This is a genomic window from Vibrio sp. Vb1980 (assembly GCF_033338615.1).
In the GTDB taxonomy this organism is placed as follows: Bacteria; Pseudomonadota; Gammaproteobacteria; order Enterobacterales; family Vibrionaceae; genus Vibrio; species Vibrio alginolyticus.
On the sequence record NZ_JAWOSZ010000006.1, the window covers coordinates 37684 to 95354 of the forward strand.

Consider the following 57671-nt stretch of genomic DNA (forward strand, 5'->3'; position numbering starts at 1 on the left):
GACCCTACCTTAGAGCTGATCTAATACCTGAGGGATGGCGAGCAATGTATCTTCCAACATCCATCATCCTGAACAGCGAGGGACGAGGTGATTCAGGAGCTACCCACCGAGTGCTTTGAGGTTCGTAGACTATCGCTATTTCCCAGCGAGTTGTAATCAGATTCCTAGTCTCACTTAAACTCGCTGGAATGACCCAAAATTGAATACAAGCCAAATAATTGGGTATGTGAGTAACGTATCTTCCAACATCCGTCATCCTGAACAGCGAGGGACGAGCGTGATTCAGGATCTACCCACCGAGTGCTTTGAAGTGCGAAAGTTATCGTCATTTACCAGCGAGCTGTTATCAGATTCCTAGTCTCGTCTAGACTCGCTGGAATGACCCTATCTTGGAACTGCTCCAATACCTGGGGTTGTGGCGAGCAATGTTTCTTCCAACATCCGTCATCCTGAACAGCGAGGGACGAGGTGATTCAGGATCTACCCACCGAGTGCTTTCAAGTGCGGAAGTTATCGCTATTTCCTAGCGAGCAGTAAACCGATTCCTATTCTCATTTAAACTCGCTAGATTGACCCTAATTTTAGTTCATGGCGCGGAGCCTAAGTATTGATATCAACCCACCAACTCTTTACGAATGATCTCCGCACCCGCACTTAACGCATTGAGCTTAGCGGTCGATACTTCACGAGACAAAGGTGCCATACCGCAGTTGGTACATGGGTAAAGCTTGTCGGCATCAACGTACTTCAACGCCTCTCGCAGTGTGTTCGCCACTTCTTCTGGTGTTTCAATTTCGTTGGTAGCAACGTCAATCGCACCAACCATCACTTTCTTACCACGAATCAACTCAAGTAACTCAATAGGCACTCGTGAGTTATGACACTCAAGCGAGATAATATCGATATTTGACTGCTGCAATTTAGGGAATACTTCTTCGTATTGTCGCCATTCAGTGCCTAGCGTTTGCTTCCAATCTGTGTTCGCTTTGATGCCGTAGCCATAGCAGATGTGCACTGCAGTTTCACATTTCAGCCCTTCAATCGCACGCTCTAAACATGCAATGCCCCACTCGTTCACATCATCGAAGAACACATTGAACGCAGGCTCATCAAACTGAATGATATCGACACCTGCCGCTTCAAGCTCTTTCGCTTCTTGGTTGAGGATCTTTGCAAATTCCCAAGCCAGCTTTTCACGGCTACCGTAATGATCATCATAAAGTGTGTCGATCATCGTCATAGGGCCTGGCAGCGCCCACTTTATAGGTTGCTTAGTTTGCTGACGTAAGAACTTGGCATCTTCAACAAACACGGGCTTTGTGCGGCTTACTGGGCCAACCACCGTCGGAACACTTGCTTCATAACGGTTGCGAATGGTCACCGTTTTACGGTTTTCAAAATCTACGCCGCTTAAATGCTCAATAAAGGTCGTCACAAAATGTTGCCGAGTTTGCTCGCCATCACTGACGATATCAACGCCTGCCAGTTCTTGTTCTTGCAAAGCGACACGTAGCGCATCGCGTTTGCCATCAATCAGTTCTTCACCTTGCAGTTTCCACGGTGACCAAAGTTTTTCTGGTTCGGCCAGCCAAGAAGGTTTCGGTAAGCTGCCAGCCGTTGAAGTCGGTAATAGTGTTTTCATCGTCATTCCTTTCTAGATTCTCGTTGTCGATTACGCGTAGTTTGCAGACCATTGTTCAAGCACAGATTGATAAGGTTTGATGAAATGCTCCTCGGCAAATTTCCCTTGTTCAATCGCCAGTTGGCTGCGCTCTTCTCGGTCGTAAACGATTTGAGTTAGCGAGTGGTCTAGGTTTTTTAAGTTTGGCTGGTAGCAATTACCGGCAACCGCGTTGGCATTGTAAATCTCAGGTCGGTAAATCTTCTGGAATGTCTCCATCGTGCTTATCGTGCTGATAAGCTCTAGGTTTGAATAATCGTTCAACAAGTCACCGAAGAAGTAGAATGCCAATGGTGCAACACTGTTTGGCGGCATAAAGTAGCGCACCTGTAAGCCCATCTTTTTGAAGTACTGCTCCGTCAACGAAGATTCGTTCGGCTGATATTCAAAGCCCAAAACAGGATGTTGGTTTTCGGTGCGTCGATATACCTTGTTGTCCGATACACTCAGACAAATCACTGGCAGCTTTTTGAAATGCTGTTTATAAGACTCAGAATTAACGAAAGCTTTGAACAGTTTGCCATGCAAATCACCGAAATTAGCTGGGATGCTGAAATGGGGCTGGTTTTTGTTGTGGTCCAACAGCAAAACGCTAAAGTCGTAATCACGAACGTATGAAGAGAAGTTATTGCCCACAATGCCTTCGATGCGCTCGTTAGTGTTGTGATCAACAATGTTAGTTTTGAGCACTTCAATCGATGGGAAGGCTTCGCCACTACCCTGGATATCCATATCAACAGAGATGATTTCAAGTTCAACTGAGTAACGGTCACCTTGCGCGTTATCCCAATATGCCAACGCATTAAAACGATTGTCGATCATTCGGAGCGCATTGCGCAGATTCTCTCGGCGGTAGTTTCCGCGAGCCAGATTAGCAAAGTTGGTAGTGATTCGCGTATTGTCTGATGGTTGGTAATTCTCATCAAAGCGAATGCTTTTGATAGCAAATGTGAAATCGTTATTCATCGTGAGTTGGTATCCTATTTCCTTAGATAAAGCAGACTTTTCCTAACTCTGTGCATGGGGACATTTTTTGTTTTTTGGTTTTCCCAATCGTTAGGTTGCACAGCACTTACGACGAACGGTTCGTACAAAAATGACCGTCGCAGTGCCTAACACCAGAGCAGTCCTTTTTTTATACTTGCTTCACGAGTTGAGTAATATTGGTATTGTTTCACATTGAACATGAAGGAAATTCATAGTGGGAGTTCCAACCCTAAGAGAGCTATCGTAGATACTGTTTTTCATTGACACCAATACACGTAACTTGGCGAGCATATTGCCAATATATGTAATTAAGAAACTGATAAGGGATTAGCAGTACGTAAACCAGTTTTAAGCCGAGAAAACGCATTGTATAAACAAGGCACCAACTGGAATATAGGACAGCGTAACTTAAATAGTACTTTTCACACTCCATCGTTTATTCAAGCATTCGTTTAATTAGAAGTACGTTACATTTATATTCTCGGAAACATGATTATTTAATTATCTTATTTATTTCTTTTTCTATCTTTACCATCTTAAACGTAAAGTTTAATTTCCTGCTGTAAAGCACATATAACTTCATACACGAACATGACAACTTCATTGACGGACTTTAGAACTCAACTATTACATTAAGTTCTAAAAAACCAATAACAAAAAAACATAAACCACTGTTTTAATTTGAATTAAACCCATAAACCCGAGATAACCACATAACGATACTTTACTTAGTTTGGTATAACAAAAACCCTAAAAACAACATGGCTAACATTTATAAAATTTACTTTTATCAATAAAAAATCTCAATATAACATTAGAAAATTAAAATTAAGCAATAACTTAAAAAGGCAAGACTTAATAACCAAATTCTTATTTATTATAGTTGAGAGGTGAATTTAAAAACTATGAGACATTAATCCCACGAATCTATCCTTTTTCTTTTTTTAATAAAAAACAAGATGCACTATTTCACCGCTCATTTATTGAGCTTGAATTTATAACCTGTCCATAATTATAAAGTGCCCATCAAGATAGTTTAAAACAAAAGTCTTTATGGGCTGACTAATAGGAAACAATAATGGAAAAACAGCATCTTTCCGCGAGTATTATCGCACTCGCTTTACTTGGTTCTTTAGCACCAGCACATGCTGAAGATACATTAAAATCTTACACTTCGACGTTGCTTCAGCTTGATGATGGTGATGCACGCTCGAAAAAAATCCGCTTAATTTATTCTTTAGAAAATGTCTGGAACCAATCTTTACTACCAAATGGCGCTAAAGAAGCTAAGTTGATCCTAAATGGCGGCTCTGGCTTCGACATGACTAATGTTCCAAACAAAGAACAAATCTATGGTTTTGCCACTGGGGGAGATTACCGTTACACCGTTCCAACGGCTTTTAAGCTGGCACTGAGCTATTTAAATGGCGCCCCTTTACGCCACATGAGCCATGCTCCAGAAAACACCATTGCAACGGCATCTGTCAGTGAGTCGCTAGATTTTAACCTTGGATTCAGTGCTTCTACTTCTCCAAATATTAGTGGGGGAATCTCCTGGAGCAACCGTGTAACGTACGACCAGCCAGAGTTTCAAACGGTTGCCGATTTTAACCAAGCTAACGAAAGCATTAATTGGTTAATTGAAAACAAGACTATCCGCCATAATACGCCAGCTAAAGACTGGTTATTGTATCGTTGGACCAGTTGTGACATGGGTAATTTGATTGATTACAATGAGTTACCTGTCGTTATGCGTTCAGATTTTAAACCACAAGTCGGCGTCGTATATAGAAAAAATGACATTCAAGATGGCCTAGATACATCAGAGGTCAAGCTGGTTGCTGGTTGGCGAAAAACCAATTACTACTTTGGTCGCGACTGGTGTAGCTGGTATACCACACCAGAAAATACCTGGAAGAAAAATCGTGATAGCAGTCAATGGACAGAGACTAGCCGAGCCGTAACTATCTCTTGGAATGACGATCTCTACCACTAACTTATTAGCCTGCGGCCACGGAATAAATAAGTGGCCGCCGTATTTACTAATGAAATAAACGGTAAGACATGACACATGACAAGTAACAAAAAACTCTTGACTGGATCGGCGCTAGCACTTGGTGCAGTACTCGCCATATTTCTGATTAATTCAAATAACAAGAATGCCCAGACCGAACCTGTTGCAAGCCTTGACGAGCAAATCAAGACAGAAGACGCTGCGACAATAAGTGTAACGCCTCCTGAGAGCAATGCTGCTCAAAAGGTGGTTACCACTCCAACACCACAAAGTGGCAATGATGATACTTCCGACGTCATTCCAGCTACACCTTGGATATCTGCCCCATTAAATGAACTGAGCAATGAACTGTACGATTTTATTGAAGCTGAACAGGTAAGTTACATCAGTACGACCGACTATCCATTCGACGAGCAAAAGCAAAAACAATTGCGAACATTAGCTAAGCAAGGGGTTCCTATCTTGTTTGACAATACGGAGTCATCCTATTTGGATAGCTACGGTGTCAGCGAAACCAAAGTCGTATCAGAGTATTTTGGTACGGCGTCTGAAGGTGATGTCATCATCGCTACCGGAGTACAGAATGCAGATGGCAGCATTCATTATCTAGTTTTGCCTTTGAAGAGCAAAGATCTCAACGATAACAGTAAATTGATTGAGGACACTAAGCTCGCAATCACTCTACTTAAAGAACAAAAGCATGACTTGATAAAAGAGAGACAAAACGAACATCGCGAATAAAAGTAAAGGGAGATAGCCTCTGTATCGCTATTTCCCTTAAAACTCAGTTCTCAATTAAGAAAAGCTCATTTCTCCCTACTTACCGGCACCCTATCCGAAATTACCTTGCCGTCTTTGATGGTGATGATGCGTTTAGTGCGCTCTGCCAGAGCGTTATCGTGCGTCACGATGATCAATGTTCTGCCTTCAGCGTGAAGTTGATTGAACAAGGCTTCAATCTCTGCGCCGGATTTTGAATCCAATGCACCCGTTGGTTCATCCGCTAAGATGATTTGCGGATCGTTGACCAAGGCTCTGGCGATAGCAACTCTCTGCTTTTGACCACCAGAAAGCTGGTTTGGTTTATGGTCTAAACGATCCCCTAGCCCGACTTGCTCTAGCAATTTAGCTGCGCGCTGGCGACGTTCTTTGGCTTTGATGCCAGAGTAAACCAACGGCAGTGCCACGTTATCAAGCGCCGTCGCGTATTCCAATAAGTTAAAGCTTTGGAAGACAAACCCGATCTTTTGGTTACGAATGCCAGCCAACTCATTCGCACTTAAACTTGCTACGTTTTGGCCGCCAAGTTGGTACTCGCCATCGGTGGGCTTATCTAAACAGCCGAGCATGTTCATTAGCGTTGATTTACCCGAGCCAGACGGGCCAAGAATCGAAAGAAACTCACCTTGATTAATGGTTAAGTCTACGCCGTCTAGCGCGCGAACTTCCGCCTCCCCGCTTGAGTAGTATTTACAGATGTTGGTCAGCTCAACAAGCGGCTTGTTCGACATGTTCTTTCCAGAGTTATTGTTGTTATTCACTTTGTAGCGCCTCCAACGGGCTGACTTTTGCGGCTCGGTTTGCAGGTAACCATGCAGATGCCACACCAATGATCACTAAGGTGAGGATGACAATCGCGACAACGACCCACGACAACTCAGGGACAGGTTTACCCAGTTGTTCATAAAAAGCATTGCCCTCTAAAGGAATGGAACTGATGGCAGACACCAGCGCGTACGTCACGGCTAACCCAAACGCCCCCCCCATCATCATTGTCAATAAAGACTGTACTAAATAGTGCATGCGAATAGCCGTTGGGGTTGCACCGACTGCCATGCGCACACCGATATCACGCGTAGATCGCTTTACGGTGGCATACATCACATTGGCGATGCCAACACCAGCAACAGCTAACGTCACGAAGCCGATAATGCCAAGGAAACTCTGCAAACCTATCAGAAACTGCTGCATACTCTTTTGCTTAAGGAACATATCATCGACTTGGACGACCTGTTCATCACTGACACTTGCCCCGTGTTTACGGGCAATCACTTGCCTGATCGTCTTTGCTAAGGCTTCTCGGTCTACATCCGCTTGTGGCTGCACATTGATGCCACCAATTTCACCGTTGACATGAAATCGCTTCCACGTCGCTAACGGCACAAAGCTGGAATAGTTGATAAGATCCCCCAGTTCTATTTGGGCGCTGTTTTTCTCCAATACGCCCACAACAGTGAACTCCTCATTGCCGATTTTTACCTTTTTCCCCACAGGGTTGACTTGCAATGTGACTGTCGCAAACCAACTAAAGTCCTCATTCGGGTTGAATAAGTCGGCTGCCAGTTCATAACCCAGTACAACGACTTTGCGCGTCTCTTTTTGATCGAGTGGGTTTAACCATCGTCCCCCCGCCATCGGCACCAAATTGGTCATGGATTGAAACTCGCTCGTGACCGCTAACGGCTCTTGCCATGAGCTTCTGTCACCAACGGTGATGCGCTCTTTCCACTTCGCAGTTGGCGCAACGCTTTTTACATCGGGTAATGCTCGAACGATCTCTGAATCGTCCATTTTTAACGTCAGAAACTTACCTTGGTGAAAAGCACCGTGGTCGACGGTGGCCATCCCTCCGGTCAAATAGATCAAGTTGCCGTTACCATTTTGTGCGGTTTTCAATACGCCCTGACGAATGCCCTCACCTACCGCCAACATAGCAGCGATACAGAGGGTCGCCCACGCTACAGCCAGAATAGTCAAACCCAATCTCAGCTTTTCTGCGGCCATTTCTTGGAAAATTTGTCTCATCGGTAACAACATGACTAGGCCCTCGCACTCAAAGCAATGACTGGCGTGAGACGCGATGCTCGCCTTGCTGGGAAATACGATGCCATCAAGGCCAAGACAAGCGTCACAAATAAAGACCAAGCAATGGAATCTGGCGTGATCACAGGCAAACCAATCCATTCCGGTAATGCCATGCTGCTTAGGACAGATACCACGGCATACGAAAACATCAGACCTAATGCCGTGCCCACAGCTACCAAAATAAGCCCCTCAAGAATAAACTGACTGAGTATGGATTTTTGAGTCGCCCCGATGGCCAAACGCACACCGATTTCACGCGTGCGCTCAGTGACGGATAAAAACATGATGTTGGCAACGCCAAGCGCACCGACCGCCATGGTCATCGCGCCGCTCGCTCCAAGAAAAATCTGAATGCCACGCAAAATTCCACTGATGACCGCCGCTCCTTCACTAAAATCGGGTAATTCGACCGCATCTTTATCACTTGGGTCAAAATGAAGCTGCTTGGCGAAAAAGTTCACGATATTTTGTCGAAATGACGATGCATCCATCCCTTCTCTCGGCTTCATCAATACCATCCAAGGTTTCGCATCCCACAAATCGCGGTACGTTGTTTGAGGAATGAAAACCGTGCGGCTATCGCCGAATGAAATGCCAGTGTCCTCACCAACGGTTATCCCAATCACCAAAAACGGAATGCCGTTGACTTTGAGCCTATCCCCGATTTGGATTCCACCCATTTGCGCAATTTGATCGCCTAACACCGCCACGCGAGTGTGGTTGTCCATATCACTTGGTGACAGGTTTCTCGAACCGGATTGCAGCTTGCGTTGCATTAAAGGAAAGTAAGACGTATCAATACCGCTGACCGTACTCGATAAATTCTGTCCTTTGAGATTGGTGATATTCGCATCCCATTTGGCGTAAACGCTCGACGCCAGTTGCACGAAGCCCGACTGTTTGATCATGTCGACTTTTTCTTGTGGAATATCAATTTGTCGCCTTGAAGGTAATCCTTGCCACGGTTTACTGGTGCTCGATGGAAACACCACTTGCACATTGTTGATCATAAATGAAAACGACTGGGTCTGATGGCGATAAAAGCCTTCGCCAAGTGCGATTAACACCACCACAGAGATCACGCCCCAAGCAATCGCGATAATGGCTAGCACGCTCTTCATGCGGTGCGCCATCAACGTTTGCCAAGTTTGCTGCAACAGGCTGCTCATGAATGAAAAGCCCGAGAGATCAACGCCATGGTATCGTCATCGAGTTTCCCTGCGGTTTGCAGTAAGCCGATTATCTTACGCCAATAGCTGTACAAGTTGGTTTGCAGACTGTTTTTCGCCTCAAACAAGCTGTTGTGTGCACTGATAACTTCCGACACTTCAAGCAGGCCAGCGTCGTAAAGTTTCTCTTTGCTTTGCAACACTCTGGCGCGCGACTCAACTAGCTCGTTCGCTATCAAAACTTGATTCCAGTTGATATCGACCTGCGTAAACTGCTGAATAACTCGTTTCTGAATATCAATTTCCACTCTACGCATATCTTGCTTGGCGCTTAAAATGTTCAACGATGCTTCGTCCACTTTCGCTCGCACTGCACCATTGAGGTCAATCGGCAAACTCAAACTAATCCCAGCGTTAAACTCGCCGTTTGAACGATTGTCACCATCGCTGTAGCCCACACTGCCTTTGACGGTTGGGTAGTATCCACCTTTAGCTGAATCTTTCGCGAACTCGCTCGCTTTCACCATCTGCGCCGCCACCAACAGCTCTGGACTGCTGTCTTTAGCCAGCTTTAGCCATTGCTCCTGAGAGTCCACCAGCATCGGCGGCTGAATCAAAGAATCCGTTCGAATTTGGTCGACACTCTCCGGCATTTGATTGATTAACGCCGCAAGCTCTGCTTTTTTCACTTCGAGATCGGCTTTTGCATTGAGGATACTTGCTTGCTCAGAAACTTGATTCGCTCGCATCTCTTCAACATCAACCGACTTCACTTTGCCTGCTCGATAGCGTTTCTCGATGATGTTGAGAAGTTCTTTCCCCTCCTCCAGCTTGGACTGCGCCAATTTGAGGTCGCCCTGTGCGCTTGCCACATCTAGGTAAGCGGTGAGCAACTTCTGCGCAAGCTCGTTATGTGATTGAGATAGCTCTAACTGTGCTTTGAGATAATTGGCATTCGCTTGATCCAGTTCCGACCACAAACTGCTATCCCAAATAGTTTGAGATAAGGTAGCACCGTAACTGTTGGAATGGCTTGAGGACTCATTCCAATCCGCTGACGCACTGGCGCTTAAACCCGGCAATAACGCACTGCGGCTACTCTGTACGCCAACCTCGCCAAGCTGGACGCCGATTTTCGCTTTTTCGTAATTAGGATCGTTCTGCTTTGCTTGTTGCCAAGCCTGTTCAATAGAAATTGCGTAGGTCGGCAAACTGAGCGTGGAAGCCAACAATGCAAAGGCGATTTTTGATCGTTGCAGTTTAACCATGCGCCGCTCCCATCATGCTGTTGTCGATAACCTCTTCATCAAGCTCCACGCCGTCAAGCACTTCGACATTGATGCCATCTGACAGACCGAGTTTCACCGGTTGTTTATGAAACCCTTGTTCTGAGCTGTCGGGGATCAGAACATTCGGTGCGTCACCATCAAATAGCAGAGCGCGCTCCGGTAGAGTGAGCACGTTTTCAGACTTCTTCAGAATGATTTGAGCCGTCGATGAAAAACCAGAACGAAGAAACACATCTTGTGGGATCTTGAGTTCTCCCACTTCAACCTCAAAACCGTTATCAAAACTTTTTGCCGAAGCGTTGCCTTCTGGTGAGTTAAGGTTCTCAGATTGAATCGCCACTTTGGTTAGCACACCAGAAATCGCCACATCAGGATAAGGCGCCACCGTCAACATAACGGGCATTCCCGGAGACAACTGCGCAGCATCATGCTCACTGACGCTACCTTTAAAAATCAGACTGTTCATGTCGGCCAATGACATCATTTCAGTCGCGGCTTGGCTTGATTGAGTCGAGATGATCGGCTCTCCGACCTCAACTTTCTGGTTGAGTACCGTGCCATCAATTGGCGCGTAGATCGTCGACGTTAAACGTGCATCACCGATAGACGCCTCACCACTGCGGATGAGTTCGAGATTCTGGCGCTTTTGCAATACGTCCGCTTGCGCAGATTTGACTGCCGAGCGCGCACTTACGTATTCGTCGTAGTTACTTGGAATAATGTCCTGCTTGACCAAGCTTTCTAGGTTAGACAGTTTTTGTTTGGCGGATTCCAGATCGGCTTCGCTACGCATGAGCTCTGCCGATGCATCCGTTAATGCTTGGGGGGTTGGGTTTGGACGTACTTTGATCAGCGACTGGCCTTGCTTCACCTTTTCACCAACTTTCGCGTAAATTTCACCGACGATACCGTCGATTTGTGACTTGATAGACACGGAGTGTGCAGGGACAATTTTACCAACAGCCACCGCTTGTTTTTCAATCGTGCCTTTTTCCACAATCAATGTAGGCAGTAATTCTGGTTGAGCGGCAGATTGGAGATAGAAATACGTACCACCGCCGAGCAGCGCAATGCTCACAGCGGAGACAAGCCAACGTTTCGTCATTATTTATTCCAACAATTATTGGGTAGTCTAATGACTACTCCTAAAACACAAAGTTGAAGGAATAATATCCTGCTTTAATAGCGGTTTGGTTGTCACAGTTGGTATGGTTTTGTCAGTCGGCTCTGACAATCAAAGAGCAAAAAACCTCGACGAATCATTCAGCAAAGACGCTGTCTACGATGGCGACTAACAAGCTCTGTAACCGCTCGTTTCAACCGCCACCCTTTTCATTCTGAACAATGTGCAAAATGGCGCAGTTCTGTATCCTCCAATCGCATATCCATACAGTCTTGCGCCTCACGTCCTAGAGCAGGAAAAACTGCATGCGCTTTTAAAATGCCTTGGCTGATAAAGCCGCATTTCTCCAACACACGGATACTCGCGTGGTTGCCAATATGCGGGGCGGTGCGAATGCGCGTTATACCCAAGCTTTGCAGGTAGACAACGCCAAGTTTGCAGGCTTGGGTTGCATAGCCTTTTCCCCGATAGCGAGCAGAAATACCAAAATGGATTTCACTGCTGTCTTGCTCAGGTATCAGCACCAGACAACCAATAGGAGTTTGAGAAGTGAGTTCTTCAATAGCGAAGACTAAGAGATTGGGAGACTTTTGATCATATTGAGCACACCATCTTTCGATAGCTTCAAGGGTTTGATTAACATTTTGGTGGGCTTGGCGATTGAGGAAGCGGCATGCTTTCTCATCGCCTAAATAGTTTTCAAACAGGGGAGCAGCGTCTGTTGTTTTGAGGTATCTGATTGCCACTTGTTGAGATTCAACTCTCATCATGATTTAGCTCTGATAAACATTCGGTTTCCAGATTTGCATAAAGTTTTCTACTGGAGCAATAGGAGTGAACCCAAACTGTTCGTACAACCCATGAGCATCGCGGGTTGCAAGCATCATACGGCGTAAGCCTTGTAGTTCTGGATGAGCAACAATTTCTGAGATCAACCACTTACTGATGCCTTTACCACGGTGTACCTCCATAACAAACACATCGGCAAGGTACGCAAACGTGGTACGATCGGTAATTAACCGAGCAAAAGCAACGAGTTGATTTTCATCATCCAAAACCGCGAAACAGAACGAATGGCGCAATGACTTCTCAAGGCGTTCTCTTGGAATGCCCTTTCCCCAGTAACTGTTTGAAATGAACTCGTAGATAACGTCTAAATCCATGTCATCTAACGACGTAGTAATTCGAAATCCTTGCATTGTATCCCTCAACATTGATTTATATTTTCTTAGCCACACAGACAAGCGAGTTGGCATTCGCCTCAAATGCTTGCGCTGACCAAGACTGGTACTTCTCTATGATTCTGAATCCCGCTTGTTCAAGGAAAACCTCTATGTCTTCCAGCGGACGATATTTTAAATCAATGCTGGAATACTCAATCGTTCCACCTTCAAAATGGCGCTCTTTCTTCAAATACATGATGGATGTTTGCAAGTCATACTCGGCCTTCATACCGAAATAATTCACTTCACCATAGGTTGGAGAAACATAGGTTTGCCACAGTGCCATCTCATTATCCAGTTCTAGATTCTCTGGCGTTGGTAACCGCGTATCGAAGACAAATCGCCCACCTTTTTCGAGGTGTCTTGATATTGAGCTCAGTGCACCTGCTAGCATCTCATCACTTAAAAAGGCTTGGAATGCATTCCCTGTCATTATGGCTAGGTCAAACTTCTTACCTAACGAAAACTGGGTTGCGTCGAGATGAAGAAAACGCAAGTTACTCCTGCTTTTGGCTTTGTCCTTTGCGTGTTTGAGCATCCCTTCAGAAATATCAATGCCAATGGCTTCGTTGAGTTGCTCAGAGACTGGAATCGTGACAATGCCGGAACCACAACAGACATCCAGTACACTTCGAGCATTGGTTTCTTCGATTAACCTTGTGATAAAAGCAATGTCGTGATGGTAATGCTGGTCGTATTGAGCATCGTATTCAATGCCAGACCCGAACTCGGTTAAATCTTGTGTTTTCAAAAACAATCCTTGTTTGTTACTTATTTCATCGGTGTGACTTTTTCAGCTCTAGCATCAAGTATCGACACACATAACCAACACCAGATACGTAACCAATCACATTTTCTAGGGAAACCACTTCCAACCCCGCTTGCTGACAGAGTTGCTCAACTTCACTTTCGGTATATGCCGTATGCACGACCGATCCACTATAAGTATTTCGAGGCAAATCTTGTCCATCCGGATCGTGGTATTGAAAGCTGATAAAACATCGTCCATTCGCAGTTAGCTTATGCGAAATGCACTCCAGAAGTTTTTGAGGCTCTGCTAGAAACTCAGTAAAACCAAGTGCGGTGATAAGGTCGAAGGTTTGTTCAAACAAAAGGGAAAATGGCTCATCGAGATTATGAACCGCGACGCTTTGATAGAGGTTAGTTTGGCGCGCTTGATCAACCATTTTGGACGAGATGTCTAAGCCATGGATGGCGAGTTCTGGATAGTGACTTTTTACGACATGGCCGATACTGCCAGTCGCACAGGCTAGGTCGAGAACCGAGCCTTGCTCGATGGGAAAGGTTTTTAACTTCTCAGAAATCCAACGTGGACCGACGTAGTGACTGTCATCCACCAACTTTTGATAACGATCCGACACATCATCATACATTTTTGCTACGTTCATCGTTTCCTCCTTGATAACCAGAACGATGCTCGAATGTAGCACGCAATAAGCATCTAGACACTTATTGGTTAACTAGTTCTTTATGGTATGTGACCGACTGGTTGTTTAGGACAACAAAAAAATCCGATACTCAATATTTTGAATATCGGATTTTTATAGCGTTATCGAGCTAACCAAATTCTCGCTAGTATTCCTATCGGAGTGGTAACGCCAGTTGTGACAGAGGAAATTTCACCATTTCTTAAAACATAAATGGTTGGGGTCACGCTAATTTTCCATTCGCGCATAATATCGCTTGAAGGATCGTTTATGTTTTCGAAACGATATTCTTTTGCCTGCATAAACTGCGCCACACGCTCATTTGGCCCTGATGAGCCAGAAACACCAACTAAGGCATAGTCATCACTCAGCCAGCTCACGCTTGGGCTTACAAATTTACAAGCGGGACACCAAGTCGCCCAAAAATAAACAACGACAGGTTGTTCATAACTTTGCGCGATTGCATCGAAGTGTTCACCATCGCTCAATACGGAGCTCAATGGTGGTGACTCCTGTTTAGGAATATCTTTGGTGCGATACCAATCCATCACGATGGAAATGACGGTGACAATGAGCACCATCTGTACGATTTGAACGAGCCAATATCGGAATGTTCTACGCTGCTTTGTCGAACTCATTGAATGGATCCTCCACTCGCTTGTTTCACCGCGCTTAAAACAACATCATCAGTCAGAATCACAGGTAACGGGATACCTTGTCGCGCTGCCGGGCCATAGACGATGTTAAACGGCACACCGTAACGCCCATGAGCTCGTAAAAAGTCAGTTACCGAGCCGTCCGGATGTGTCCAATCCCCTTTTAACATCGCTACATTAGGGCTTTGCAGCAATGAGTAGACAGGATCTTGCCAGATCACACCGATCTTGTTCGCTTTACACGTGACACACCAATCCGCAGTGACATCCACAAACACCACTCGCCCATTATTGACGTGATCTTCAATCGCCGAGTTAGAAAGCTTCTGCCACGCTAAGTCCTCAGGAAGCGGTGTCGCCCATTGGTCGGCAGTGACACTACCAAGTAACAGGCCACCAGCTATCAACACTAATGACGCAGTTCCGGATACAGCAAGCGCTTTCTCACCATACACTTTCTTAACTCTTGCCATCATTACAACAAAAGCAGCCACAGCGATAAGTGCAATCCATAACATCGGAACATGATTTGCCATTAATGAAAGTAGCCAAACGCTGGTTGCCAACATCATTATGCCAAACACTATTTTAACGACATTCATCCACGAGCCAGGCTTTGGTAGTTTCAGCGCGATACTTGGAAACACAGCGACTAAGATCCAAGGCAGTGCCATACCCAATGCTAATGCTGTAAAAGTTGCAAATAACGTTAATACGTCGGCACCCAAGGCAAACGCCACGGCTGTTCCCAGGAAAGGCGCGGAGCAAGGCGTCGCAAGCAATGTGGCAAACATACCTTGAACATAGTGACCAACTAGGGAGTTATCACCTTTCGAGGCCAGCCATGTATTGGTACCCGATGATAGACGGATTTCAAACAGCCCCAGCATATTGGCCCCAAACAAAGTGGTGACCAACACCATAAAACCTAAGAACCAAGGGCTTTGAAATTGCACGCCCCAGCCAATGGCATTACCTGTTAGCTTGAGCACCAAAATAAAACCAGCGAGAATCCAGAACGACGTTAATATACCAAGTGACGAGGCAACAAACTGAGCGCGAATTTGACGACGCTCGATACCTTGAGCGGCAACAATACTACTTAGCTTCATCCCCAAAACCGGAAGAACGCAAGGCATAATGTTAAGAATTAAACCGCCGAGCAACGCGAATAGAAAAACACTCGTTAGAGACGTGCTCGGCAACGGTTCAACTATTGCCTCAGCAGTTGCTTGAGTGGTTTCTTCTGCTAGTAAATTGGTGTCTTTGATGGTCACAAACAGCGACTGATCATCTAACTCCACATCGCCCAGCCAAGTATCAACGATATAGCTCGCGGTGACGATGTTTCCTTCTTGATGCATTCCTTCAAGCTTGAAGCTATAGTCTCGCGTTGCTTCATCGACACCATCCACCAGCACTTGTGGTTGTTGCCAACCCTGACTGTTCTTTAGCTTGATTTGTAGTTTCGATTGGTTCGCATCCCAACTCGCCTGAGTAACATCAATAAACGGCGATGGCTGCGGCACGTTGCTCACTGCTTGAGCGTAACTGAACATCACGCCTTCATCGACTGTTAGATCAGAAGGCAAGAACGTCAATTGAATTTGATAGTCCGTCAGCACACAAATCGTCGTACAAGAAGAAAGTGTCAGTACCGCATCAATCGTGACAGGTTTGGACATGTCTTCGACGTGCAGCGTCATGGGGAACAAAGTGTCGCCTTTATACCCAAGAGTCTCGATACCTAATAGTTCGAATTTTTGTGGGTGCGGCCATTGCCAATCCACTTTGGATAAATTTTGTGAATTTTGCCAATCAATAGATGGTGCTACGCCGCCCTCACCAGGTGAACGCCAGTAAGTTTTCCAGTCCCCAGCCAACTTGACGTCCAGATAACCAGTGATTGTTTTGGCTTGCGGATCTTGTTGACCAGTGAGCACAAAGCGCGTTTGCACTGGAGGATGTTGCGGGTTGGTCAGCCAACCTGTATCAGTAGTTTGAGCTGAAATACTCAGAGAGAGCAAACTCAAAGCAAGCGTCATAAAAAACATGGACGCAAACTGAGTCAGTTTAGTAATTTGATTCATAGTGATTCCTAGTTAAAAGACAAAGGTGCTAAATAACTGACGCTAGTGGTCAGAAAGCACGCTTTTATTCTCGGAACACACAGAAAGTCAGATGGACTCGATACTTACGGCCTATCGGTTCCGTCCAATGTTGCGCACCAATATAGGCACTGCACAACCAAATTGCCGAAGCAAAAAGACCGACAAACAGAACAACAATAAATACATCGAGTTGATGTTGAGAAAACTGAATTAACTTTTCAGACAATTCGCACTTGCTAGTTTCTTTAGTATCAATAGACTTGACGCTCGAACGCTCATCAGCAAGTGAAACCGCGGGCGATTCCGTCTCATATTTCATAGAGCATGACGATGCAAAGCCTGAATTTTGCATCAGACACACAACGACCACCCAGCCAATAATCGCCAGTAGCCATTTTGCCCGCTTATGTGGCGTGTGATGTCGTTTAGTCAACAAACTCATAAGAATTCAGATAAAGTAAGAACGAAGAAGATAATACGCGAGTCGTCATAAAGCTCAAGTTGTATCCTCTAAATAACCTTAAGAGGCTTCACTCGGTAAGCTTTAATCTAGCTTGCCATAAATATATGCCAACTCTGCGACGGTTTTTGCCGAGAACTTCTTCAATAGATTAGCTCGGTGTACTTCAACCGTTCGCATTGCTATGCAAAGTTCGTCAGCAATACGAATGTTGCGCTTTCCTTCAATAATCAAACGTAAAATGTCTTTTTCTCTAGGTGTGAGCGATTCATAAGCCGATTTAGCTGCTGCCATATCGAGGTTTGTGGCAGACTGCGCCTGTCCCTGTAAAATGGCTCGTGCCAGTTCATCGCCTTTGACTGGCTTTTGGAAGAAATTGACCGCCCCAGCTTGCAATGCATCGACCGCCATCGGGACATCACCATGCCCTGTCAGATAAATAACGGCTAACGGGCTGTTGGCTTTATTTAAAACTTGGTGCACTTGCTGACCACGAAGGTTGGGCATTCGGCTATCAAGGATCACGCATCCGGCCTGATGAATGTTCACTTTATCGAGAAAAGATTGCCCATCAGCAAAAGTCGTCACCTTGAACTCATGCTCTTCCAGCATAAAAGCGAGCGAGTCACGCACCGATTCATCATCATCGACTACAAAAACAGGTAGCTGCTTTTCACCGCTGCTCATTGAATGCTCCTATGCCTAGTTCAGATTAGTTTTGATATGGAAACACAAGCTCAACCAAACAACCATGTGGTGCTGTCGAGCTGATGACAAACTCGCCACCATGCATTTCCATCACATCGCGACAAATGGCTAACCCTAGCCCAAGCCCTTCTTCTTTGCTACTCACAAACGCTTGAGTCGGATTCTCTTGCTGCAACCCTGTACCATTGTCTAACACTCGAATAGAGAGTTGATTGATTTGGTAATCGCAATGCAGGGCAATTTTACCTTGATAGCCTGATGAGTGATATTTCTCTTGGAACAAAGTACACGCATCAATCGCGTTGCTGATCACATTAACTAAAACCTGTTGTACGCCAACTGCATCGACAAGTAACGGACGAATGTTCCCTTCTGTACTGGCCACAATAGAAATGTTTTGCTTCTGCATTCTAAAATGGAGCAACTCAATCGTGTCATCAATGAGTACTTGAAGATCGCACGACGTTTTGTCGACACTGCGCTTGCGAATCAACGTTCTTAATCGCTGAATAATTGCATCGGCTCTTTCAACTTGGCCCTGTATTTTCTCAAGTACAGGGACAATATCTTCATGTGGGCGTTTTTTGGCCAAGCGAAGTAAACCGCCTTCACTATAATTGCGAATGGCTGCCAATGGCTGATTGAGTTCATGAGCAAGACTAGTGCCGATTTCTCCGACAATCGCGACCCTTTGTGAATGTTCTAACTGTTCACTTTTCTCTTTTAATCGTAACGATGTCTGCTCCAACGCTTGCTTACTCTTGCTAAATCGATACTCAAGCCAAAAGTGGTACGCGTTCAACACAATCACAAACATGAACAGCGCCCATGCCCATTCTTGATGACTACGCAGCCAGCGTAGAGCCTCACTCCACCAAGGTTGTTGCAACGGATGGAGATCCAACGCCTGATACAGTTTGTCGATACTCAGCAAGCTGACGGGGGACGTCCAACCTGACGCGCCTGCCGCAATAACCGCAGGGTGTTCAGGTGGCATCGCTAACAATACTTGCGCAATCTGTTTGGCAATCTGAGATGAGCCGCGCTCTGTTTTGGCAAATGACCAGTTCGGATAAAGCGGTGTGGAAACAGCGCATAACGAACGCTCGTTCGGCTGTTGATTTAAAACTCGGTAATTACTCGGTTGTAAAAGCCCTTCACTTAGCATCTGTTCCAATAAACAAGCAGGGACAACGGCCGCTTCCACATTGCCATCACGTAGTTGATACAGGTTGGCATCAATAGGAAAACCAAGATAGCGGACATCAGAAAAGAAATCGTTTGGATTAAGACCCATTTTGACTATTTGATAGCGCATCGTGAGATAACCACCAAAGGCTTTTTCTGATACCGCTGCAACGGGACGTCCTGAGACATCTTGCACCGTTTGATAACTTGAATTGGCTCGAACCACAAGCGCCGAACCAATGCCGTAATTCGAGTTTTGTGGTGCTCTGCTGGTTAGCGTTGCCATCCACGACAGCGCGTATTGCCTGCCCAATCGCACTGCCTGACCTGGGTTGGTTAAGATGAAATCTATCTTCTGAAACTTCACCGCTTCGCCCATTTCATCCAAGTTAAGGGGATGAAGGACAAAATGCACATCGGAAATTTGCTGATTGAGCCAATCAATGGTCGGTTGCCATCTCTGCTCAGCATAAAGATGACCACGTATCGCTAACACGCCCACTTCGACTTTTTGCTTGGCCTGTGGCTGCTCTGCTTTTTGCTCTTGCATTCCTTGCAGATCTGCTTGTTCAGAAACTGCGCCCTGAGCCAAAGATGCAAAGGCAACTAAGCAAAGAATCCAAAGCTGAAGCCACAGTGCTTTTTTCATGATGAGTCGAATCGTTCCGTCAAGAGAGTACGACAAGAATAACAGCTACCTTCCCTAAACCACATTTGTTTTAGATCAAGTTTGATCTGGGTATGTGGAAATCCACAATATAAGCCTCGCGGCGCATTTCTCACAATGGAATCAGTCAATTCAAATACAACAAAAAAGCAGGTGAGTTATGGATTCCACCAAACGTCGCTTTCTCAGCGCGGTCACAGCCGGAGCCGCGTTAATTCCAGCCGCAGGCATTGGCACGGCAACTGCGGGAAACATTATTCGAAATAACCAGTCCGCTGACCGAAAAGGACAAGTCGGCAAGCGTTATGCCATGGTGGTGGATTTGCGTAAATGTGTCGGATGCCAGGCTTGCACTGTGGGTTGCAGCATCGAGAACCAAGTGCCTATCGGTCAATTCCGAACCACCGTAAAGCAATACGAAGTTACGTTAGATGATGGCTCTACAGCCACGCGAGAAGCGAAAGCCTTTATGCTCCCTCGCCTTTGTAACCACTGCGAAAACCCACCCTGCGTGGCTGTGTGTCCGGTTCAAGCGACCTTTCAGCGCGAAGATGGCATCGTCATGGTGGATAACAGTCGCTGTGTCGCCTGCGCGTATTGCGTACAGGCTTGCCCTTACGATGCGCGTTTTATCAATGAGGACACCCTCACCGCAGACAAATGCACCTTCTGCGCTCACCGTCTAGAACAAGGTCTATTACCTGCCTGCGTGGAAACCTGTGTTGGCGGAGCACGTGTAATTGGTGATTTGAATGATCCATCAAGTGAAGTCCGCCGCTTAATTGCGCAGCACCAAGACGATATCAAAGTGCTAAAACCCAACGAAGAGACCAAGCCACACGTGTTTTACATCGGCATGGATGAACGCTTCACCAGCCACATCGACGGACAACCTGCTATTTACGACCCACAAGGAGATCGCGCATGAACATCACCGAAGTGTTAGTCCAACCTCAAGCGATGGCTTGGCTCCCGTGGGCGGTGCAGTATTTCTTCTACATCGGTTCGGCTTATGCGGCTGCTGTTTTATTCCTAATCGCCCTATTATTTGAAAGACACACCAGTCACAGACTGCGCGCTGCGCTTGTTCTGACGCTGGCCATCGGCGCCATCGTGGGGCCATTAGCGTTAACTGGCGACCTTCACCAGCCGGGACGCGCATGGCATTTTTACGCCCACATCACTCCGTGGTCATGGATGTCTTTAGGGTCGCTTTTCTTGCCTGTTTTCTCAGGTTTAGCGGTAGTAACCGCATGGCTGTATCTCCGCCAGGATCTGATCAACTTACGTAATCAGCCAGGAAAAGTACTGCCTCTAATTTCAAAGCTGTCACTGGGTGACTGGGCGCTCTCTCGTAGAGCCATGCTTATGGTGTCCGCCATCACGGTGCTATCAGGCCTCACCATTGCAGTCTACACAGGCGCTGAAATTGCGGTCGTTAAATCGCGATCTTTATGGCACCAACCCGCGTCGCCGGTTCTTTGGTTTGTTACTGCATTTATGGGCGCGGTCGGGTTTTCTCTGCTGATTTGGTTACTGCTGCCTAGTCAGTCAAAGACGCTGACATCTGGCGATACTAATTTACTGAAAAAATCAGTGGTTACCAGCGGTGTATTAACGCTGATACTGCTACCGATTTGGGCATCCAACAATTCCGCATTTTCGCTCTATTCTAGCGAACAATGGATGCACAACATTGCCCTGCTCACTTTTGTCGTTTTAGGTTGTGTTTTGCTCGCTTTCATCTTCTTGCGCGATACCAAAAAGTCCGCATCAGCCAGATTTCGTCACGTCATAGGGCTCAGTTTTGTGTCTGCTGCCGCACTGGAAAGTGCATGGCTGATTCGCTGGTTTACCATCATGGAAGTGCAAACCATCGCCAAGTTCGATGCAGGGCTGTATCCATACCAACTCACTATGGATGGAAATGGCTGGATAGGCATTATCGGCATGCTCGGATTATGGCTTGCACTGGCACTGCTCGGTTCGGAGCTGGTTCAGCCAAAACAAAAGATCGAAGTAAAAGCCTCATCACCCACCTTAACTGAACGCTAATCAAAGGGGATTTCATCATGGATAACAAACGCCGTCAGTTTTTGAAATCAGGCATTGCAGTGGGTGGGCTTGGCGCATTCGCTGCGGGTTACGCCACCACCACCAAACACATGGTCGAGGGTGCGCTCGAAGGCACTGCGGGAGAAAAAACGCGTGATATTCACCACGGTAACTCGCTTGAACCAGAGTACACGGTCAACAGCAAAGGCAACCTAATCCCTAATCCAAATCAGCGCGTTGCACCATCGATGTGCTTTGGTTGTTGGTCACTGTGCGGATTGCGTGTACGCATTGATAACCGCAACGACGAGATTTTGCGTATTACTGGCAACCCATATCACCCACTCTCTCATCAGCAACACATTCCGTTCGAAACGCCAGTCAAAGGTGCTTATTTAAGTTTGGCAGGAGAAGCGGGCCTTGACGGTCGTTCAACAGCATGCGCACGTGGCAATGGGATGCTAGAAATTCGCAACAGCCCGTACCGCATTACTCAGCCACTGAAACGAGTTGGAAAACGCGGCGAAGGAAAATGGATTCCGATCAGTTACGAACAACTGATAGAAGAAGTCGTCGAGGGCGGTGATTTATTTGGTGAAGGTCATGTGGATGGCTTACGCGACATTCGCGATTTAACAACGCCCGTTGATCCTGAAAACCCAGAATATGGACCGAAAGCCAACCAACTGTTAATGACCAACGCCGGTAACGAAGGCCGAGACGACATATTCAAACGCTTCGCGTTCAACAGCTATGGTACGCGTAACTTTGGGCATCATGGCTCTTACTGCGGCTACGCATTTCGTGCTGGCAGCGGCGCATTCATGAACGATTTAGATAAGAACGCGCACTTGAAGCCAGACTTTGATAACGCGGAATACATCATCTTCATCGGTATGTCACCAGCTCAAGCGGGTAACCCTTTTAAGCGTCAGGCGCGCCAACTCGCCAATGCGCGAACAGAAGGTAGCTTGGAATACACCATCATCACACCAAGTTTGCCTGCTGGTTCATCGAGCTTGGCTGCCGGTGACAACAACCGCTGGGTACCAATCAAACCAGGCACCGACTCTGCCCTCGTGCTTGGCATGATCCAGTGGATCATCGAAAACCAACGCTACAACAAAACCTTCTTGGCGCAGCCGGGGGCAAACGCGATGAAACGAGCCGGCACCGCGCACTGGTGTAATGCTACGCATCTCGTGATAAGCGATAATCAGCACCCGAGAAACGGCACGTTTTTACGCGCGTCCGACTTGAATCTGCCATTCGAGGGCGAAGCGTTGTCTGACTCCGACCCGTACGTCATCGTGGATGAGCAAAGCGGCGAATTTGGTGTTCATACCCAAGCTGAGGAAGCGGCACTGTTTGTCGATAAAACGGTTTCGCTTGCATCGGGCGAAGTGCGCGTAAAATCGTCTCTACAAAGACTCAAAGAAGAGGCGTTCAAATACAGTCTTGAGTTCTACAGCCAACAATGTGAAATCCCTGTCGAACAAGTTGTTGAACTAGCAAAGCGCTTCACCAGTCACGGAACAAAAGCGGTGGTCGATACCCACGGTGGCAACATGCACACCAATGGGTTCTATAACTCGTTTACCATCATGATGCTCAATGCGTTGATTGGTAACATAAATATGAAAGGCGGCGCGATGGCCAAAGCGGGTGGCTACCCAACTTCCGCTGCGGGTCCTCGTTACGACTTCACCAAATTTGCTGGCAAAGTCGGCCCGAAAGGCGTCTTTTTGTCGCGCAGTAAATTCCCCTACCACAAAACCAGCGAATACAAACGTCGCGTTGAGGCAGGTGAATCACCTTACCCAACTCGCGCCCCTTGGTATCCGTTTGCCGCGCCACTGCTGACAGAGCACCTATCTGCGGCTATTGATGGGTATCCATACCGCGTTAAAGCGTGGATCAACCACATGGCGAACCCAATGTATGGTGTACCCGGTTTGAAAACGCTGCTGGAAGACAAGCTTAAAGATCCAAAACAACTCGGTTTGATTGTGTCTGTTGATGCGTTCATTAACGAAACCACCGCGTTGTCGGATTATATTGTACCTGACACGGTCACCTACGAAAGCTGGGGTATGGCAACGCCTTGGCACGACGTTCCGGTGAAAACCGTCACCGCTCGCTGGCCGATTGTGGGAGCGCGAACAGAGAAAACCGCCGATGGTCGTTCAATTTGCTTAGAAAACTTTTTGATTGATGTCGCCAAGAAAATGCAACTGGGCGGCTTTGGTGACAACGCGATTCAAGATGCGCAAGGGAATTGGCACGCTCTCCACAGCGCTGAAGATTTCTACTTACGTTCCGCGGCAAACTTGGCTTATGTGAAAGGCGGGGTGCCTGAAGTTTCGGCAGAAGACATTGCGTGGTCCGGCCTAGAGCGTTTAATGCCAGCCATGCAGAAGACGCTGACAGCGGATGAGATGAAACGTGTGGCGTTTATTTTTGCTCGCGGTGGACGTTTTGAAAATGCAACCGAAGCGTATCAAGGTGAGCAAATGAAGCACAAATGGACACGACCTGTCGCGATATGGAATGAACGTGTCGGCAGCGCAAGAAACACCATGACCGGTGATTTCTACACGGGTTGCCCAACATGGCATCCACAAAAACTGGCCGATGGCACACCAATGGAAGACCAGTTCCCAAGCTCAGAATGGCCTTTCAGCCTAACGAACTTTAAATCCAACATTCACAGTGCGGTATCCAACCTATCGCCAAGGTTGAACTCGATTAAAGGCGTAAACCCAGTGTACATCCATCCAATCGATGCCGAGCGCGCAGGCATTAAAACGGGTGATGAGTTTGTTATCGAGACACCATCTGCAAGCACCAAAGCACTTGCGATGATAGTCAGCGGGATTCGCCCTGGCACACTCGGATTTGAACATGGGTTTGGTCATACCGAGCTAGGACAACGCTCGCACTGGATCGGCGATAAACAGCAACCAGTAAAAACTCGCAGCCAAGATGGCGTCAACATTAACGACATCGGATTAATTGACCCAACCCGAGAAGGGAAAGGCGTGTTGTTAGATTGGGTGGTAGGAGCCGCGGCTCGTCAATCATTACCAGCCAAAATCCGCAAAGCGTAACGCCGCACGTTAAGACGTCTCTACCACTTAGAGCTGCCGATTTGTGCAGCTCTTCACCACTTTGTTTTTATCGCTTATAGAACAACCAATAAAAACAAATACGGCCATTTACACTTATTAAATATGTGGAAATCCACAATACCTTTCATTATTGACAAGGCCGACAATATCGTCCAAGTGACTACCAAGTAGCACTTAGACATATTAATAAAAATTAAAGTGAGTCAGCATGTCAAAAATTCTTCCAGTGGTGGTGGCCTGTTTGTTAGCAACCACTATGGGCGCAAGCGCCTCTTCTATTCCGGAAAAAGCCAGCGTATGTAGCGGTTGTCACGGCCAAGATGGCATGGGACAGCCAAATATCGCGCCGATGATCGCTGGTTTAAACGCGAACTATCTCAACACTCAAATCGAACTATTCCTTAGTGGCGAACGCCAAAATGTGGTCATGCAAGGCATGGCGAAGGAACTCAACGATCCCGCAGACCGTAAGGAAGTTATGGAGTACTTTGCTAACCTCCCGAGCTACGAGTTCACGAATCCAGAACAACGCGGCGACCAAGCTGATATTCGTAACCCGTATCGTAAATTAATTTTCCAAGGCGATTGGGATAGAAATATTCCAGCTTGCGCAACTTGTCATGGAGCCAGCGGTATGGGCGTCGACAAGTTCCCTCGCCTCGCAAGCCAACATGCTGATTACTTAAAAACGCAATTGATGGCATGGAAAAACGGCACTCGCAGTGGCGACCCGCTCAATATGATGGGGACCATCGCAAAAAATCTCACTGACAAAGAGATCGAAAATCTTGCTTACTACTTTGCCTCATTACGTTACTAGGAGCAGTCATGAAACGTTTCTATTCTTTGTTCGCACTGCCTTTCATTTCTACGCTCGTACTAGCTAACGATCCATTACCGGACCGCCAGAAAGAGCTACCTGCGATAGAAAAAGAAAATCACGGTGAATACTTAAAACCGCGTGATCTCAGCACAATCCCAAACACCGCATTTGGTGAGCAAGTAAAACGCGGTTACTCGCTCTTTGTTAACTCACAACAAATGCGCGGAAAATACGTTGGCAACGAACAAAACTGTGTGAACTGCCATATGGAGGCAGGACGAAAAGCAAACGCTGCGCCACTGTGGGCAGCTTACATGGCATACCCGGCATATCGTAAGAAAAACGATCGCGTAAACAGCTATGCTGACCGTATCCAAGGTTGTTTCGAGTATTCCATGAACGGTAAAGCGCCCGCTTACGATTCGACAGAAATTGTTGCCCTTAGTGCTTACGCCTACTGGTTAGCGATGGGCGGCTTGCTTGACAAACATGGTATGACGGATGAACCCATCCCAGAGCTAGACGCAAAAGCGTTGCAAATTGGTGGAAAAGCAAAAGACTTTCCGTTGCCTGAAGCCATCGCACAAGCATTACCAGTTGAAAAGCGAGGTAATCTCTCTGGGCGTGGCTACCCAAAAATCGCCGCCCCTGAGAAAGAACCATCAATAGAGCGAGGCGCATTGGTCTACGAAAAGAACTGTGAAACTTGCCATCGCGCCGACGGTTCAGGCATCAAAGACACCAACGACCATTCATACATTCCACCACTTTGGGGCGAATATGCGTATAACTGGGGCGCAGGTATGCACCGGATTAACACAGCGGCCTATTTTATTTACGAAAACATGCCGCTTGGTAAAAGTGTACAGCTGACAGAGCAAGAAGCTTGGGATGTCGCAGCATACGTCAACAGCCATGAGCGTCCACAAGATCCTCGATTCAAAGGCAATGTCACCGCAAACGCGGAGAAATATCACCAGCACCAAGGCTATTACGGCAAAACGCTCAACGGTACGCAAGTCGGCTCCAATGCCTTTAAGAGCGGAACGGTCAAGTAAAGTACAACTAAGTACCTTAAATAAAATGCTCTTTTTCCCTGCTCTGATTATCTGGGCAGGGTTACTTACCCTTAAAAACAAGTAATTACCCCCCTCCACAGACAAGCAATATCACATTATTTTCGACTTCCAACATACTCATCTTCGCCGTAAAATCTTGTACCAAACGCGACTTCGTTTATGTCTTAGATCTCCCATATCCTCTAATGCCAAAAGTAAGAAACTCGTAAACTCCTGAATCAAAACAAGCGTGCCTAGTGAAAAAAGAGTATTCTTAAAGCAAATGAATCTAAAACCTACCCGATGAGTATTCAACCTAATTCCCGTCAGTTAATTTCATGCGAAGAGTGCGGCCTTGTTGTTCGCATTCCCGATATCGAACAGGGGCAAAAAGCACAATGTCCTCGATGTTCGCATTCGCTGACTAAAGTGAATGCCAAGCCTTACCAAAGCGTGATCGCCATATCATCGGCATGTTTGATCATGTTAGTGCTAAGCATTTCTTTCCCTTTTATGTCGTTCAGCGTGCAAGGGTTGTCGCAAGAAATCACCTTGTTGCACGCTGCCAAAATGCTGGCTGAGTTTCAAAATGTGCTTTTGGGTGTGCTGCTACTCGCAACAGTTATCGTTTTGCCTGCAATCTATGTTGGTCTCATTCTCTTTCTTCACCTTGAAGCATTAAAAGCACGTAAACATACCCCCTCTAGAAAGCAGCAACGAATGGCAAAAGTTTTATGCCGTCTTCTGTTTCGAGTCGAACCCTGGTTAATGGTGGATGTCTTTTTGATTGGCGTGTTGGTCAGCTTAATTAAAATCGCTTCCCTCGCAGACATAGGAATGGGCACTTCATTCTGGGCGTTTTGTGTATATACCGTTCTGGTAGTCAAATGCATATCAATGGTCGACAAAAGCTGGCTCTGGGGGCACTTTATTCCAGCTATCGAGCTATCTAATGTAAAAGAGGGTGATACGCACCATAACCACAACCATATTGGTTGTCATACGTGTCACCAGCTCAACCCTATTGAAGCTAAAAAACACCAACACTGCATTCGTTGTAAAAGCCCTATTCACAAATACAACCCCGCAGACAACTTACAAAAAGCTTGGGCGCTTTTGTTTGCTTCAGTCATTTTCTATATCCCTGCAAACCTCTACCCTATGATGTACACCGTAAGTCTTGGACATGCAGAAGGTTCGACTATCATGGAGGGGGTAATATTGCTTTGGCATTTAGGTTCTTACCCTATTGCGATGGTAATTTTCTTTGCTAGCGTATTTATTCCAATGGCGAAAATGCTGGCACTCGCGTGGCTGTATTACAATGCGCAAAAAGCGCGATATATTCCGCACGAAGAGAGTATTTCACGCTTAAAGATCTACCGCATAACTGAGTTTATTGGCCGTTGGTCCATGATCGATATCTTCGTCGTCGCGATCTTAGTTGCACTGGTTCAGCTGCAAAACTTAATGGCGATTTATCCAGGTCCTGCTGCGCTCTCTTTCGCGGCAGTGGTCATTTTTACTATGCTTTCTGCAATGATATTTGACTCACGTTTGTTGTGGCAATTGCCACAAAACGAAGTGCAGGAGCCGATTTCTGACAACTTAAACGAGAAAGCCAAATATGAGTGATGAGAACAACGTAACCGCTCAAATAAAACCGCAAAAGCAGATTTCTGCGATATGGATTGTCCCGATCCTTGCGCTAGCCATGGGAGCGTGGATGCTGTTCCAATATATCAACAGTACAGGCCCACAAATTACTCTCCAACTGCCAACCGCAGATGGGATTGAGGTTGGCAAAACCGAAATCCGAGCATTGAATGTAAAAGTCGGACTGATTACTGAAGTCACTCTCAGTGAAAATTACGATCACATCATCGCTAAGGCACAAATGAACAAGGATGCAGAACGCATGCTGCGAGATGACACCATGTTTTGGGTTGTGAAGCCTCGTATTGGCCGTGATGGCGTTTCAGGTTTAGAGACCTTGCTCTCTGGCGCTTATATCCAACTTCAGCCGGGTAAATCTAAGATAGAGAAAGAGCGCTTTACGGTCTTAGATGTTCCCCCAGCCGCCTCTCCTGATGCAGAGGGGTTACGCCTTGTGTTAACACACCGCGAGGCTGGTAAGCTAGGCGTTGGTGACCCCGTCATTTATAAAGGCTTTACGGTTGGTCGTGTAGAGAAAACCAGCTTTGATGTTGACACTCGCAAAGCGTTATACCAACTCTTTATTTTCAAGCCTTATGACAGCTTAGTGCGCACTCGTACCAAGTTCTGGCTGAATTCTGGCGTAGATTTACAGCTCAACGCTGAAGGGTTCGAAGTCAAGTTTGGCTCATTAGAGAGCATGCTAACGGGTGGTGTTACCTTCGATACCGTTCCAGGTCTTGAATCCGGTGAACAGCTCACTGAAAATATGGTCAACTTCCGCTTGTACGATGATATTAAACAACTTCGAGAAGGCATGTACGATGATTATATTGAATTCGTTATGCTTTTTGATGAATCGGTACGAGGACTTAAACGTAAGGCACCTGTCGAATATCGAGGCTTGAGAATTGGTACTGTGATGCGTGTACCAATGCGACTTCCAACCCCAGAAGAGAACTTTTCTGCGAAAAAAATCCCTGTATTGGTACGAATCGAGCTCGGCCGTGTTTATGGCGATTTCCAATCCCAATCTTTACCAATGTTAAAAGATAAATTGAAGAGTGAGTTTGCTAAAGGCCTACGTGGTACTTTAAAAACAGGTAACTTATTAACAGGCGCACTGTATGTTGACGCCGACTTCTATCCAAACGACGAGCCTTACGTACCGAGTAAGTTTGCTGATTTAGATGTTTTCCCAACCATGCGTGGTGGTTTTGCGCAGGTTCAGCGCCAAGTGAACGACTTCCTAAATAAGATTAATAACTTACCAATGGAAGAAACACTAGACTCTCTCAATTCAACGTTAAAAACGTCCGAAAAAACGTTAGCTTCAGCAGAACGCGTGGCGGACAGTATTGATAAACTTTTGAATCAAAAAGAGACGCAAGAGATCCCAACAGATATTCGCCAAAGCTTACAGCAATTACAAAAAACACTCGATGGTTATGGGCCCAACTCAACCATGTACAGCGAAATGGAAGCCACGCTAAAAGAATTAGAAAGCGTAATGACAGAGTTTAAACCCGTACTTAAACAGCTAAACGAAAAGCCAAACTCTCTCGTGTTTGGAGAAGATGAAATCAGTGACCCAATACCAGTTAAAGGCAAAAACTAATGAAACGAGTATTCTTTCTGTCTATCGCGCTATTTGTCGGTCTAACGGGTTGCAGTAGCGCTCCGCAAACTAAAGGAGCTATGTACCTTCTACCTAAGGCGGAACCAGTGACGCTGAGCTCTTCTGATATCGCTCAGCGCCCAACTTTAGTTGTTCGTCCAGTGACATTGGCGAGTTATTTGAATGATAATGGCATTGTTTATCGAACCTCTGAGACCCAAGTTATTCAGGCGAAGCACAATCAATGGGCGCACAGTATTTCTGAGCAAATCACTCAGAGAGTCGTCGCGGAACTACGTCACAAGCAAAGTCATTACTGGCCGACTGAAATGAATAATCTGTTGGATCAAAGCGGTGAAGCCAAACTCCAGCTTACGTTAAATAAATTTAATGGCAGCTACAAAGGTAATATCGAAATTGAGGGGGAATGGTTACTCATTAATGCCGAAGGTAAGGTAGAAAACAGCGCGCCAATACAAATCTCTCAGCCGCTTCAAGATGAGGGCTATGAAGCGCTCGTCAACGCTTTATCCATAGGCTTAGAAAGCCTAACCTCAGACATTGCCAAACAACTCTAAGTCAATGTTAATTACAGGGAAGCAAGTTGCTTCCCTTTTTTATGCAGAGTGTAGCGACTTCTACTAAGCTGAAAGCTGACGAAAAGCCGAAAAGGAAATTGGATGAAACCATGTAACCTGCTATCACTCTCCTCACTCATTCTTGTATTACCTACATCAGTAGCGCTCTCAGCTGAGACACAAGAATCTCGTTGGCGAAATAGCATAGAAGTGTACATGCTAGGACTGAATATCCACGGGGATACCAGTATTGGTCGCTTTTCATCAGAGGTGGATGTCGATCCTAAGTTCATCGTAGACCACCTCGATATTGGGGCGATGTTGCGATTCGAGAGTATTTACCAAAGTAAGTGGGGCTACTACATAGATTATAGTTTCATGAACTTAAGTGGTGATGTTAATAATATCAAGGGCGCTCTGCCTAACGCTCGTTATCGTGCGGACATCGAAATACGGCAAAGTGTTCTAGAAGCAAAGGCATTCCAACGCGAACAATATTCATTTGGTAAACTGGATTATATGTTTGGATTACGTTGGTGGGACAATGACATCACCGGCAAGCTGTATCGTAATGACAACCGGGTACTAGAAGATAGACTGTCATTACAAGAAGATTGGGTCGATTTTTTAGTTGGCTTGCGACTCATTGATGAATTGAGTGAAAACTGGCGATTTCATGCCAGTATCGACGCCGGACTTGGCAACGATACTCACTTCACTTATGCCATTCAAACTGGTGTTCGTTATCGCTTTAACGAATGGTCTGATCTCAACTTAGCTTACAAGTCGACCTGGGTCGATTACAAAAATGAAGAGGTATTTGAATATGATACGGCTTCTCAAGGGCTTTTAGTCGGACTTGGCTTTTACTTTTGATCAGGTGAAACCCTAGCCTATATTCAAGCGTTGTAACGTGTACTAGCTCTAGGTACACGTCTAGTGCCGCGTTACAGATGCTTAAATAAGGCAAATTGATCTTCATCAGACTATAAATTGCTCTTCGGTGTTACTCTCTGTCGCAAAATATAAAACCCCACTCTATGACCTCATATAGGTCTTGTTGATAAGGTTCCCGAGTAGCAATGTCGATTAACATTTCCGATTTAACCACCGCCCTAAATAAGGTGGAGCATATTCATAAAGTGCAGCTTGAAAACGTACATCAGTTCTTCAAAGCAAACGAAGCTTTCTCGTTGCAAACATTCAGCCAGCTGATATCCAGCGACTCGCTTGATGATCGATTTAAAACCATCGATAAAGCGTTCTCTTTGCTTGGTGATGCAAAAACCTACCTTTTAGAAGTGTCTTACCTTGTTAAGTAAAAAAGAAAGCCCCGATAAAATTCATTACCGGGGCTATCATTTTCTATCTAAACTACTGATTTACAATTTGTAACGATCATCAATTACCGTTAATTCTGGGAAGGTTTTACCCTCGTCCATCGCTTCTTCTGTCTCTTCTTTTACTTGGTTATCAATCCAGAAATTACCGATATCCATTGGATGAAGCACCCATTCTGTCGCTTTTGTCATGCCGTTTTTAGGAATTTTAACCCAGCGCCAATGAGCAACTCGAGAATAAGGCACCATGTAGCCAGGAACGATGATATTCGCTTTGCTGACATAGTTTTGGATTTGATGCGACAAGTCGTAACGCTTCTCCTGATCAAACTCAGAATCATACGCTTCAATTAACTTGTCTAGCTCAGGGCTGCTGTAGTTGGTGTGAGCATTCGTTTGTGGTCGATTTGCATTATCCGAGTGTAGGTATTCCCAATACGCAGGGATCTCACCAGAGCCCATATTCAAAAACGCTAGCTGATGCTTTTTCTCAAGAATGTATTTAAACGCAGATGAGCCATCCACCAAGTTTAACGTGAACTCAAGACCAGCAAGTTTCGCTTGCTCTTTCAGGTATGCAATACGCGGTGTCCAAGAGTTGTATCCGTAGGTGATAGCAAAGCTCAAGCGTTGGCCCTTGTCGTTAACACGAATACCATCTGCGCCCACTTTGTCAAAGCCCGCTTTTTCGAAGTGTTTAACCGCCGCATCAGCATCAAACTTTGGCGGTGTATTGTTAGGATCATCGTATTCGCCATGACCAAAGCCGAGTCCATGCGGTTTACGTGAATAATCTCCACGCATGATGTTTTCAATCATGCCGTCATAGTCAGTGGCTGCCATAACACCTTTACGCACTTCTAGGTTATCCAACATCGGCATCGCTGTGTTCATCCAAAGACCACCAGCTCCTTGCGGTGCTTCGTTAAAGCCCCAGTACTTTTGGATATAGCCTTTTTTGTACACATCACTATTGGTCTTGTCATGCCAAAAGCTTGGTAGCACCATCTCAAAGTAGTCTAAGTTGCCTTTCTCAAAGTGCTTCATGGCAATATCAGGATCGCGAATCACCTTAATGCGAACCTTTTCAACGTTATAACGGTTTTTATAGTAGCGGTTGTTGTATCCCCACCAATCTTCACCGACATGTTTGAATGTTACGCTCTTACCTTTCTTCACTTGATCAATGTAGTAAGGCGCTGCGGTTGGCTCAGATTTAAAGTTAAACTTTCTGACGAAGTTATCAGGCATGCCATCGTTATTTGCGTCCTTTTCTCCTTCAAAGAAGTGTTCAGGACGAGGCTGAAAACCATTACTTGGCATGTTAATCATAACCATAAGTGAGTCATGACTTTGAGCTACAGCAAGATTGACTTTGATCGTGTAGTCATCAATTTTTTCAACACTCACAATACTGTTTGTGAAGAAGTCGTTGTACCACGGGTCGATAATGTCTTTTGACGTGTAGTACTTCATCATAAAGACGTAATCATCTGCTGTAATTTTTTCACCATCTGACCACTCGGCCGTTTCGTCGAGTTTAAAGAATACGGTTTTGTTGTCTTCTCCAAATGCCCATGACTTAGCAAGTTGAGGGATCCATTTGCCAGTATTTGGATGACGCTGAGCCAGTTTTGGTGAACCATCCATTAAGTATTGGCGCAAACCTGAGTTCGCATCTGGACCAACACTTCGTAATGTTTGCGGAAAGCTCTGAATGTAAGTGCGATAGGTGCCACCTCGTACCGCTTCTTCAGAGGCAAATAGAGGTTCGTTGTTGTTTGAAATCCATTCGATATCAGCTGGCAATTCTGCCGCACTCAGTTGAAAACTGGCAGCGGTCAGTGTTGCTAGTACTGAAAATGGCAGTTTTTTAGTCATGTTTCTTCCTTGTTGTGTTTGCGCACTAAGGTCGTAACAAGGAAGACAGCGTGTGAAAGCTCACAGAAAGCTGCGATTTAAAATACGCAGATAGGAAATAATAGGAACGTAATATGAAGTGACGTCCTGCCAGCTTCTATATTAATTTCAAAGAGTTTCACTAGGTCATCCTAGACCTTACAACGCAGTGAATGCATCTTCGCCATAGTATTCTTTAGATATTTGTAACGCAAGCCATCAATAACACATGATTGCATTTTCGAGGCATCACAGTGAGCTATGTTACAAAAGTGTGATCAGCATAGTACCAAGCCCTACTTTACTCAGAATAAACCGCAGAACCTTTATCTCAATTGGCCCCGATATACCAGTTACAGCGAGTAAATGATCAGACATAGCTGGTTAAAAGGAATGGTTGTTTACCGCGATCAGTATTTTCATTCGATATAAAAAGTGAGGCATCTTAGCCTCACTTTTCTCCATACAATCGAGACAGTGCTTACATTTTAGATAAGCTCTCATTGATCGACTTCAGCACTTCTGCAGGATTTGACGCTTGAGTGATAGGGCGACCAATCACAAGATAATCTGAACCTGATTGGATAGCGTCTACTGGCGTCATGATACGGCGTTGGTCACCTTGTTCTGAACCAGCAGGTCGAATACCAGGGGTCACTAATTTAAATTCTTGGCCTAGTTCGCTCTTCAGTAGTGAGGACTCTTGCGCTGAACATACGACACCATCTAAGCCCGCGTTTTTGGTCAAGGTTGCTAGACGAATCACTTGCTCCTGAGGCGCAACATTCAAACCAATACCAGCTAAATCACTTTGTTCCATACTGGTTAGTACCGTTACACCGATAAGAAGTGGACGATCTTTACCATATGGCTCAAGAATTTCACGTGATGCCGTCATCATACGCTCACCACCGCTCGCGTGTACGTTCACCATCCATACACCCATTTCAGCCGCAGCGCGAACTGCTTTCGAACAGGTGTTTGGAATATCGTGAAATTTTAAATCTAGGAATACCGAGAAACCACGTTTATGGAGTTCACGTACAAAATCAGGACCAAATAGCGTAAACATCTCCTTGCCAACTTTTAGTCGGCATGACGCAGGATCAATTCTATCTACAAACGCAAGTGCATCTGCTTGGTTATCATAATCCAGTGCGACAATAACTTTTTGGTCGATCATTTCATCTCCTAACTGTTTTGGTTCTTATTAAATAAAAAGTTAAAAAAATGCAGCGGACAGAAACTCTGCCAGCTGCATTAAGAATTATTCACCATCCAATCCGCGGATTGGCTTGATCGTCCCCCATCCTTTACAGGACGGACAATGCCAATAAAGGGAATGGGTAGAAAATCCACACTTCCGGCATCGGTAATGTGGTTTCACTTTTAACTGTTCACCCACCATCGCTTGTAGTGTTGATAGGCTGTCTTTCGCTCGACCATCTTCTGCTTCTGCAATGTGGTAGTCAATTAAACGGTAGAAGCCCTTCATGGTTGGGTTTTTCAGCAATTGTTTCGTCAGTAACTCTTGAGCAGCCCCAACGTTCTCGTGATGAGCAACTAATTGAGCCAACATCAACTCGGCTGATACGCCAGCTTTCTTATCAATACAAGCTCGCAGAAACTCGACAAGTTCATCTTCCTGACCCAGATGATGATAGCATTCTGCAATAGTTGGCAAGACATCACTGATAAAGTCTTTATCTTGCTCAAGTACCCCTGTCAGATATTTGATGGTGTGCTTATAGTCTTCAGACTCTAGATAAATTCGTCCCAAAGCAATACTTGCTCGAACACACTTCGGGTCTTCCGCTAACGCTTTTTTAAAATGCTGTATTGCCTTATTAGTATTCCCATCAGCTTGGTCGAGCATGGCTATTTCACACCAAAAATGGGCAATATTTGCACGCATCCTTGAGCGTTTATTACCTAACTTAGCCAATTGGTTCGCGTAATAAATCGCCTTTTCCCATTCTCGTGTTTGCTGATAAATGGTCACTAATTGTTGAAGAGCCGCCTCTTTGTAATCTGGCTCTTCGACTAACTGTTCGAAGATTTTCTCTGCACGATCAAGAAAACCTGAGACCATGTAGTCTTTCGCTAACTGTTGAAGGGCGAGGTTCTTTTGGTCCAGTGTTAAGCCTGAACGAGAAATAAGATTTTGGTGAATTCTGATTGCGCGGTCGACTTCACCACGAGACCGGAACAGGTTACCCAACGCAAGGTGAGTATCGATGGTCTCGTTATCAACTTGGAGCAATTCAATAAAGTGATCGACAGCCTTATCTGATTGGTCAGAGAGCAACAGATTAAGACCCGTCATATACTGACGAGAGATTTGATGAGATTGCTTCTGCTTGTCTTGCTGAGCGCTGCGATGCCCCATATACCAGCCATACGCAGCAGCTATAGGCAACAACAAGAAGAGTAGTTCAAGCATTAAAGTTAAGCCTTATCCTTATGCCTGTTTTTCAATGGCTGGCTTATCAGCAGCGTTGTTTGATTCAGTTGGTTCGTACTTTTTCAGTTTTTTCTTTAAACGACGGACCTGTAGCTGAGTTTTCAGTTGGATGCTACCAAAGGTAACCCACGCTAAAGCAAAGCCAACCACAAATACTACACCTAATAGCGTAGATAAGTGGAACTCTCCTTTTGCTAGAAGATAGTTAAAAGTCACGAGCTCTTGGTTTTGGGAACCTAACGCCAATGCAATTAAAAAGAGAGCTAAAACAGCAACGATTTTTATAATTTTCATGTTACATCACCCTTCTAGGAGTAAGTCGGTAAGATTATGCAGGAAAATGCTTCTTCAGACTACGTATATTAGCAATAATCTATACCCAAGTAACCTCAAGATGCTTAGTTTGTAGACATGCTTAGAAGTTAAAGTTATTTGGGTATAGAAAACAGCTGAATCCACAATTAGATTAGTAAACGATCTTGGATGTATGACTAACTTGGATACATTACAAAAAAGCGGCATACACAAACGTATGCCGCTTTTTTCAAACTAATAAGAGTGCATTAACCAATATTTACACGCTCACGAAGTTCTTTACCAGGTTTGAAATGTGGAACGTATTTACCTTCCAATTCCACTTTATCGCCCGTTTTAGGGTTACGACCTACGCGAGGCTCGCGGTAATGAAGAGAAAAACTACCAAAGCCACGGATCTCGATACGGTCACCGCTCTCTAGTGTAGAGGCCATGTGCTCTAAAATATCTTTTACAGCATCCTCTACCTCTTTCGCTGATAAGTGTGTTTGCTCAGCGCAGAGTCTTTCAATCAGTTCAGACTTAGTCATAGTTGCCCTCTTTGAGTATCTTTATCACTTATTATAGTAAGTAATACTAATTCCAACAAACACTTGCTGACAATTCTAGACAAATTTTATGCAAAATGCGCAATGAAGAAATGCCTTTTATTAAGATAGTTTACTGTCATTAGTATTACTACTTAAATATGACCAAATATAAAAAAGGAGCCTTGCGGCTCCTTTTTTGCTTAAGCGAGTATATTATTCGCCTTTAGCAGCTTTGAAAGCGTCAGCCATTGCGTTACCGAATGCATTGTCATCTTGCTTGTTGATAGATGCCATTGCTTCTTGCTCGTCAGCTTCGTCTTTAGCTTTGATAGATAGGTTGATTACGCGGTTCTTACGGTCTACACCTGTGAACTTCGCTTCAACAACATCACCAGCGCTTAGGATTAGAGAAGCATCTTCTACGCGATCGCGTGATACTTCAGAAGCACGGATGTAACCTTCAACGCCTTCTGCGATTTCAACAGTAGCGCCTTTAGCGTCAACAGCAGTTACAGTAGCGTTAACTAGAACACCTTTCTTGTTGTCAGCAACGTAAGCATTGAATGGGTCATTTTCCATTTGCTTGATGCCTAGAGAGATGCGCTCACGCTCAGCGTCTACTGCTAGAACAACTGCAGAGATCTCGTCGCCTTTCTTGTACTCACGTACAGCTTCTTCGCCAGCAACATTCCAAGAAATGTCAGATAGGTGAACTAGACCGTCGATGCCGCCTTCTAGACCGATGAAGATACCGAAGTCAGTGATAGACTTGATCTTACCAGTAACTTTGTCGCCTTTAGCTTGTGCTTCAGCGAATGACTGCCATGGGTTAGCTTTACACTGTTTCAGACCTAGAGAGATACGACGACGTTCTTCGTCGATTTCAAGAACCATAACCTCAACTTCGTCGCCAACATTAACAACTTTAGAAGGGTGGATGTTCTTGTTAGTCCAATCCATTTCTGAAACGTGAACTAGACCTTCAACGCCTTCTTCGATTTCAACGAAGCAGCCGTAGTCAGTTAGGTTAGTTACGCGACCAGTTAGTTTGTGACCTTCTGGGTAACGCTTAGCGATTGCTACCCATGGATCTTCGCCTAGTTGCTTAAGACCTAGTGATACGCGAGTACGCTCACGGTCGAACTTAAGAACTTTAACTTGGATCTCGTCACCAACGTTAACGATTTCAGATGGGTGCTTAACGCGCTTCCAAGCCATATCAGTGATATGTAGAAGACCGTCAACGCCACCTAGGTCAACGAACGCACCGTAGTCAGTAAGGTTCTTAACGATACCTTTAACTTCAGAACCTTCTTGTAGAGTTTCTAGAAGCTCGTCACGCTCAACGCTGTTCTCTGATTCGATAACTGCACGACGTGAAACAACTACGTTGTTACGTTTTTGGTCAAGTTTGATAACTTTGAACTCTAGCTCTTTGTTTTCTAGGTGAGCAGTGTCGCGGATTGGACGTACGTCTACTAGAGAGCCAGGAAGGAAAGCACGGATACCGTTTAGTTCAACAGTGAAACCGCCTTTAACTTTACCGTTGATGATACCAACAACAGTTTCAGCTTCTTCGTAAGCTTTCTCAAGTACGATCCAAGCTTCGTGACGCTTAGCTTTCTCACGAGAAAGTTGAGTTTCACCGAAACCATCTTCAACAGCGTCTAGAGCTACGTCTACTTCAGCGCCAACTTCAACTTCAAGTTCGCCAGCAGCGTTCTTGAACTGTTCAGCAGGGATAGCAGATTCAGACTTAAGACCAGCGTCAACAAGAACGAAACCGTTCTCGATAGCTACTACAGTACCTTTAACGATGCTGCCTTGTTGGAATTCTGTTTCGTTTAGAAACTCTTCAAAGAGTTGAGCAAAAGATTCAGTCATTTAATTAATCTTCAATAAATTAAACTTCCACGGGTATCCTACCGCATGGGGTTATTAAATTCGCCAGTCATCATCCTTGCGACCAACGCTCTTAGCCTAGTCGAGTATTATTACTCAGCTAGCTTCGATTCGATATATTGTAGTGCCTTTTCTACTACTTCGTCGATAGTCATCGACGTAGAATCTAGCACAAGCGCATCCTCAGCAGGGCGTAATGGCGCCACTGGGCGGTTACGATCTCGGTCGTCACGCTCTTGGATCTCGCTTAAAAGGTCAGCAAATCTAACATCTAACCCTTTCTCTTGCAACTGTTTAAGGCGTCGATTTGCACGCTCTTCAGCACTCGCATCAAGGAAGATTTTTGCTTGCGCACTCGGGAATACAATTGTGCCCATATCACGACCATCAGCAACCAGACCCGGAGCGGTCTCAAATGCACGCTGACGACGTAGTAATGCTTCACGAACACGTGGCAAAGCCGCAACTTTAGATGCTGCCATACCCGTTTCTTCTTTACGAAGCTCCCCTGACACATCTTCGCCTTCTAGAATGACCTTAACTAAGTCACCTTCCGCGATAAATTGAACGTCTAGGTGTGTTGCTAGTGGGACAAGAGCATCTTCTGACTCGGTGTCGACACCGTGGTGAATCGCAGCGAGTGCAAGTACACGATAAATTGCGCCAGAATCTAAGAGTTGGAAACCCAACTTTTTCGCCAGCAACATACATAAAGTGCCTTTACCTGCACCACTAGGTCCATCTACGGTTACAACCGGAGTTTGAGAGGACATGTTCTTCTCCACCAATAGTTTCTTTTCAGCAATTTGCTCGGTTTTCGAGGCGCACATTATACGGGTAATCAGTCTTTGGAGCGAGGAAAAATGTCGTGTAAAGCATTACACCTAATGCGTAATTGGATTCATCAATAAACATAAAGTTCAACAAAAACGGCGAGAGCTTCTGCCCTCGCCGTTTTAAATGCCATGAACTTAAGCTCGATTAAACAATCGGCTTTTGACCACGCTCAGCTAACTTTAAAATCACACTATCAGCGACTTTACCCGCCACACCTGCTAGCTTGTCGGCCAGTTTTTTCTTTTGTACATAATGCACAGAAAGTACAGTTTTATCTTTGCATGCTGCAACAACGATATCATCAGATGTACTAATGTCATCCACCAAACCAAGCTCTTTCGCTTGTGTACCGAACCAGTGCTCACCAGTGGCTACTTTGTCTAGGTCCAAACTAGGGCGACGCTCACGAATGAAGTCTTTAAACAAGGCATGTGTTTCTTCAAGTTCTTGCTTAAACTTATCGCGCGCTTTATCGGTATTCTCACCGAACATCGTTAGCGTGCGCTTATATTCACCCGCTGTTAGTTGTTCGTACTCAATGTCATGTTTCTTCAACAGTTTGTTGAAGTTAGGAATTTGTGCGATAACGCCAATAGACCCCACAATTGCAAATGGTGCAGAAACAATCTTATCTGCTACACATGCCATCATGTAACCACCACTTGCCGCAACTTTGTCAACAGAGATGGTCAGAGGAAGACCCGCAGCTTTGATTCGGTCCAGTTGAGAAGAGGCAAGGCCGTAACCATGAACCATACCACCGCCAGACTCTAAGCGAAGTAACACTTCATCACCTTCACGTGCGACAGCCAAAATAGCGGTGATTTCTTCACGTAGAGACGCGACTTCTTTTGCGTCTATGCTACCGTTGAAATCAAGAACAAATAGGTGTGGTTCACGCTTGCTATCTAATGAACCGTCTTTGCTCGCTTGTTTGATTTCTTTCTCGCGAGATTTGTTCTTCTCTTTTTCTTCTTTCTTGACGGCTTTATCTCGAGCCTTGATGAAAGCATCGTCATGCAAATGATGCTCTAACTGCTCAACAGATTGTTTGTGTTGCTCTGAAAGGTTGGTAATCTCTAACTCCCCTTTCGCCGCACCCGATTTGCCACCAGCCGATTTTGCAATAATGAGCAGAACAATTATCGCAGCAACCACCGTGATAATTTTGGCCAGAAACAGACCATAATCTAATAAAAATTCCAACGAGAGCTCCTTTATCTCATTTCAGATGACGTTAGTATGTTACGCAGAAACATCAGCGAGAAGGCAGCGCGGTTTGTAACCACTTGTTCTGATTGATAGCATACCTAACGAAAGTTCTGGAATTGGTATAACACATGAATTGGTGTATTGTAACCATCTTGTCACGATTACCAAGATTTTCCATTGAGAAACAGGCGTTTTTTAGCGTCAATTAACTATCATGGACCCTCTTACAATAATAAGGATTTATCGCCGTGAACTACTCCGTTTCAGCTGATGCTCTAAAAGGTAAAGTCATTCTTGTTACTGGCGCTGGTAATGGCATCGGCCGTCAAGCCGCGCTTTCTTATGCCGAGCACGGTGCAACTGTTATTCTCTTGGGTAGAAATGTGCAAAACCTTGAATCTATCTATGATGAGATTGAAGCTGCTGGCTATCCACAAGCAGCTATCATTCCATTGGATCTCAAGGGCGCAACTCAGCAGAATTACATTGATATGGCAGAGACAATCGAAGGACAGTTTGGTCGCTTGGATGGTCTATTACACAACGCAGGTGTCTTGAGTTCGCTGTGTCCATTTGATCAAATCAAAGAGGAAGACTTCGACGATATCATGCAGATCAACGTGAAAGCCGAAGTGCTAATGACTCAAGCACTACTGCCTGTGATGCGTAAATCAGAAGCTGGGCGTATTATCTTTACCTCTTCAACCGTCGGCCACTCTGGCCGCGCATTCTGGGGGCCATACGCTATCTCTAAATTTGCCGTAGAAGGCATGATGCAAGTTTTGGCTGACGAGCTGAGTGATACACCGATCCGCGTTAACGCAATTAACCCTGGTGCCACTCGTACTCGCATGCGTGAAAAAGCATATCCGGGTGAAGATGCGAATACTCTCAAAACGCCACTGGATATCATGCCGCTATATTTGCACTTAATGGATCCTGCGGTTACCGATGTGAACGGTCAGTGCATCGACGCTCAACCGAAGCGTAAATAACTCATTCAGGTTACCTCACATAATCGATTGAAAAGGCAGCAAACGCTGCCTTTTTTCATTTCTCTCTTCATAAAAATCTTGCGACTTTCTCCCACAGAAATATACTGTACATATATACAGGCGTTTATTATGCAAGATATTATTCAGAACTTAAAAAGCCAACACCTTGTTTGGCAAGCAAATTTAACGAAAGCAGATCCTCAGCAGTTGCAGACTAGTTCCGGTTTTTCTGAATTAGATGATTTGCTCGGCGGAGGCTTTCCACCTCATGGCGTAGTGGAGATGGAATCTATTGGTAGTATTGGTGAATTGCGTTTGCTCGCTCCCTATTTAAAAGCCACTCAGACCAATGGTATGACCGCATTTATTCAACCACCTGCGCTAGTGAATTCTCTGTTTTTACACTACATCGGGTTGGATATAAACCAAGTGTGGGTCGTTACTCCAACTCACCCCAAAGACGCTCTTTGGGCTGCAGAGCAATGTCTGAAAAGTGGGGTATGCAGTAATGTTTTGTTATGGCAAGAAGAGCTTGAAATACATCAAGTGAAACGCTTACAGGTAGCGAGTGAACAAGGTACTTGCCCTCTCTTTATGCTTAAAACAGATACTATCAACCGCTTGTCTTTGCCTGTGTCACTCAGTTTAAAACTGAAAGGCGACGAGCAAGGGATTCATGTTGAAGTGCTGAAAAGGAAAGGAGGCTGGAATAGAGGTAGCGTTAGTATCGGATTCCAACACCATTACCCGCAACTGGTGAAACCATCATCTGAAACTGTGCACTCGACTGTGGTCAATTTCCCACTGGCGAACCAAGGTTAGTGATATGGCTCTGTGGATTTACTTGCACTTCCCTCGCCTGCAGCTAGACGCACTCTTTGGTGATAACCAAGAACAACCCGTGGTGATTGTCGAAAGCCAACGTTGCCAGATTATTCAATACAACGAGATTGCCGAACAACAAGGCACTAAGCCAGGTATGGGCCTAGGCAGTGCTGCGTCCTTGTGTCGAGATTTACAAGTGCATCCTTATCATCCGCACACCGAATGGAGCAAGTTACAAGAAATTGCTCAATGGCTGTATTTGATCACATCTGACGTTGTGTTGATGCCAAACCAAGGTATTTTGCTGCGTGCTACTCCAATGCTCGCTCTGTATGAAGGGTTTGAAAACTATTGGAACAAAGTCAGAGCTCACTTATCGGAGCTGAAACTGAGTTTTCAATTCGGATGTGGTTTTTCGCCTTTTGCTGCCAAATTGATGGCATTATCAGGAGCGAACGTCATCAGCGAAGACAAATCTGCCATACAAAAAGCCTTATCACCAATACCGTTAACACTGACAGATTTATCAAACGCTACCGTAGAGAAGTTACAACGTGTAGGTGTCACCACATTGCAAAACCTGCTTGAACTGCCATTGCAAGACATCGCACGACGCTTTGATATCGATTTGGTGAACTACGTTGGTCGACTGACTGGGCAGTTTAAACACCCTGTCGACTTTTATCACCCTACCGAATCCTTCCAAGTTTATTTAGAGCTGTTGTTTGAGATCGAAAACGTTCAGTGGATTGAAAAGCCGTTGGCCAAATTACTTCGTCAACTCGAAATCTTTCTTAAATTAAGAGATAAGGTCGCTTTTGAACTGTGTTTAACACTCCACCAGCGTGAGAAACAAGAGCAACACCTTCAACTCACTTCTGCGCAAGGTGATTACCTATGTCAGCGTTGGCAACAGTTAGCGAGTTTGAGCTTAGAGTCACTCTCGCTTAATGGCCCAGTCACAGGGCTAACGTTAAAAGTCATCCGTCAAGGTGAGCCTCTTAGTGCATCACGCGATCTCTTTGCTGGGCAGAAAGGAAACATGAATGCTTTAGAGTTGCTTTCTTTACTGCAAGCTAAATTGGGAAAAAGTGCCGTTTTAAAACCCAATATTGCTTGCGATCCTAGACCAGAAAAGGCCAGTCAGTATCGCCCTGCTGATGCTCCGGATGAAAAGGGGCACGCCATACCATCCATACTACGCCCCGCAATGCAATTACCGACTCCCATTGTATTGCAAGAGCAAGTTTCTTTGGTCCACGGACCTGAGCGAATAGTTTCTGGGTGGTGGGATGGTGATGAGATCATGCGTGATTACTACATTGCACACACCAAGCAAGGCCGCTGGTTATGGATATTTCGCGATCAGCACAAGCACTGGTTTCTTCATGGCTATTTTTGTTAAATCGACAGTTATTTTTGTTGGGTCATTATGAGTTACGCGGAACTATTTTGTCAGTCTAACTTCTCTTTTTTGACTGGGGCTTCTCATGCAGAAGAGCTGGTACTCCAAGCTGCTTTCTATCGCTATCAAGCTCTAGCTATAACGGATGAATGTTCAGTCGCGGGCGTTGTCAAAGCCCATGCGACCATCGAACAACATAAACTCGATATCAAACAAATCGTTGGAAGTATGTTTTGGTTAAATGATGAATGCCAAATCGTACTGCTTTGCCCTTGTCGCAAGGCTTATGCCGAGTTGTGTCGTATCATCACAAACGCAAGGAGACGCAGTGAAAAAGGCAACTATCAACTGTTCGAATGGGATTTGATGTCGGTTCGACATTGTTTGGTATTGTGGCTGCCCACACATCAAGAGAGTGATCACTATTGGGGGCGCTGGCTCAATCAACACCACGCTAATCGTTTGTGGGTAGCGATTCAGCGCCATTTGAGTAACAACGATACTGAATACATTGCGCACTGCGAGCAGTTAGCACATGAATTTCAATTACCTATAACTGCCTGCGGAGGCGTTCTCATGCATGATGTTGAACGCTTGCCATTACAGCATGTACTTACTGCTATAAAGCATGGGTGTAGCGTCGATAAACTCGGTTTTGATCGTATTTCGAATACAGAGCGAGCGCTTCGTCCTTTTAAAAAGTTGATTCGGATTTACAAACCAGAATGGCTGGAAGAAAGCACTTACATCGCCGATTTATGCGAGTTTAAGCTCTCAGATTTAAAATACGAATATCCTACCGAGCTGATCCCAGATGGTTATACACCCGACTCTTACTTACGTATGTTGGTCGAGCGCGGTAAAAAGCTGCGTTTTCCTGAAGGCGTGCCAGCAGAAGTCAATCAAACCATCGAGAATGAACTGGCGCTTATTCAAGAGCTGAAATACCACTACTACTTCCTTACTATTCACGACATCGTAATGTTCGCGAAACAGCAAGGCATTCTTTACCAAGGGCGGGGTTCCGCTGCAAACTCTGTGGTGTGTTATTGCCTGGAAATTACCGCCGTCGATCCTCGGCAAATCGCTGTCTTATTCGAACGATTTATCAATAAAGAACGTAAGGAACCGCCGGATATTGATGTGGACTTTGAACACGAGCGCCGTAAAGAAGTTATCCAGTATATTTACAAAAAATATGGCCGTGAGCGTGCAGCACTTGCTGCAACAGTGATCAGCTATCGCTTTAAAAGTGCCGTGCGTGAAGTCGGTAAAGCACTAGGGATTGAAGAGACCCAATTGGATTTTTTCATTAAGAACGTTAATCGCCGAGATCGCAGCCAAGGCTGGCAAGCTCAAATTATTGAACTGGGCTTACAACCAGAATCTCTCAAAGGGCAGCAGTTCCTCCAATTGGTCAACGAGATCATTGGCTTCCCACGCCATTTATCTCAGCACGTAGGTGGCTTTGTAATTTCATCTGGCCCTTTATATGAGTTGGTTCCTGTTGAAAATGCCTCGATGGAAGATCGCACTATCATTCAATGGGATAAAGACGATTTAGAAAGCTTGAAGCTACTAAAAGTCGATGTGCTCGCACTCGGCATGTTAAACGCCATCAAAAAGTGCTTTCAACTGGTCGAGAAACATCACCAGCGATCCCTCTCGATTTCCGAGATCACTCGCCGACAAGATGATCCACACGTGTACCGCATGATCCAAAAAGCTGACACGATAGGCGTATTCCAAATTGAATCTCGTGCACAAATGAGCATGCTTCCTCGCCTAAAGCCTGCTTGTTATTACGACTTAGTGATTCAAATTGCAATTGTTCGTCCAGGCCCTATTCAGGGTGATATGGTGCATCCTTTTTTAAAACGACGAGATCACAAAGAGCCTGTCAGTTATCCATCGGAAGAAGTAAAAAGCGTTCTTGAGCGGACTATGGGCGTCCCTATTTTCCAAGAGCAAGTCATCAAGCTAGCCATGGTAGCCGCAGGGTTTAGCGGCGGCGAGGCCGATCAACTCCGTCGAGCGATGGCATCATGGAAAAAGAATGGCGATCTCGCTAAATTCAGACCAAAACTGATCAATGGTATGCAAGAGAGAGGTTATGACTTAGCGTTTGCTGAGCGCATTTTCGATCAGATTTGCGGCTTTGGTGAGTACGGCTTCCCTGAAAGTCATTCAGCGTCTTTCGCAGTGCTGGCATATTGTTCTGCATGGTTAAAATATTATTACCCAGCCGAATTTTACACTGCATTGTTGAACAGCCAACCAATGGGATTTTATAGCCCATCGCAATTAGTACAAGATGCTCGCCGACATGGCGTCGAAGTATTGCCGGTGTGCGTCAATCATTCAAAATATCAACATCATCTCGTCTCACGTCCGAATGGCAGGCTCGGCGTGCAACTTGGTTTTCGCTTGGTGAAAGGCTTTAACGCAGAAAGCGCACAAAGGCTTATTGAGCGCAAACCACTTAATGGTTACCGATCGATTCAAGAAGTAAAGCAGGTATTAAGAAGCCGAAGTGACATTGAATTATTGGCTTCAGCCAATGCATTTCAGGCCTTATCGGGAAATCGTTATAACGCTCGCTGGGCAGCAATGGATTCCTTATCTGACCTACCATTGTTTCACAAGGTCGAAGAACCCAATGTTAGCTACCAGACTCGACCCTCTGAATATGAAAATTTAGTTGAGGATTACGCAAGCACGGGACTATCTCTTAGCCGCCATCCAATTAAATTATTAGAAGAAACGGGCAAACTCCCTCACTTTACCCGCATGAGGCAACTGACAGAGAAACCGCATAAGTCACTGGTCACAGTGGTAGGTGTGGTAACAGGAAGACAATCTCCAGGCACCGCCGCTGGCGTGACATTTTTTACGTTAGAAGATGACACGGGCAACATTAATGTGGTCGTTTGGCAAGCGACAGCACGAGCCCAAAAGCAAGCGTATTTAGGCGCTAAAGTATTAATGGTGAAAGGCATTCTTGAAAGAGAGGGAGAAGTCACGCACGTTATTGCTGGTAAGTTGATTGATTGCACGCACTACTTGAACAATCTACAAAGTAAATCTCGGGATTTCCATTAGTACAGAGGAATTAAGGAGAGAGATGTTAAAAATCAGAGAGAGGTGCGCTCCCTCTGATTTCACTAGATCTAATCATGCACTTTTAGAAAGCATCTGGCGTAATCGGTCTTGAGCAACTTCAACCAGCAGATCCGGTTGGAATTTAGATATAAAGCGATCACAGCCTACTTTTTGCACCATGGCTTCATTAAAACTACCGCTCAGAGAAGTGTTCAATGTGATAAACAACTTAGACATACGTGGATCTTGGCGCACTTCATGGGTCAGTTTATAACCGTCCATTTCAGGCATTTCAGCATCCGTAATCATCATCAACAGCTCTTTTTCTACATCTTTACCTTCATCACACCAACGTTTTAAAACCGTTAGCGCCTCTAGCCCGTCACGACACTCGATGATATTCATACCCAATTGAGAAAGCGTATCGCGAACTTGATTACGAGCTGTAGAGGAATCATCTACAATCAGAACATTACGCCCGACCATTGCTTGGGCCAATTCTTGATCGAGAATGTCCTCCGAAATAGTCACGTCGTAATGCACGATCTCTGCTAAAACTTTTTCAACGTCAATAATTTCGACAATTTGAGAGGCATCCCCCTCTTTGATTTGCGTGATAGCCGTGAGGTAATTCGAGCGACCAGACGTAGAAGGAGGCGGCTGAATTTCAGTCCATGCCGTATTAATAATGTTTTTAACCGGACCGACTAAGAAGCCCTGCACCGTGCGGTTGTACTCTGTCACGATCAAATTTTCTTCTTCCGCTTCACCACGTAAAGCAGGAAAACCAATTGCGCCTCGTAAATCAATCACTGGTACCGCTTCACCTCGTAGAGAAGCAACCCCACGAATATTGTAGTGCGATCCAGGGAGCTTGGTTAACGGTGGAAGCTTGATGACCTCTTTCACTTTGAACACATTAATCGCAAATAATTGGCGACTATTTAAAGTGAACAGCAGAAGCTCTAGTCGATTTTCACCAACCAAGTTTGTACGCTGGTCAACCGTATTTAACACTCCGGACATACTACTACCTAAATTATGGATAATTCTTATTTTACTCGAAAGCAGTACAGACACAGCAAGGTTATATAACCAAATAACCTTAATATATTTGGCTTTTCGAGCACAGCTTTAAAGTACAACAGTTTTAGCGTATTACTTCTCTTTGCATCAGACGCAAAGTCACGCAGCACATTGAAAGCCATTTTGTTTATTTACTTGAGCTTTTTAGGAAATTACATGAATGGCGCAGATATAGCAATGCAACATAACTCAAATTCCCTTTCTAGTAATAGGCGATCAAAAAGGGTGAGCCGTTAAGTCTCACCCTAAATCACCTACCAATGCAGTCTCAACAGCCAGGCACATCATCATGTTAAAAAGTACTTAACCTTCCACAACCTTCATCAATAGTTGACCATCGTACAACGCTTGCTTAATCAACGCGGCACCAGGCATTGTGGCTTGCTTATAGAAACGAGACTCCACCAGCTCAAGATCTTGGTGATAAACAGGTAAACTCTGCTCTTCGATACAGCGACGAACCGCAGGATAAAGCACATCTTTTGCTTGGTTAATCACACCACCGATCAAGATTTTCTCAGGGTTAAATAAGTTGATCACAATAGCAATTGCAGAGCCTAAGTAGCGTCCAAGTTTTTCAATCACATCGACGGCCAAAGGATCACCGTTTGCAGCGGCTTCACAAATGCTCTCAATACTCATTTCTTCTTGTTTAGCAAGAATAGAGTCTTCGCCATCAGCGATTCGTCTTACGACTTCTTCACGAATTGCTTGAGAACTGGCAACGGTTTCCAAACAGCCAATATTGCCGCAATGACAACGTTTTCCATTTGGGTCAATTTGAATATGCCCGAGTTCACCAATGTTACCGTGACGGCCTTGCAAAACGCGCCCATCCAGAATGATGCCCGCACCTAAACCGTGGTGGATAGAGATAAGAACGGAGTTGTCATTATCTTGAGAATGACCAAAAAGCTTTTCTGCTAATGCCCAAGCTCGCGTGTCATTGGCAATGAAAACTGGCAAGCCCGTTGCTTTGTATATCTCTGGTCCAAGAGCAAGATTTTCGACATTGTAATGAGGCATCTGCAAAACGACACCTTGCTCTGAGTTCACGAGACCAGGCAGCGTAAGGGCAATACTGGTAACACGATCAAGTTGATCCGCGTAAGTCTGAAAGAATTCATCAATTTCGTAAAGCAGGCGCTCAAGCACATCGTCTTGATCAAGCTCGTGTATCTCGATTTTAGTATCGATCAGTACATCACCGCCTAACTCATGCAAAGCAATGGTTAAATAACCCCGCCCCAAACGCATTGACAAAAATTGCCAGCCTTCATTATTGACCTGCAAACCGACAGCAGGTCGACCACGACTCGTCGCTTCTTGTACTGTCGTTTCATGAATCAAGTGCGCTTCAATTAATTCTCGAGTGATTTTGGTGATACTAGCAGGAGCAAGCTCACTCTGCTTGGACAAATCAATTCGAGAAATAGGACCTTTTAGGTCAATTAGTTTATATACACGACCAGCATTGACCTGTTTGATATGATCAATATGGCCCGGTTGAGCCATGTACATCTTGCACTCCGAAATTCTATAACGGGACAATTTTTTTACTTTGCGAACTAATTGTGAAGTGAATTAATAAATCCCCGTGACAAGCATCACGTATAAACCTGTTTGTTTGTGTATTCAATCAAATAACGAAGAATCTACTCCTGTTAAATTGTTTGAAAAATAACTTATTTTTATTCACTAAATTATGAAGTAATGCCTTTAAAGCAGCGTATTTTTATCAATAAGGCCATTGCCTGTCGAATATCTGTCTGTTTTACCGGGGTTACTCTTAATGTAAACATTCTGTGCATATACTTATATTCAAGTAGCTTTAAGGTGTGGGCTCAGCAACGAGGCTAACCTTGAGAGCGACTGCGTAAAGTAAGGATAGAGTTCAAGTTACCTTTACACACACATTCATCGGAGAATCTATGACTTCCAAATTAAGACGAACAAAAATTGTCACTACGCTGGGTCCTTCAACGGATAAGGACAATATACTTGAGGAGATCATCAAAGCCGGTGCAAACGTTGTCCGTATGAATTTTTCACATGGAACCAGTGAAGACCACATTCAACGTGCGAATAAAGTCCGTACCATTGCAGCAAGACTTGGGCGTCAGGTTGCAATTCTTGGTGACTTACAAGGCCCTAAAATCCGTGTATCAACGTTTAAAGACGGCCAAATCATTTTGAATGTGGGCGATAAATTCACATTAGATAGTGATTTACCAAAAGGTGAAGGCAATCAAGAATCTGTAGGGTTAGATTATAAAGAACTACCGCAAGATGTTTCACCAAATGACATTTTATTACTCGATGATGGACGCGTTCAGCTGCAAGTTACCAAAGTAGAGGGTAATAAAGTTCATACCCGTGTGATTGTCGGTGGTCCACTGTCCAACAATAAAGGGATCAACAAAAAAGGCGGCGGATTGTCAGCCGATGCGCTCACAGAGAAAGATAAAGCCGACATTCTTACCGCCGCAGCAATTCAAGTAGACTACCTTGCTATTTCATTCCCGCGTAACGGCGAAGACATGCATTACGCTCGACGCTTAGCCAGAGATGCAGGCCTTGAAGCCATGTTAGTGGCTAAAGTCGAACGAGCAGAAACCGTCGCGACCAATGAGTCTATTGACGACATTATTCTCGCATCCGATGTAGTGATGGTTGCACGTGGTGACCTTGGTGTAGAAATCGGTGACCCTGAGCTCATAGGTGTCCAGAAAAAACTGATTCGCCGCGCACGCAGTTTAAACCGTATCGTGATTACTGCGACACAAATGATGGAGTCCATGATTACTAGCCCAATGCCAACGCGTGCTGAAGTGATGGATGTGGCCAATGCGGTTCTAGACGGCACTGACGCGGTGATGCTTTCTGGAGAGACCGCTGCAGGTAAATATCCTGTAGAAACGGTCAAATCCATGGCCGAAGTATGTGTGGGGGCAGAAAAAATGTCGGAGGCAAGTCTATCAACCTATCGCTTAGATAGAACCTTCGAAACCGCTGAAGAAACCATCGCAATGGCAACCATGTACTCTGCGAATCACATGGAAGGAATTAAAGCGATGATCTCGTTAACTGAGTCCGGCAGGACTGCGTTGATGATGTCTCGCTTAAGCTCTGGCTTGCCAATATTTGCCTTATCACGGAATGAATCGACACTAAATCGAGCAGCATTATACCGAGGCGTGACACCTGTATATTTCGAGTCAAAAAGTGATGCGGGTTTACCAACGGCTCAAGCAGCGATTACTAGCCTTAAAGAGCAAGGGTTCTTGCACAAAGGTGATTTAGTCATTATTACTCAAGGCGATGTAATGGATGTTGTGGGCTCAACCAACTGCATGCGCATTCTACAAGCGTAGTCGTTATACCTAACCGGAGTTAACCACAAGAACCCGCAAATAAGGCTCCGAAAATGGAGCCTTATTTATATGCTTTGTATATTGCGCACATCGTGAACGTAAGAAGGTTTATGCACTCTCTCTACCATCAATTTCAACATCCAGCTGGTCATAGAGTTGAACTAGGTTAAACCCAGCTTGAAGCCCAAGTTGATAGTCATGCTCTAGTGACTCTTGGTCACTTAACAAAGAAGAAGAACGAAGTCCCTCTTTAGGCGCAACTTGTAAAATAAAAGTGTCGTCAGGTGGAGCAGATATAAAGGCCTGAGTGAGCTCAAATGTTTGATAATGAATCATCAGCATGTCGGCTAAACCTGAATCAAAATTCTCACCAATCAGATGACTTAAACGATACAAGTTATCGGCACCGAACAACCAACGACCTCCATTTAACAGCATTTTCCCTGCAAGCTTCGATTGATGTGCTGCATTAATTTTTTGTTGGAAGAACGACGCCCAATCCAGCTTCCACTGATTCACTTTTTGCTGCCATGATTGCTGTACTGAGTTGATAGACTCCCGATACCATTCGACAGGCACATCCCCCACTTCACTTTGGGCTCTCGCTTCAATCTCTGAAAACGGCTCTGTGCGAATGACAATAATGTTGCGAGCATTCTGACGCCACGCTTCTTGTACAGGGATAGAGGCAGACACGCCGCCATCCACAAACTTATTGCCATTTACGTCGACAGGTCCGTGGTACAACTTGGGAATCGCACATGTCGCTAGCATAGTGTTAAACCACGAGTCATCCAAGATTGGTAGATATTGATCTGATAGCGTCTCTATATTCGTTACCGCAGCAAACGCTCCTCGTTTTCCCAATGCACTGCGACCTAAATCAAGGTCAAGCTTGTATGGGAAATCTTGAATCCGTTCTAATGCCCACTCTAAACCTAAGTACTGCTGCTTTCGGATATAGCGAAACAGATTAAAAAATTCAGGAGACGTTGTCAGCTCGGTAATAAAAGCTTTGCCCATGCCATGTTGACGACACAAGTAAGAGCATAAGTTGAGTGCTCCGGCAGAGGTGCCATAGAATTCATCGAAAGGATCGAAGTTGGAAAGTAAAAAGGCGTCTAAAACGCCAGCGGTAAAAATCCCTCTCTGCCCTCCACCTTGCGTGACTAAAGCAGTTTTACCATGCCTAAAGTGCTCATAAACTTTTACATCAAGCTCTGCATGGCTTTCTGTGATTATACCGCTGTTACGTATCATAGGCTCACGCCATTTTGTTAAAACGTTTGGTAAAAGTGGTTATCTTAAGCTGTTGTAATAGCAATGATGCCAAATGACAAAAGCACTGCAAAAACAGTCACCACAATGATTAATGCGGATTTTAGATCGTGTTCCATAAACACCTCCTTAATATGTAACAAATTAATAACACCGGTGTGAAATATGTTCAAGATTTGCTTAATTTAGTCGCGCAATTTTGACTAACCCATCACAATTAGCTTAGTCATAATAAGGAGATAGGGCATGAACCAAAAACTCAGCTGGCTAGTAGGAATCATGATGATGAGTACTGCTATCAATGCACAAGCGAATATCATCGTTACACCATACATAGGCTATACAGGAGGCGGCCAAGTAGAGGATGAAAGTGGTAATACATACGATCTCGACCCCGCAGTGAATTACGCTCTTTCAGTCGAGACTCCCTTAGAAAAAGGAAGGATCGGATTGTTTTACTCCAATCAATCGACGGAACTTGAAAAGCTGTCCAACTCGGCAGATATCCATTATCTGCACTTCCAAAGCAGCATGTACTATCCTGTCGCAGCAAATTGGCAAACCTATATCGGTGTAGGCTTGGGGGCTTCTTACGCCGATGTGGATTGGGTAGACAAAAAATACGGATTTTCGGCTAGCGCTTTTGCAGGGCTGGAATATGAATTTTCAAAGAACTTTGCGTTAACAGCCCAACTGAGATGGTTAGGAACGGTCGTTGATAACGATACATCTGGCGCCTGTACTCTACCTAATGACGGCTCAAACTGTATCATTAAGTTCGATACTGATTGGATGAACCAATTCCAATCAAATGTTGGTTTTAGTTTCCGCTTCTAATTTTTATGCATGTTCCTCTGTAGGGCTCGTCACAAAGAACGCTGAACGAGTCCTGCATAGAGCCGATAAAGAATATCGTCTAAACACCATTGTTTGGCAAAGTAACGAAGCATCATCTAGATAGGTGCACAAAAGATAGCCGTACGCCCTAATTAATCAAAATAGTCTTAAACACCAAAGCAATTATTAGATCCCAGTCATTTATTCCAGACAAACAACCACCCAACCACACAAAACCACAATCAAACTCAAATTTAACAAGATTAAAACCAGACAACGCATCTGAATTAACATTTAGATTCTATTGCGCTAAGTATTATTAGAAGTTAGTCTGATCAGTGAAAACAGATAAATATTTCAGTTTTATCAAACACACATCAAAATTTTAAGATTAATAATCTACTTTCTCTTACAGTAGCCAGAATATAGCTCTATAAAATTATAATAAGTTAGAATTAAGGATAGAAAAGCTGATGGATAACAGCGGTCCTTTCTTCCAACTGTTTGCGCAATTATTACTGTGTTACGTAGAGAGCTTCATTCCTCAGGGAGTCTTATAGGAGTCAAATATGAAGCGAGAACAATGGGGATCCCGGGCGGGATTCATCTTAGCAGCAGTTGGGTCTGCTATCGGTTTGGGAAACATTTGGCGTTTCCCATACATGGCCTATGAAAACGGTGGCGGCGCATTTTTTATTCCTTACATTTTTGCCATGATCACTGCCGGTATTCCATTTATGATCCTTGAGTTCAGTATGGGACAAAAATACCGAGGCTCGGCACCAAAAACACTAGCGAAAATTCATTCTAAATTTGAATGGCTTGGCTGGTTCCAAGTTGGTGTGGCTGCAGTTATTGCCGTTTACTATGTGGCTGTTATCGGTTGGTCGATTTCTTACTTTGGGTTGTCGTTCACTCAAGGTTGGGGAACCGATACCAACGCATTTTTCTTTAGTGAATACCTAAAGCTAGGTGACAACTCACCAACAGACTTAGGCAGTATTCAATGGAAGATTGCTTTATCCATGGTGATTGCTTGGGCAATTACTTACACCGCTATTGCCAAAGGCGTGAAGTCAGGAATTGAACGAGCATCTAAAATTATGATGCCAATCCTATTCTTGATGGTGATTTTCTTAATCGGACGTATGATTTTCTTGCCAGGAGCTCTAGATGGCGTGAACTACATGTTCGAACCCGATTTCAGCAAAATTTGGGATGTGAAAGTATGGGCAGCGGCATATGGTCAGATCTTCTTTACGCTAAGTATCGGCTTCGCCATCATGCTAGCTTACTCTAGCTACCTACCAGAAAAGTCGGACATAACGAATAACGCGTTTATGACCGTGTTGATCAACTGTGGCTTCTCGATCCTAGCCGGCATCATGATCTTCTCAGTATTGGGTTACATGGCTCAAGAGCAAGGTAAGCCGTTAACAGAGGTGGTATCTGCAGGCGTTGGCTTGGCTTTTGTTACTTTACCTGCGGCAATTAACCTACTACCTGCCCCATATATTCTTGGTCCACTGTTCTTCTTTGCACTGGTGGTTGCTGGTCTAAGTTCGCATATTTCAATTATGGAAGCCGTAACTTCAGCCATTATCGACAAGCTGAAGTGGAGCCGTAAAAAAGCTGCAAATGTTGTGATTGGTATTGGCTTCGTTGTCTCTATGGCGTTTGCTACCAATGGCGGTCTGCTGCTACTCGATCTAGTAGACCACTTTGCAAACAACGTTGGCATCATGGTTGGTGGTCTGGTTGAGATTGTCTTGATGGCGTGGCTATTGAAGCGCGTGCCAGAAGTACGTAATTACGTTAACGAGCGCTCTGATTTCTCTGTTGGTCAATGGTTCGAGATCTGCTTACGCTTCGTTACACCAATCATGCTCGCCATTATCTTAGCGACCAAGCTATACGCCCTAACTACTGAAGGCTACGGTGGCTATGATCTAACTTTAGGCTGGGCACTTATCGCCGCACTCTTTATCTTTGGTCTAGTGATCAACGCAGTGAACCGCAAGGAGACAGCAAAATGACAATCAGCGCAATTATTATGATGGTTATTGGTTTAGGTATCACTTGGGGCGGAGCTGCCGTTTGCATCAAGCGAGCCATGGATAAACAATAGCAATATTGCATTCCAAACAAAAAACGCCGGTATTTACCGGCGTTTTTTATGTTTCTTTTATTCTAGAAACTGTATTTGATGCCAACGGCGCCGCCGAGCTGCAAGTCAGCACCTTTGTAAAGATCTAGCTCTGGGTGTATTTGACCATAAAGGTCCCAGCCGCGTGATAAATCCCAGTTCACACCAAGCGGTACTCTCACACCAAACTCGTCATCCCATTCATACCAGCCACCAACGCCGACATACCAAGTCACAGGCATGTTTTGATCGAATGTTCCACGCTTAGCGATGTAATCAAACGCCATACCATCGTTTCCGATAATGCCACGATATTTGTTATCTAACTCTACAACAACACTTAATTGTTGATCGACAGCCATACCAACTGATAGATCCGTTGGTTCGCTTGCCGCCATTGCCGTACTAGAAACTAGTCCCAAAACTAAAATGAATTTGTTCTTCATACACGTTATCAATTATTCAAAAAAACATTATTCGCTATTCAAACATAATGGCATATCAATATGTCAACGATGGGTAAGCTCGATGTATGAAAAAGCTGACAAAAGTAAAGATGAGTTTAGGATCACACTAAAAAAGGAACTGTCAGTTAATAAAATAGGAACTAAAAAAGGAGGCCGAAGCCTCCTTTTATGCATTACTATGAATGACTGCGATTAACCGTGGTTACGAATCCACTCATCCATTTCAGTTTTTAGGTTATCAGACTTAGTACCGAAGATAGCCTGTACACCACCAGCTACAACTACAACACCAGCAGCGCCTAGTTGTTTTAGCTTGTCTTGGTCAACAGCTGCTGTATCTGCAACTGCTACACGTAGACGTGTGATACATGCATCTAGACCAGTAATGTTAGCTTTACCGCCAAACGCTGCAACCAGTTCACCGCCCATATCAGAGCCAGAAGTTACAGCTGCACTTTCCGTTTCATCTTCACGGCCAGGTGTTTTTAGGTCAAGCGCTGTGATTACACCACGGAACACTACGTAGTAAATTACTGCGTAAACTAGACCAACGGCAATCATTAGCACCATCTTCTGAGCGTTACCAGATAGAACTAGGAAGTCGATCAGACCGTGAGAGAAAGAAGTACCGTGTACAAAGCCTAGAGTGTTCGAAACGATGTATGCAGAACCAGCTAGTAGAGCGTGGATACCGTATAGTAGTGGAGCAACGAATAGGAATGAGAATTCGATTGGCTCAGTAATACCAGTTAGGAATGAAGTCAGTGCAGCTGACGCCATGATACCCATTACTTTTGCACGGTTTTCTGGTTTAGCACAATGAGCAATTGCGATTGCTGCAGCTGGTAGACCGAACATCTTGAACATGTAACCACCCGCTAGCTGACCGAAGCCATTACCAGCAGCACGAGATGCTTCATCAGCAACTAGGTAACAAGTTAGTACACCATTTTGAGCTTCACCGGCAGCGTTAACACAAGAACCTGCTTCGAAGAAGAACGGTACGTTCCATACGTGGTGTAGACCGAATGGGATTAGAGAACGCTCAACAACACCGTAGATACCGAATGCTAGCTGTGGGTTTTGGTGTGCAGCCCAATCAGAGAATGCAGAAATTGCACCGCCAATTGGTGGCCAGATAACAGAAAG

General features: G+C 45.0%; 50 protein-coding genes (1 of these 50 running past the window's edge). 20 read left to right on the plus strand and 30 right to left on the minus strand.

Annotation, left to right across the window (positions count from 1 at the left end):
* Positions 1 to 613: 613 nt before the first annotated feature.
* Together R7F64_RS11570 and R7F64_RS11575 are read right to left on the minus strand one after the other, a co-directional pair.
* A complete protein-coding gene (locus tag R7F64_RS11570) occupies positions 614 to 1642 on the minus strand; it encodes a methionine synthase (RefSeq protein ID WP_031780992.1) in 1029 nt (342 codons plus the stop codon).
* A gap of 30 nt (positions 1643 to 1672) precedes the next feature.
* Positions 1673 to 2647: a DUF1852 domain-containing protein gene (locus R7F64_RS11575; protein ID WP_285399380.1), complete on the minus strand. Its 975-nt coding sequence runs from the start codon at positions 2645 to 2647 to the stop codon at positions 1673 to 1675.
* A 1099-nt stretch (positions 2648 to 3746) separates the two neighbouring features.
* On the opposite strand from R7F64_RS11575, the gene R7F64_RS11580 reads away from it, so the two are divergent.
* On the plus strand, positions 3747 to 4664 hold the full coding sequence (locus tag R7F64_RS11580; protein WP_005376731.1) for a leukocidin family pore-forming toxin: 918 nt from the start codon (positions 3747 to 3749) through the stop codon (positions 4662 to 4664).
* Between the two features lie 75 nt (positions 4665 to 4739).
* Entirely contained in the window at positions 4740 to 5423 is a 684-nt protein-coding gene (locus R7F64_RS11585; protein ID WP_130545126.1) for a topoisomerase I, read from the plus strand.
* 65 nt (positions 5424 to 5488) lie between these two features.
* Here R7F64_RS11585 and R7F64_RS11590 read toward each other — a convergent pair whose 3' ends face one another.
* The 14 genes from R7F64_RS11590 to R7F64_RS11655 all read right to left on the minus strand — a co-directional run bounded on the left by R7F64_RS11590 (position 5489) and on the right by R7F64_RS11655 (position 19571).
* Entirely contained in the window at positions 5489 to 6193 is a 705-nt protein-coding gene (locus R7F64_RS11590; RefSeq protein WP_130545155.1) for an ABC transporter ATP-binding protein, read from the minus strand.
* A 22-nt stretch (positions 6194 to 6215) separates the two neighbouring features.
* Positions 6216 to 7499: an ABC transporter permease gene (locus R7F64_RS11595; protein WP_239932585.1), complete on the minus strand. Its 1284-nt coding sequence runs from the start codon at positions 7497 to 7499 to the stop codon at positions 6216 to 6218.
* 2 nt (positions 7500 to 7501) lie between these two features.
* Positions 7502 to 8716, minus strand: coding sequence for an ABC transporter permease (locus R7F64_RS11600; RefSeq protein ID WP_262627436.1), 1215 nt, complete (start codon positions 8714 to 8716; stop codon positions 7502 to 7504).
* On the minus strand, positions 8713 to 9984 hold the full coding sequence (locus R7F64_RS11605; protein WP_262628800.1) for a TolC family protein: 1272 nt from the start codon (positions 9982 to 9984) through the stop codon (positions 8713 to 8715). Before R7F64_RS11605 ends, R7F64_RS11600 begins: the two co-directional genes overlap by 4 nt.
* Positions 9977 to 11110 carry an efflux RND transporter periplasmic adaptor subunit gene (locus tag R7F64_RS11610; protein ID WP_318071708.1) on the minus strand — a complete coding sequence of 378 codons (1134 nt, stop codon included), beginning with the start codon at positions 11108 to 11110 and terminating at the stop codon, positions 9977 to 9979. The genes R7F64_RS11605 and R7F64_RS11610 overlap by 8 nt, the downstream gene beginning before the upstream one ends.
* A gap of 227 nt (positions 11111 to 11337) precedes the next feature.
* Positions 11338 to 11898, minus strand: a complete 561-nt coding sequence (locus R7F64_RS11615) for a GNAT family N-acetyltransferase (protein ID WP_258515650.1) — start codon at positions 11896 to 11898, stop codon at positions 11338 to 11340.
* Positions 11899 to 11901: 3 nt separating this feature from the next.
* Entirely contained in the window at positions 11902 to 12327 is a 426-nt protein-coding gene (locus R7F64_RS11620; protein ID WP_005376713.1) for a GNAT family N-acetyltransferase, read from the minus strand.
* 19 nt (positions 12328 to 12346) lie between these two features.
* Positions 12347 to 13102, minus strand: a complete 756-nt coding sequence (locus tag R7F64_RS11625) for a class I SAM-dependent methyltransferase (protein ID WP_005376712.1) — start codon at positions 13100 to 13102, stop codon at positions 12347 to 12349.
* Positions 13103 to 13127: 25 nt separating this feature from the next.
* Positions 13128 to 13760 (minus strand): class I SAM-dependent DNA methyltransferase, encoded by a 633-nt coding sequence (locus R7F64_RS11630; RefSeq protein ID WP_318071709.1) that lies wholly within the window; start codon positions 13758 to 13760, stop codon positions 13128 to 13130.
* Between the two features lie 161 nt (positions 13761 to 13921).
* Entirely contained in the window at positions 13922 to 14437 is a 516-nt protein-coding gene (locus tag R7F64_RS11635; RefSeq protein WP_005376704.1) for a protein disulfide oxidoreductase, read from the minus strand.
* Positions 14434 to 16545 carry a protein-disulfide reductase DsbD family protein gene (locus tag R7F64_RS11640; RefSeq protein WP_258515653.1) on the minus strand — a complete coding sequence of 704 codons (2112 nt, stop codon included), beginning with the start codon at positions 16543 to 16545 and terminating at the stop codon, positions 14434 to 14436. The genes R7F64_RS11635 and R7F64_RS11640 overlap by 4 nt, the downstream gene beginning before the upstream one ends.
* A gap of 64 nt (positions 16546 to 16609) precedes the next feature.
* A complete protein-coding gene (locus R7F64_RS11645; RefSeq protein ID WP_005376702.1) occupies positions 16610 to 17008 on the minus strand; it encodes a hypothetical protein in 399 nt (132 codons plus the stop codon).
* Between the two features lie 102 nt (positions 17009 to 17110).
* Complete coding sequence (locus R7F64_RS11650; RefSeq protein WP_033905719.1) at positions 17111 to 17713, minus strand: response regulator transcription factor; 603 nt, start codon at positions 17711 to 17713, stop codon at positions 17111 to 17113.
* 25 nt (positions 17714 to 17738) lie between these two features.
* Positions 17739 to 19571: a sensor histidine kinase gene (locus R7F64_RS11655; RefSeq protein ID WP_042523068.1), complete on the minus strand. Its 1833-nt coding sequence runs from the start codon at positions 19569 to 19571 to the stop codon at positions 17739 to 17741.
* Between the two features lie 178 nt (positions 19572 to 19749).
* Here R7F64_RS11655 and dsrO point away from each other — a divergent pair, with 178 nt between their 5' ends.
* From dsrO to R7F64_RS11705, 10 genes are all read left to right on the plus strand, one after another.
* Positions 19750 to 20517 carry a sulfate reduction electron transfer complex DsrMKJOP subunit DsrO gene (gene dsrO / locus R7F64_RS11660; RefSeq protein WP_104975481.1) on the plus strand — a complete coding sequence of 256 codons (768 nt, stop codon included), beginning with the start codon at positions 19750 to 19752 and terminating at the stop codon, positions 20515 to 20517.
* Complete coding sequence (nrfD, locus tag R7F64_RS11665; RefSeq protein WP_137282252.1) at positions 20514 to 21644, plus strand: NrfD/PsrC family molybdoenzyme membrane anchor subunit; 1131 nt, start codon at positions 20514 to 20516, stop codon at positions 21642 to 21644. Before dsrO ends, nrfD begins: the two co-directional genes overlap by 4 nt.
* A 17-nt stretch (positions 21645 to 21661) precedes the next feature.
* Positions 21662 to 24754 carry a tetrathionate reductase subunit A gene (locus R7F64_RS11670; RefSeq protein WP_318071710.1) on the plus strand — a complete coding sequence of 1031 codons (3093 nt, stop codon included), beginning with the start codon at positions 21662 to 21664 and terminating at the stop codon, positions 24752 to 24754.
* A gap of 277 nt (positions 24755 to 25031) precedes the next feature.
* A complete protein-coding gene (locus R7F64_RS11675; RefSeq protein ID WP_373920870.1) occupies positions 25032 to 25595 on the plus strand; it encodes a c-type cytochrome in 564 nt (187 codons plus the stop codon).
* 8 nt (positions 25596 to 25603) lie between these two features.
* Positions 25604 to 26656, plus strand: coding sequence for a c-type cytochrome (locus R7F64_RS11680; protein WP_017633872.1), 1053 nt, complete (start codon positions 25604 to 25606; stop codon positions 26654 to 26656).
* 303 nt (positions 26657 to 26959) lie between these two features.
* Positions 26960 to 28291: a paraquat-inducible protein A gene (locus tag R7F64_RS11685; protein WP_318071711.1), complete on the plus strand. Its 1332-nt coding sequence runs from the start codon at positions 26960 to 26962 to the stop codon at positions 28289 to 28291.
* Complete coding sequence (gene pqiB, locus R7F64_RS11690; protein WP_318071712.1) at positions 28284 to 29930, plus strand: intermembrane transport protein PqiB; 1647 nt, start codon at positions 28284 to 28286, stop codon at positions 29928 to 29930. Before R7F64_RS11685 ends, pqiB begins: the two co-directional genes overlap by 8 nt.
* The gene (locus R7F64_RS11695) at positions 29930 to 30508 is read left to right on the plus strand and encodes a membrane integrity-associated transporter subunit PqiC (protein ID WP_017821657.1); all 579 of its coding nucleotides are present in this window, start codon (positions 29930 to 29932) and stop codon (positions 30506 to 30508) included. The genes pqiB and R7F64_RS11695 overlap by 1 nt, the downstream gene beginning before the upstream one ends.
* 102 nt (positions 30509 to 30610) lie before the next feature.
* Positions 30611 to 31384 (plus strand): hypothetical protein, encoded by a 774-nt coding sequence (locus R7F64_RS11700; RefSeq protein WP_318071713.1) that lies wholly within the window; start codon positions 30611 to 30613, stop codon positions 31382 to 31384.
* A 206-nt stretch (positions 31385 to 31590) separates the two neighbouring features.
* Complete coding sequence (locus R7F64_RS11705) at positions 31591 to 31830, plus strand: hypothetical protein (RefSeq protein ID WP_017821658.1); 240 nt, start codon at positions 31591 to 31593, stop codon at positions 31828 to 31830.
* Between the two features lie 60 nt (positions 31831 to 31890).
* On the opposite strand, the gene R7F64_RS11710 is transcribed toward R7F64_RS11705, so the two are convergent.
* The 8 genes from R7F64_RS11710 to sohB form a co-directional block, all read right to left on the minus strand.
* Positions 31891 to 33729 (minus strand): extracellular solute-binding protein, encoded by a 1839-nt coding sequence (locus tag R7F64_RS11710; protein WP_017633867.1) that lies wholly within the window; start codon positions 33727 to 33729, stop codon positions 31891 to 31893.
* Between the two features lie 499 nt (positions 33730 to 34228).
* The gene (gene pyrF / locus R7F64_RS11715; RefSeq protein ID WP_017821659.1) at positions 34229 to 34930 is read right to left on the minus strand and encodes an orotidine-5'-phosphate decarboxylase; all 702 of its coding nucleotides are present in this window, start codon (positions 34928 to 34930) and stop codon (positions 34229 to 34231) included.
* An 84-nt stretch (positions 34931 to 35014) separates the two neighbouring features.
* Positions 35015 to 36190 carry a lipopolysaccharide assembly protein LapB gene (gene lapB, locus R7F64_RS11720; RefSeq protein ID WP_005376665.1) on the minus strand — a complete coding sequence of 392 codons (1176 nt, stop codon included), beginning with the start codon at positions 36188 to 36190 and terminating at the stop codon, positions 35015 to 35017.
* Between the two features lie 18 nt (positions 36191 to 36208).
* Positions 36209 to 36505, minus strand: coding sequence for a LapA family protein (locus R7F64_RS11725; RefSeq protein ID WP_053304243.1), 297 nt, complete (start codon positions 36503 to 36505; stop codon positions 36209 to 36211).
* Positions 36506 to 36774: 269 nt separating this feature from the next.
* Positions 36775 to 37056: an integration host factor subunit beta gene (gene ihfB / locus R7F64_RS11730; protein WP_005385816.1), complete on the minus strand. Its 282-nt coding sequence runs from the start codon at positions 37054 to 37056 to the stop codon at positions 36775 to 36777.
* Between the two features lie 213 nt (positions 37057 to 37269).
* Entirely contained in the window at positions 37270 to 38940 is a 1671-nt protein-coding gene (gene rpsA, locus R7F64_RS11735) for a 30S ribosomal protein S1 (RefSeq protein WP_005385817.1), read from the minus strand.
* 110 nt (positions 38941 to 39050) lie between these two features.
* Positions 39051 to 39731, minus strand: coding sequence for a (d)CMP kinase (gene cmk / locus R7F64_RS11740; protein WP_021033981.1), 681 nt, complete (start codon positions 39729 to 39731; stop codon positions 39051 to 39053).
* Between the two features lie 208 nt (positions 39732 to 39939).
* Positions 39940 to 41001 carry a protease SohB gene (sohB, locus tag R7F64_RS11745; RefSeq protein WP_318071714.1) on the minus strand — a complete coding sequence of 354 codons (1062 nt, stop codon included), beginning with the start codon at positions 40999 to 41001 and terminating at the stop codon, positions 39940 to 39942.
* Between the two features lie 254 nt (positions 41002 to 41255).
* On the opposite strand from sohB, the gene R7F64_RS11750 reads away from it, so the two are divergent.
* The 4 genes from R7F64_RS11750 (at position 41256) to R7F64_RS11765 (ending at position 47334) form a co-directional block, all read left to right on the plus strand.
* Positions 41256 to 42002: a YciK family oxidoreductase gene (locus tag R7F64_RS11750; RefSeq protein WP_005372980.1), complete on the plus strand. Its 747-nt coding sequence runs from the start codon at positions 41256 to 41258 to the stop codon at positions 42000 to 42002.
* A gap of 129 nt (positions 42003 to 42131) precedes the next feature.
* On the plus strand, positions 42132 to 42824 hold the full coding sequence (gene imuA / locus R7F64_RS11755) for a translesion DNA synthesis-associated protein ImuA (protein ID WP_005372979.1): 693 nt from the start codon (positions 42132 to 42134) through the stop codon (positions 42822 to 42824).
* Positions 42825 to 42828: 4 nt separating this feature from the next.
* Positions 42829 to 44232 carry a Y-family DNA polymerase gene (locus R7F64_RS11760; RefSeq protein WP_258483840.1) on the plus strand — a complete coding sequence of 468 codons (1404 nt, stop codon included), beginning with the start codon at positions 42829 to 42831 and terminating at the stop codon, positions 44230 to 44232.
* Between the two features lie 27 nt (positions 44233 to 44259).
* The gene (locus tag R7F64_RS11765) at positions 44260 to 47334 is read left to right on the plus strand and encodes an error-prone DNA polymerase (RefSeq protein ID WP_318071715.1); all 3075 of its coding nucleotides are present in this window, start codon (positions 44260 to 44262) and stop codon (positions 47332 to 47334) included.
* A gap of 72 nt (positions 47335 to 47406) precedes the next feature.
* On the opposite strand, the gene R7F64_RS11770 is transcribed toward R7F64_RS11765, so the two are convergent.
* Both R7F64_RS11770 and R7F64_RS11775 read right to left on the minus strand, forming a co-directional pair.
* A complete protein-coding gene (locus R7F64_RS11770) occupies positions 47407 to 48360 on the minus strand; it encodes a chemotaxis protein CheV (RefSeq protein WP_005372976.1) in 954 nt (317 codons plus the stop codon).
* A 363-nt stretch (positions 48361 to 48723) separates the two neighbouring features.
* The gene (locus R7F64_RS11775) at positions 48724 to 49941 is read right to left on the minus strand and encodes an ROK family protein (protein ID WP_005385828.1); all 1218 of its coding nucleotides are present in this window, start codon (positions 49939 to 49941) and stop codon (positions 48724 to 48726) included.
* A 410-nt stretch (positions 49942 to 50351) separates the two neighbouring features.
* On the opposite strand from R7F64_RS11775, the gene pyk reads away from it, so the two are divergent.
* On the plus strand, positions 50352 to 51794 hold the full coding sequence (gene pyk / locus R7F64_RS11780; RefSeq protein ID WP_262592385.1) for a pyruvate kinase: 1443 nt from the start codon (positions 50352 to 50354) through the stop codon (positions 51792 to 51794).
* Positions 51795 to 51902: 108 nt separating this feature from the next.
* On the opposite strand, the gene R7F64_RS11785 is transcribed toward pyk, so the two are convergent.
* Positions 51903 to 53054: a patatin family protein gene (locus tag R7F64_RS11785; RefSeq protein WP_005372971.1), complete on the minus strand. Its 1152-nt coding sequence runs from the start codon at positions 53052 to 53054 to the stop codon at positions 51903 to 51905.
* 44 nt (positions 53055 to 53098) lie between these two features.
* On the minus strand, positions 53099 to 53191 hold the full coding sequence (locus tag R7F64_RS11790) for a YnhF family membrane protein (RefSeq protein WP_005372970.1): 93 nt from the start codon (positions 53189 to 53191) through the stop codon (positions 53099 to 53101).
* A gap of 127 nt (positions 53192 to 53318) precedes the next feature.
* On the opposite strand from R7F64_RS11790, the gene R7F64_RS11795 reads away from it, so the two are divergent.
* The 3 genes from R7F64_RS11795 (at position 53319) to R7F64_RS11805 (ending at position 56037) form a co-directional block, all read left to right on the plus strand.
* Positions 53319 to 53909, plus strand: a complete 591-nt coding sequence (locus R7F64_RS11795; RefSeq protein ID WP_054574791.1) for an outer membrane protein — start codon at positions 53319 to 53321, stop codon at positions 53907 to 53909.
* A gap of 569 nt (positions 53910 to 54478) precedes the next feature.
* Positions 54479 to 55945 carry a sodium-dependent transporter gene (locus R7F64_RS11800; protein WP_054574792.1) on the plus strand — a complete coding sequence of 489 codons (1467 nt, stop codon included), beginning with the start codon at positions 54479 to 54481 and terminating at the stop codon, positions 55943 to 55945.
* Positions 55942 to 56037: a MetS family NSS transporter small subunit gene (locus tag R7F64_RS11805; RefSeq protein ID WP_005372963.1), complete on the plus strand. Its 96-nt coding sequence runs from the start codon at positions 55942 to 55944 to the stop codon at positions 56035 to 56037. The genes R7F64_RS11800 and R7F64_RS11805 overlap by 4 nt, the downstream gene beginning before the upstream one ends.
* Before the next feature lie 62 nt (positions 56038 to 56099).
* On the opposite strand, the gene R7F64_RS11810 is transcribed toward R7F64_RS11805, so the two are convergent.
* Together R7F64_RS11810 and ptsG are read right to left on the minus strand one after the other, a co-directional pair.
* Positions 56100 to 56501: a hypothetical protein gene (locus R7F64_RS11810; RefSeq protein ID WP_005372960.1), complete on the minus strand. Its 402-nt coding sequence runs from the start codon at positions 56499 to 56501 to the stop codon at positions 56100 to 56102.
* Positions 56502 to 56714: 213 nt separating this feature from the next.
* A protein-coding gene (gene ptsG / locus R7F64_RS11815) for a PTS glucose transporter subunit IIBC (RefSeq protein ID WP_005372959.1) crosses the window boundary here: on the minus strand, positions 56715 to 57671 show its 3' portion. It continues 474 nt past the right edge of the window; 957 of the gene's 1431 nt are visible here — the last part of the coding sequence; the start codon falls outside the window, past its right edge — the gene reads right to left on this strand; the stop codon is at positions 56715 to 56717.

Coding starts and splice junctions, on each gene's coding strand:
- R7F64_RS11570 (WP_031780992.1), bottom strand. CDS start 1,642: ATGAAAACACTATTACCGACTTCAACGGCTGGCAGCTTACCGAAACCT.
- R7F64_RS11575 (WP_285399380.1), bottom strand. CDS start 2,647: ATGAATAACGATTTCACATTTGCTATCAAAAGCATTCGCTTTGATGAG.
- R7F64_RS11580 (WP_005376731.1), top strand. CDS start 3,747: ATGGAAAAACAGCATCTTTCCGCGAGTATTATCGCACTCGCTTTACTT.
- R7F64_RS11585 (WP_130545126.1), top strand. CDS start 4,740: ATGACAAGTAACAAAAAACTCTTGACTGGATCGGCGCTAGCACTTGGT.
- R7F64_RS11590 (WP_130545155.1), bottom strand. CDS start 6,193: ATGTCGAACAAGCCGCTTGTTGAGCTGACCAACATCTGTAAATACTAC.
- R7F64_RS11595 (WP_239932585.1), bottom strand. CDS start 7,499: ATGTTGTTACCGATGAGACAAATTTTCCAAGAAATGGCCGCAGAAAAG.
- R7F64_RS11600 (WP_262627436.1), bottom strand. CDS start 8,716: ATGAGCAGCCTGTTGCAGCAAACTTGGCAAACGTTGATGGCGCACCGC.
- R7F64_RS11605 (WP_262628800.1), bottom strand. CDS start 9,984: ATGGTTAAACTGCAACGATCAAAAATCGCCTTTGCATTGTTGGCTTCC.
- R7F64_RS11610 (WP_318071708.1), bottom strand. CDS start 11,110: ATGACGAAACGTTGGCTTGTCTCCGCTGTGAGCATTGCGCTGCTCGGC.
- R7F64_RS11615 (WP_258515650.1), bottom strand. CDS start 11,898: ATGATGAGAGTTGAATCTCAACAAGTGGCAATCAGATACCTCAAAACA.
- R7F64_RS11620 (WP_005376713.1), bottom strand. CDS start 12,327: ATGCAAGGATTTCGAATTACTACGTCGTTAGATGACATGGATTTAGAC.
- R7F64_RS11630 (WP_318071709.1), bottom strand. CDS start 13,760: ATGAACGTAGCAAAAATGTATGATGATGTGTCGGATCGTTATCAAAAG.
- R7F64_RS11635 (WP_005376704.1), bottom strand. CDS start 14,437: ATGAGTTCGACAAAGCAGCGTAGAACATTCCGATATTGGCTCGTTCAA.
- R7F64_RS11640 (WP_258515653.1), bottom strand. CDS start 16,545: ATGAATCAAATTACTAAACTGACTCAGTTTGCGTCCATGTTTTTTATG.
- R7F64_RS11645 (WP_005376702.1), bottom strand. CDS start 17,008: ATGAGTTTGTTGACTAAACGACATCACACGCCACATAAGCGGGCAAAA.
- R7F64_RS11650 (WP_033905719.1), bottom strand. CDS start 17,713: ATGAGCAGCGGTGAAAAGCAGCTACCTGTTTTTGTAGTCGATGATGAT.
- R7F64_RS11655 (WP_042523068.1), bottom strand. CDS start 19,571: ATGAAAAAAGCACTGTGGCTTCAGCTTTGGATTCTTTGCTTAGTTGCC.
- dsrO (WP_104975481.1), top strand. CDS start 19,750: ATGGATTCCACCAAACGTCGCTTTCTCAGCGCGGTCACAGCCGGAGCC.
- nrfD (WP_137282252.1), top strand. CDS start 20,514: ATGAACATCACCGAAGTGTTAGTCCAACCTCAAGCGATGGCTTGGCTC.
- R7F64_RS11670 (WP_318071710.1), top strand. CDS start 21,662: ATGGATAACAAACGCCGTCAGTTTTTGAAATCAGGCATTGCAGTGGGT.
- R7F64_RS11675 (WP_373920870.1), top strand. CDS start 25,032: ATGGGCGCAAGCGCCTCTTCTATTCCGGAAAAAGCCAGCGTATGTAGC.
- R7F64_RS11680 (WP_017633872.1), top strand. CDS start 25,604: ATGAAACGTTTCTATTCTTTGTTCGCACTGCCTTTCATTTCTACGCTC.
- R7F64_RS11685 (WP_318071711.1), top strand. CDS start 26,960: ATGAGTATTCAACCTAATTCCCGTCAGTTAATTTCATGCGAAGAGTGC.
- pqiB (WP_318071712.1), top strand. CDS start 28,284: ATGAGTGATGAGAACAACGTAACCGCTCAAATAAAACCGCAAAAGCAG.
- R7F64_RS11695 (WP_017821657.1), top strand. CDS start 29,930: ATGAAACGAGTATTCTTTCTGTCTATCGCGCTATTTGTCGGTCTAACG.
- R7F64_RS11700 (WP_318071713.1), top strand. CDS start 30,611: ATGAAACCATGTAACCTGCTATCACTCTCCTCACTCATTCTTGTATTA.
- R7F64_RS11705 (WP_017821658.1), top strand. CDS start 31,591: ATGTCGATTAACATTTCCGATTTAACCACCGCCCTAAATAAGGTGGAG.
- R7F64_RS11710 (WP_017633867.1), bottom strand. CDS start 33,729: ATGACTAAAAAACTGCCATTTTCAGTACTAGCAACACTGACCGCTGCC.
- pyrF (WP_017821659.1), bottom strand. CDS start 34,930: ATGATCGACCAAAAAGTTATTGTCGCACTGGATTATGATAACCAAGCA.
- lapB (WP_005376665.1), bottom strand. CDS start 36,190: ATGCTTGAACTACTCTTCTTGTTGTTGCCTATAGCTGCTGCGTATGGC.
- R7F64_RS11725 (WP_053304243.1), bottom strand. CDS start 36,505: ATGAAAATTATAAAAATCGTTGCTGTTTTAGCTCTCTTTTTAATTGCA.
- ihfB (WP_005385816.1), bottom strand. CDS start 37,056: ATGACTAAGTCTGAACTGATTGAAAGACTCTGCGCTGAGCAAACACAC.
- rpsA (WP_005385817.1), bottom strand. CDS start 38,940: ATGACTGAATCTTTTGCTCAACTCTTTGAAGAGTTTCTAAACGAAACA.
- cmk (WP_021033981.1), bottom strand. CDS start 39,731: ATGTCCTCTCAAACTCCGGTTGTAACCGTAGATGGACCTAGTGGTGCA.
- imuA (WP_005372979.1), top strand. CDS start 42,132: ATGCAAGATATTATTCAGAACTTAAAAAGCCAACACCTTGTTTGGCAA.
- R7F64_RS11760 (WP_258483840.1), top strand. CDS start 42,829: ATGGCTCTGTGGATTTACTTGCACTTCCCTCGCCTGCAGCTAGACGCA.
- R7F64_RS11765 (WP_318071715.1), top strand. CDS start 44,260: ATGAGTTACGCGGAACTATTTTGTCAGTCTAACTTCTCTTTTTTGACT.
- R7F64_RS11770 (WP_005372976.1), bottom strand. CDS start 48,360: ATGTCCGGAGTGTTAAATACGGTTGACCAGCGTACAAACTTGGTTGGT.
- R7F64_RS11775 (WP_005385828.1), bottom strand. CDS start 49,941: ATGTACATGGCTCAACCGGGCCATATTGATCATATCAAACAGGTCAAT.
- pyk (WP_262592385.1), top strand. CDS start 50,352: ATGACTTCCAAATTAAGACGAACAAAAATTGTCACTACGCTGGGTCCT.
- R7F64_RS11785 (WP_005372971.1), bottom strand. CDS start 53,054: ATGATACGTAACAGCGGTATAATCACAGAAAGCCATGCAGAGCTTGAT.
- R7F64_RS11790 (WP_005372970.1), bottom strand. CDS start 53,191: ATGGAACACGATCTAAAATCCGCATTAATCATTGTGGTGACTGTTTTT.
- R7F64_RS11795 (WP_054574791.1), top strand. CDS start 53,319: ATGAACCAAAAACTCAGCTGGCTAGTAGGAATCATGATGATGAGTACT.
- R7F64_RS11800 (WP_054574792.1), top strand. CDS start 54,479: ATGAAGCGAGAACAATGGGGATCCCGGGCGGGATTCATCTTAGCAGCA.
- R7F64_RS11805 (WP_005372963.1), top strand. CDS start 55,942: ATGACAATCAGCGCAATTATTATGATGGTTATTGGTTTAGGTATCACT.
- R7F64_RS11810 (WP_005372960.1), bottom strand. CDS start 56,501: ATGAAGAACAAATTCATTTTAGTTTTGGGACTAGTTTCTAGTACGGCA.